At 72.2% G+C, this 56,079-nt stretch carries 43 protein-coding genes, 1 rRNA gene, 1 other RNA gene and 2 pseudogenes; 18 read left to right on the forward strand and 29 right to left on the reverse strand.

What is annotated here, in order from left to right; translation table 11 throughout:
• The 7 genes and pseudogenes from KV557_RS31800 to ftsE all read right to left on the reverse strand — a co-directional run.
• Window positions 1-247, reverse strand: a pseudogene (locus KV557_RS31800) (ACT domain-containing protein); the annotation flags it as partial.
• A 345-nt stretch (window positions 248-592) separates the two neighbouring features.
• Window positions 593-2,893, reverse strand: a complete 2,301-nt coding sequence (locus KV557_RS31805) for a HelD family protein (RefSeq protein WP_218205022.1) — start codon at window positions 2,891-2,893, stop codon at window positions 593-595.
• 150 nt (window positions 2,894-3,043) lie between these two features.
• Window positions 3,044-3,425: a transfer-messenger RNA gene (ssrA, locus tag KV557_RS31810) on the reverse strand.
• An 85-nt stretch (window positions 3,426-3,510) separates the two neighbouring features.
• Window positions 3,511-3,987 carry an SsrA-binding protein SmpB gene (gene smpB / locus KV557_RS31815; RefSeq protein ID WP_218205023.1) on the reverse strand — a complete coding sequence of 159 codons (477 nt, stop codon included), beginning with the start codon at window positions 3,985-3,987 and terminating at the stop codon, window positions 3,511-3,513.
• A gap of 55 nt (window positions 3,988-4,042) precedes the next feature.
• On the reverse strand, window positions 4,043-5,188 hold the full coding sequence (locus KV557_RS31820; RefSeq protein ID WP_218205024.1) for a S41 family peptidase: 1,146 nt from the start codon (window positions 5,186-5,188) through the stop codon (window positions 4,043-4,045).
• A 134-nt stretch (window positions 5,189-5,322) separates the two neighbouring features.
• A complete protein-coding gene (gene ftsX, locus KV557_RS31825) occupies window positions 5,323-6,234 on the reverse strand; it encodes a permease-like cell division protein FtsX (RefSeq protein WP_218205025.1) in 912 nt (303 codons plus the stop codon).
• A 77-nt stretch (window positions 6,235-6,311) separates the two neighbouring features.
• Window positions 6,312-7,001, reverse strand: coding sequence for a cell division ATP-binding protein FtsE (gene ftsE / locus KV557_RS31830; RefSeq protein WP_063349173.1), 690 nt, complete (start codon window positions 6,999-7,001; stop codon window positions 6,312-6,314).
• Between the two features lie 350 nt (window positions 7,002-7,351).
• Between ftsE and KV557_RS31835 the strand changes: the two genes are divergently transcribed.
• Window positions 7,352-7,546: a hypothetical protein gene (locus tag KV557_RS31835; RefSeq protein ID WP_045695767.1), complete on the forward strand. Its 195-nt coding sequence runs from the start codon at window positions 7,352-7,354 to the stop codon at window positions 7,544-7,546.
• A gap of 166 nt (window positions 7,547-7,712) precedes the next feature.
• On the opposite strand, the gene prfB is transcribed toward KV557_RS31835, so the two are convergent.
• From prfB to KV557_RS31850, 3 genes are all read right to left on the reverse strand, one after another.
• Window positions 7,713-8,828: a peptide chain release factor 2 gene (gene prfB, locus KV557_RS31840; RefSeq protein ID WP_218205026.1), complete on the reverse strand. Its 1,116-nt coding sequence runs from the start codon at window positions 8,826-8,828 to the stop codon at window positions 7,713-7,715.
• 80 nt (window positions 8,829-8,908) lie between these two features.
• Window positions 8,909-10,168, reverse strand: coding sequence for a serine/threonine-protein kinase (locus KV557_RS31845; RefSeq protein ID WP_218205027.1), 1,260 nt, complete (start codon window positions 10,166-10,168; stop codon window positions 8,909-8,911).
• A gap of 217 nt (window positions 10,169-10,385) precedes the next feature.
• On the reverse strand, window positions 10,386-12,194 hold the full coding sequence (locus KV557_RS31850) for a serine/threonine-protein kinase (RefSeq protein WP_218205028.1): 1,809 nt from the start codon (window positions 12,192-12,194) through the stop codon (window positions 10,386-10,388).
• 379 nt (window positions 12,195-12,573) lie between these two features.
• Between KV557_RS31850 and KV557_RS31855 the strand changes: the two genes are divergently transcribed.
• Window positions 12,574-15,369, forward strand: coding sequence for an FtsK/SpoIIIE domain-containing protein (locus KV557_RS31855; RefSeq protein ID WP_218205029.1), 2,796 nt, complete (start codon window positions 12,574-12,576; stop codon window positions 15,367-15,369).
• A 559-nt stretch (window positions 15,370-15,928) separates the two neighbouring features.
• On the opposite strand, the gene KV557_RS31860 is transcribed toward KV557_RS31855, so the two are convergent.
• Window positions 15,929-16,747 carry a class I SAM-dependent methyltransferase gene (locus tag KV557_RS31860; RefSeq protein ID WP_308130172.1) on the reverse strand — a complete coding sequence of 273 codons (819 nt, stop codon included), beginning with the start codon at window positions 16,745-16,747 and terminating at the stop codon, window positions 15,929-15,931.
• Window positions 16,744-18,057: a helix-turn-helix transcriptional regulator gene (locus KV557_RS31865; RefSeq protein WP_218205030.1), complete on the reverse strand. Its 1,314-nt coding sequence runs from the start codon at window positions 18,055-18,057 to the stop codon at window positions 16,744-16,746. Before KV557_RS31865 ends, KV557_RS31860 begins: the two co-directional genes overlap by 4 nt.
• 294 nt (window positions 18,058-18,351) lie before the next feature.
• Between KV557_RS31865 and KV557_RS31870 the strand changes: the two genes are divergently transcribed.
• From KV557_RS31870 to KV557_RS31890, 6 genes are all read left to right on the forward strand, one after another.
• Window positions 18,352-18,492, forward strand: coding sequence for a hypothetical protein (locus KV557_RS31870; RefSeq protein ID WP_218205031.1), 141 nt, complete (start codon window positions 18,352-18,354; stop codon window positions 18,490-18,492).
• Between the two features lie 13 nt (window positions 18,493-18,505).
• The gene (locus tag KV557_RS31875) at window positions 18,506-19,693 is read left to right on the forward strand and encodes a cupin domain-containing protein (RefSeq protein WP_218205032.1); all 1,188 of its coding nucleotides are present in this window, start codon (window positions 18,506-18,508) and stop codon (window positions 19,691-19,693) included.
• Window positions 19,690-20,586, forward strand: coding sequence for an aldo/keto reductase (locus KV557_RS31880; RefSeq protein ID WP_218205033.1), 897 nt, complete (start codon window positions 19,690-19,692; stop codon window positions 20,584-20,586). Before KV557_RS31875 ends, KV557_RS31880 begins: the two co-directional genes overlap by 4 nt.
• Entirely contained in the window at window positions 20,570-20,854 is a 285-nt protein-coding gene (locus KV557_RS43280; protein WP_256178262.1) for a hypothetical protein, read from the forward strand. Before KV557_RS31880 ends, KV557_RS43280 begins: the two co-directional genes overlap by 17 nt.
• Before the next feature lie 30 nt (window positions 20,855-20,884).
• Window positions 20,885-21,406 carry a hypothetical protein gene (locus KV557_RS43285; RefSeq protein ID WP_256178263.1) on the forward strand — a complete coding sequence of 174 codons (522 nt, stop codon included), beginning with the start codon at window positions 20,885-20,887 and terminating at the stop codon, window positions 21,404-21,406.
• A gap of 530 nt (window positions 21,407-21,936) precedes the next feature.
• Window positions 21,937-22,620, forward strand: coding sequence for a hypothetical protein (locus tag KV557_RS31890; RefSeq protein ID WP_256178264.1), 684 nt, complete (start codon window positions 21,937-21,939; stop codon window positions 22,618-22,620).
• A gap of 66 nt (window positions 22,621-22,686) precedes the next feature.
• Here KV557_RS31890 and KV557_RS43290 read toward each other — a convergent pair whose 3' ends face one another.
• The 7 genes and pseudogenes from KV557_RS43290 to KV557_RS31915 form a co-directional block, all read right to left on the reverse strand.
• Entirely contained in the window at window positions 22,687-22,812 is a 126-nt protein-coding gene (locus tag KV557_RS43290) for a hypothetical protein (RefSeq protein ID WP_256178265.1), read from the reverse strand.
• A 74-nt stretch (window positions 22,813-22,886) separates the two neighbouring features.
• Window positions 22,887-23,069 (reverse strand): annotated as a pseudogene (locus KV557_RS44990) (type II toxin-antitoxin system VapC family toxin); the annotation flags it as partial.
• A gap of 13 nt (window positions 23,070-23,082) precedes the next feature.
• On the reverse strand, window positions 23,083-23,304 hold the full coding sequence (locus tag KV557_RS31895; protein WP_218205035.1) for a hypothetical protein: 222 nt from the start codon (window positions 23,302-23,304) through the stop codon (window positions 23,083-23,085).
• 122 nt (window positions 23,305-23,426) lie between these two features.
• Window positions 23,427-28,373: an NAD-glutamate dehydrogenase gene (locus tag KV557_RS31900; RefSeq protein ID WP_218205036.1), complete on the reverse strand. Its 4,947-nt coding sequence runs from the start codon at window positions 28,371-28,373 to the stop codon at window positions 23,427-23,429.
• Window positions 28,374-28,660: 287 nt separating this feature from the next.
• Window positions 28,661-30,286 carry an L-glutamate gamma-semialdehyde dehydrogenase gene (pruA, locus tag KV557_RS31905; protein WP_218205052.1) on the reverse strand — a complete coding sequence of 542 codons (1,626 nt, stop codon included), beginning with the start codon at window positions 30,284-30,286 and terminating at the stop codon, window positions 28,661-28,663.
• Window positions 30,287-30,474: 188 nt separating this feature from the next.
• Window positions 30,475-31,131: an HAD family hydrolase gene (locus KV557_RS31910; RefSeq protein ID WP_308130173.1), complete on the reverse strand. Its 657-nt coding sequence runs from the start codon at window positions 31,129-31,131 to the stop codon at window positions 30,475-30,477.
• A 385-nt stretch (window positions 31,132-31,516) separates the two neighbouring features.
• A complete protein-coding gene (locus KV557_RS31915) occupies window positions 31,517-32,773 on the reverse strand; it encodes a transcriptional regulator (RefSeq protein ID WP_308130174.1) in 1,257 nt (418 codons plus the stop codon).
• Window positions 32,774-33,087: 314 nt separating this feature from the next.
• On the opposite strand from KV557_RS31915, the gene KV557_RS31920 reads away from it, so the two are divergent.
• Window positions 33,088-34,323, forward strand: coding sequence for a L,D-transpeptidase (locus KV557_RS31920; RefSeq protein WP_308130175.1), 1,236 nt, complete (start codon window positions 33,088-33,090; stop codon window positions 34,321-34,323).
• Window positions 34,324-34,442: 119 nt separating this feature from the next.
• Here KV557_RS31920 and KV557_RS31925 read toward each other — a convergent pair whose 3' ends face one another.
• The 3 genes from KV557_RS31925 to KV557_RS31935 form a co-directional block, all read right to left on the reverse strand.
• Window positions 34,443-34,715 carry a hypothetical protein gene (locus tag KV557_RS31925; protein WP_218205039.1) on the reverse strand — a complete coding sequence of 91 codons (273 nt, stop codon included), beginning with the start codon at window positions 34,713-34,715 and terminating at the stop codon, window positions 34,443-34,445.
• 413 nt (window positions 34,716-35,128) lie between these two features.
• Window positions 35,129-35,638, reverse strand: coding sequence for a DUF6912 family protein (locus tag KV557_RS31930; RefSeq protein ID WP_218205040.1), 510 nt, complete (start codon window positions 35,636-35,638; stop codon window positions 35,129-35,131).
• Between the two features lie 90 nt (window positions 35,639-35,728).
• Window positions 35,729-36,790, reverse strand: a complete 1,062-nt coding sequence (locus tag KV557_RS31935) for a patatin-like phospholipase family protein (RefSeq protein ID WP_218205041.1) — start codon at window positions 36,788-36,790, stop codon at window positions 35,729-35,731.
• Between the two features lie 389 nt (window positions 36,791-37,179).
• Between KV557_RS31935 and KV557_RS31940 the strand changes: the two genes are divergently transcribed.
• The gene (locus KV557_RS31940) at window positions 37,180-37,620 is read left to right on the forward strand and encodes an Rv3235 family protein (RefSeq protein ID WP_218205042.1); all 441 of its coding nucleotides are present in this window, start codon (window positions 37,180-37,182) and stop codon (window positions 37,618-37,620) included.
• A 59-nt stretch (window positions 37,621-37,679) separates the two neighbouring features.
• On the opposite strand, the gene secA is transcribed toward KV557_RS31940, so the two are convergent.
• A complete protein-coding gene (secA, locus tag KV557_RS31945) occupies window positions 37,680-40,442 on the reverse strand; it encodes a preprotein translocase subunit SecA (RefSeq protein WP_218205043.1) in 2,763 nt (920 codons plus the stop codon).
• 242 nt (window positions 40,443-40,684) lie between these two features.
• Between secA and KV557_RS31950 the strand changes: the two genes are divergently transcribed.
• Window positions 40,685-41,242: a GNAT family N-acetyltransferase gene (locus KV557_RS31950; protein ID WP_218205044.1), complete on the forward strand. Its 558-nt coding sequence runs from the start codon at window positions 40,685-40,687 to the stop codon at window positions 41,240-41,242.
• A gap of 78 nt (window positions 41,243-41,320) precedes the next feature.
• Window positions 41,321-42,514: a winged helix-turn-helix domain-containing protein gene (locus KV557_RS31955; RefSeq protein WP_218205045.1), complete on the forward strand. Its 1,194-nt coding sequence runs from the start codon at window positions 41,321-41,323 to the stop codon at window positions 42,512-42,514.
• A 10-nt stretch (window positions 42,515-42,524) separates the two neighbouring features.
• Here KV557_RS31955 and KV557_RS31960 read toward each other — a convergent pair whose 3' ends face one another.
• Together KV557_RS31960 and hpf are read right to left on the reverse strand one after the other, a co-directional pair.
• Entirely contained in the window at window positions 42,525-43,283 is a 759-nt protein-coding gene (locus tag KV557_RS31960; protein WP_374106699.1) for a response regulator, read from the reverse strand.
• Between the two features lie 196 nt (window positions 43,284-43,479).
• Window positions 43,480-44,172, reverse strand: coding sequence for a ribosome hibernation-promoting factor, HPF/YfiA family (gene hpf, locus KV557_RS31965; protein ID WP_218205046.1), 693 nt, complete (start codon window positions 44,170-44,172; stop codon window positions 43,480-43,482).
• Between the two features lie 368 nt (window positions 44,173-44,540).
• On the opposite strand from hpf, the gene KV557_RS31970 reads away from it, so the two are divergent.
• Window positions 44,541-45,263: a ComF family protein gene (locus KV557_RS31970; RefSeq protein ID WP_308130177.1), complete on the forward strand. Its 723-nt coding sequence runs from the start codon at window positions 44,541-44,543 to the stop codon at window positions 45,261-45,263.
• A gap of 48 nt (window positions 45,264-45,311) precedes the next feature.
• Here KV557_RS31970 and KV557_RS31975 read toward each other — a convergent pair whose 3' ends face one another.
• From KV557_RS31975 to mtrA, 3 genes are read right to left on the reverse strand one after another with little or no spacing between them, the layout of a single operon-like run.
• The gene (locus KV557_RS31975; protein ID WP_218205047.1) at window positions 45,312-47,180 is read right to left on the reverse strand and encodes an LpqB family beta-propeller domain-containing protein; all 1,869 of its coding nucleotides are present in this window, start codon (window positions 47,178-47,180) and stop codon (window positions 45,312-45,314) included.
• Window positions 47,155-49,269: an MtrAB system histidine kinase MtrB gene (gene mtrB, locus KV557_RS31980; RefSeq protein ID WP_374106700.1), complete on the reverse strand. Its 2,115-nt coding sequence runs from the start codon at window positions 49,267-49,269 to the stop codon at window positions 47,155-47,157. The genes KV557_RS31975 and mtrB overlap by 26 nt, the downstream gene beginning before the upstream one ends.
• Before the next feature lies 1 nt (window position 49,270).
• Complete coding sequence (gene mtrA, locus KV557_RS31985; RefSeq protein ID WP_030247322.1) at window positions 49,271-49,948, reverse strand: MtrAB system response regulator MtrA; 678 nt, start codon at window positions 49,946-49,948, stop codon at window positions 49,271-49,273.
• A 288-nt stretch (window positions 49,949-50,236) separates the two neighbouring features.
• On the opposite strand from mtrA, the gene KV557_RS31990 reads away from it, so the two are divergent.
• The 5 genes from KV557_RS31990 to KV557_RS32010 are packed head-to-tail and all read left to right on the forward strand — an operon-like array spanning window position 50,237 to window position 55,718.
• Window positions 50,237-51,448 carry a DUF7544 domain-containing protein gene (locus tag KV557_RS31990; RefSeq protein ID WP_218205048.1) on the forward strand — a complete coding sequence of 404 codons (1,212 nt, stop codon included), beginning with the start codon at window positions 50,237-50,239 and terminating at the stop codon, window positions 51,446-51,448.
• A 5-nt stretch (window positions 51,449-51,453) separates the two neighbouring features.
• Window positions 51,454-52,125 (forward strand): DUF4129 domain-containing protein, encoded by a 672-nt coding sequence (locus tag KV557_RS31995; RefSeq protein ID WP_218205049.1) that lies wholly within the window; start codon window positions 51,454-51,456, stop codon window positions 52,123-52,125.
• Window positions 52,122-53,354: a DUF4350 domain-containing protein gene (locus tag KV557_RS32000; RefSeq protein ID WP_256178268.1), complete on the forward strand. Its 1,233-nt coding sequence runs from the start codon at window positions 52,122-52,124 to the stop codon at window positions 53,352-53,354. Before KV557_RS31995 ends, KV557_RS32000 begins: the two co-directional genes overlap by 4 nt.
• 26 nt (window positions 53,355-53,380) lie before the next feature.
• On the forward strand, window positions 53,381-54,367 hold the full coding sequence (locus KV557_RS32005) for an AAA family ATPase (protein ID WP_218205057.1): 987 nt from the start codon (window positions 53,381-53,383) through the stop codon (window positions 54,365-54,367).
• 40 nt (window positions 54,368-54,407) lie between these two features.
• Complete coding sequence (locus KV557_RS32010) at window positions 54,408-55,718, forward strand: DUF58 domain-containing protein (RefSeq protein WP_218205050.1); 1,311 nt, start codon at window positions 54,408-54,410, stop codon at window positions 55,716-55,718.
• A 281-nt stretch (window positions 55,719-55,999) separates the two neighbouring features.
• On the opposite strand, the gene rrf is transcribed toward KV557_RS32010, so the two are convergent.
• Window positions 56,000-56,079: ribosomal RNA gene (rrf, locus tag KV557_RS32015) — 5S ribosomal RNA — on the reverse strand; the annotation flags it as partial.

The following is a 56,079-nucleotide window of genomic DNA, read 5'->3' on the forward strand; positions in this document are numbered from 1 at the left end:
CCTTGCCGATCGACACGCCGTCGATCGCCCGCAGCTTCTCGACGATCTCCTCGCCGTGCGCCACCGAGGAGGCGGCCACGGTCACGTCGATCCGCAGGGCCTCCAGGCCGGAGGCGGTGACGTCGAGGCCGGTGACCGATCCGCCGGAGGACTCGACCGCCGTGGTGATCGCGCTGACCGCGTTGCCCCGGGCCGGGACTTCGAGCCGAACCGTGATCGAGTTGGAGACACTGGGCACCGTCGCCATCGACGCTTCCTTCTTCCATCCATCGGCAGGTTCAACATTTTGTTGAAGGCATCACCTGCGCATGCTAGACCTCGATCGTCGCACCTACCAGCGCGTAGCCAGAAATAACGTTCATTGAGTGTGTGGACCCCACAAGCGGGTCGACAACGAGGCTGTCAACTCCTTGCCTCTCCGGGCCGATGCGTTACATTGGACGGGACACCGGCTCGATCCAAGCCCCCGGGCCCAACCTTCGTCCCTTCGAGGGACCACTTGCCGCGAGGCGAGCATGGCGGGTCGGTGTCACTAGCGTCTGAAGGCCCCTCACCAGTGGTGAGGGGCCTTCTTCGTGCGGCGGACCGACCGTCAGTCGTGCAGCAGCGCGGGCACGCCGGCCGCGTCCGGCAGGTCGTCCGGGCCGGACAGCACGGTCAGCCGCTGGGTCGCCCGGGTCAGCGCCACGTACAGCACCCGCAGGCCGGCCTCCGACTCGCCGGCGATGCCGGTCGGATCGGCCACCACGGTCGCGTCGTACTCCAGGCCCTTGGCCTCCAGGCTGCCGAGGGCCACCACGCGCTCGCCCAGGCCCTCGGCCCAGCCGGCCGCCTCGGCCCGGCGGTCCATCGGCACCACGATCGCCACGGTGCCGTCCACCTCGCTCAGCAGCCGCTCCAGCTCGGCCCGGGCCGCCGCGCCGAAGGCCTCCGGCGACGGGTCGGTGACGGCCGCGAAGCGCGGCTCCGCCCCGACGTGGCGCACCGCGCTCGGCGACGGCGTGCCCGGCGCGGCCAGCGCCAGCACCTTGGCCGCCACCTCGGCGATCTCGGCCGGGTTGCGGTAGTTGACGGTCAGCGTGAAGCGGCGGCGCTGCTTGCCGGACAGCACCTCGTCCAGCGCGGACTGCGCCTCCTGCGGGAACGGCCAGGAGGACTGCGCCGGGTCCCCGACGATCGTCCAGGTGGCCATCCGGGCCCGGCGGCCGATCATCCGCCACTGCATCGGGGTGAGGTCCTGCGCCTCGTCCACGATCACGTGCGCGTACTCGGTCCGCTCGACGGGGACGCGCTCGCGCTGGCGGGAGCTGCGGTCGGCGAAGGTGGTGACCTCCTCCAGACCGCTCAACAGGTCCACCGCGTCCACCTCGCGCACCTTCGGCCGGGCCGGCTCGCCGAGCAGCACCTGGAGCTCGTCCACCAGCGCCACGTCGTGCGCGGACAGCGCGCCCTCACCGTTCGGGGACAGGTGGCGCCAGGAGGCGGCCAGCAGCTTCGCCTCGTCCGGGGTCACGGCGCGGCGGGCGATCCGGTTGGTGTGCCGGGACTGCTTGAGCGTGCCGAGCACCCGGCGCGGGGTCAGCGCCGGCCACCAGGCGTCCAGGAAGTCCAGGAAGGGCGCCTCGTCCGAGACGTACTCGTCGAAGGACTCCTTCTCCTCCTGGCGCTGCTCGCGGGCGTAGTGGTCGGTCGGCTTCGGCAGGTGCCGGATGGCCTCCTGCCACAGCGCGTCCAGCAGCAGCCGGCGGGCGCGCGGGCGCAGCAGGTTCAGCGGGGTGCCGCCGGAGCCCACGACGTTGCCGCGGACGGCCCTGAGCCGGCCCGCGTCCAGCTTGAGCACCTCGCCGCGGGCGACCACCTTGAGCTCCTGCGGCGCGCCCAGCTCCAGCGCCGCCCGGGCGGCCCGTCTCAGCAGCTGCACCATCCGGGCCGAGCCCTTGACCCGGGCCGCCTCCGGGGAGTCGTAGGTGCCCGCCTCGATGCCGTCCACGAGCGAGCCGACGGCCCGGATGGCCACCTGGCCCTCCTCGCCGAGCGAGGGCAGCACGCCCTCGGTGTAGGAAACCAGCAGCGGGGTCGGCGAGACCACCAGGATGCCCCCGGCGTACCGGCGGCGGTCCTGGTACAGCAGGTACGCGGCGCGGTGCAGGGCGACGGCGGTCTTGCCGGTGCCCGGGCCGCCGGTGACGAGGGTGGCACCGCCCGCGGCGGCGCGGATCACCTCGTCCTGCTCCTTCTGGATGGACGAGACGATGTCGCGCATCGAGTGGCTGCGGGCCCGGCCGAGCGAGGCCATCAGGGCGCCGTCGCCGACCACCGCCAGCTCCCGGCCGTCCAGGGTGGGGGTGAGGTCGGGGCGCAGCAGGTCGTCCTCGACGCCGATCACCTTGCGGCCCTTGGAGCGGATCACCCGGCGACGGACCACCCGGCCCGGCTCGACCGGGGTGGCGCGGTAGAACGGCGCGGCGGCGGGCGCCCGCCAGTCGATCACCAGCGGGCCGTACTCGGCGTCCAGCACGCCGAGGCGGCCGATGTGCAGGGTCTCGGCCACCGCCGGGTCGGCCGGGTCGAGCGGGGTGTTGGAGGGGATGCCGTGCTCCTCCGGGGCGTCCGCCCGCTGGAGGTCGATCCGGCCGAACAGGAAGTCCTCGAACTCGTTGTTGAGTCGCTGGAGGTGCGCGCCGGCCCGGTAGACCTGGGCGTCGCGCTCGGCGAGCGCGCCGGGAGTGCCGACCTGGACCCGCTTGGCGGCGTCCTCCAGGATGTACTCGGCCTCGGCGAGCTTCTCCTCCAGACGGTGGTAGACGGTGTCGAGGTGGTGCTGCTCACCGGCGATCTCGCGCGCGCGGACGGTCTCGTGGTCGGTGGCGGTGGTATCCGTGTTGCTCTGCATGGCCTCGGTGGTTGCGGCGGAATCCGGCTCCGGAAAACGAGCGGACGGATGATCCTACGCCCAGGGGCGCGGGAGCGCCGCCCCGGGCGCGGAAAAACCGAAGGCCGCCCTCCGCGGGAGCGGTGGGCGGCCTTCGGTGTCAACATGGGGTGGTGGAGATGCCGGGAATCGAACCCGGGTCCAGTGGAGTTAATTCAGGGCTTCTCCGAGCGCAGTCCGCTGTGATTTTCTCGGCCCTGGCAGTCACACGGACAAGCCGCCAACAGGCCCAGCTGCTGTTTGATTTCCCATCCACCCCCGCAGCCCGGGCGGACGGTTGAGTTCCCTAGATTATGCCAGGGTCCGGGTCGGGAACTCCCCGGTCTGACACCCAAGCGCTATCGGTGCTTATTAGGCAGCGAGAGCGAACTGCTGGGAATCGCGCTTAGAGTTGGCGATTATTTTTTTGCGACACGTGGTTAACGAGATCATTGCCGCGTTCCTCGGCTCGCTTCCCCTGTTTCAACATCCCCTGTCGAAACCGATCATCCCCATGTTTTGTTGAGAAACAGCAGGACGGTGACCGTCCGTGGTGCTGGCGCCATAGTACGCGAGGCGACGGGCGAGGGTCCAGCGGATTAACCCTGGCGCCGCCGGGCCGCGGCCACGGCGCGCGCCGTCTCGCGGGTGTCCTGCTTCTCGCGCAACGTCTGCCGCTTGTCGTACAGCTTCTTGCCGACGGCGAGCGCGAGTTCGATCTTCACCCGGCCGTCCTTGAAGTACAGCGAGAGCGGGACCAGGGTGTGGCCCGCGTCGCGGACCTTGGTCTCGATCTTGCGGATCTCCATCTTGTGCAGCAGCAGCTTGCGCTTGCGCCGTGCCGCGTGGTTGGTCCACGTCCCCTGGCTGTACTCGGGGATGAAGACGTTGTCGATCCAGGCCTCGTGGTTCTGGATGTAGGCGTAGCCGTCGACCAGGTTGGCCCGCCCCTCGCGCAGCGACTTCACCTCGGTGCCGGTGAGCACGAGGCCGCACTCGTAGGTGTCGAGGATCATGTACTCGTGTCGCGCCTTCTTGTTCTGCGCGATCAGCTTCTGTCCGGTTTCCTTTGCCATAGCGCCGTCATTCTCGCACTTCGGCCCCGGTCGGGGCAGCTCCTTTAGGTGCGGGTTAGGCGCGGGTCCCGAGGCCCGCGAGGACCCGGAGGGCGAGGGCGCCGGCGTCCTCGGTGCCGGTCGCGGGGACGTCGGGGGTGAGGCCGGTGCCGTCGAGGGAGCGGCCGGCCGGGGTGTAGTAGCGGCCGACGGTCATCTCCAGGACGGCGCCGTCGGCGAGCCGGCTGGGCTGCTGGACGGTGCCCTTGCCGAAGGTGCGCGAGCCCACCACGACGGCGCGGCTGCGGTCCTGGAGCGCGCCGGTGAGCAGTTCGGCGGCGCTCATCGTGCCGCCGTCCACCAGCACCACCAGCGGGGTGCGCTGGTCGCCGCCGGGCGGGGCGGTCAACTCCCGGGTCTCGCCGCGCTCCTGGTACGAGCCCACCGCACCGCCGTCCAGGAAGATCCCGGCGGTGCCGACGGCCTCCTCGACCAACCCGCCGGAGTTGCCGCGCAGATCGAGCACCACGCCGGTGTGCGGGGCGCGCAGCGCGGCGCGCACCTGCTCGGCCACGCCGCTGGTGAAGGCCCGCACGGTGATCCGCAGCACGCCCCGGTCCAGGTGCTCCGCGGTGACCTGCTGGCTGTCCAGCAGGGCGCGGCGCAGCCGGAGTTCGCGCACGGCGCCGTCCCCGCGCCGGACGGCTAAGGTGACCTCGGAGCCGACCCGGCGCTCGCCGTCCCGGCCGCGCAGCCGGGCGACCACCTCGGTGACCGGCAGGTGGTCGGCCTGGTCCTGGTCGATCCGCAGCAGCCGATCGCCGGGGGCGATCCCGGCCGAGGCAGCCGGCCCGGCCGCCACCACCTGGGAGACCGCGGTGACGCCGTCCTCGCCCCGGCCGACCGACAGGCCCACGCCGAGGTAGCGGCCGTCCAAACCCTGGCTGAACTCGGCGTACTCCTGGGCGCTGTAGTACGCGCCCCAGCGGTCGCCGGTGGCGCCGAGCAGGTGCTCGGCCTGCTGCTCGGAGAGCGCGGTGCCGGCCGGGTCCGCGCCGACCCCGGCGACGACGGACGCGGGCCGCGCCGTGTCGGCGGACGGGCGGTGCGGCGGTTCGCTCGGGTCGCCCCAGGCGCCGGTGGCGGCCCCGGCCAGCAGCACGGCGCCGAACACCAGGCTGAGGGTGGCCGCCTGACGTGCCCTGCGCGGAGTTTCTGGCATGGCATCGGAGTGTAGACACCGCACGCGGCGCGGCGGGTCGGAACGGCGGAGCGGCAAACGGCGGCGGCCCCGGACGGCGCAGTGCCGTCCGGGGCCGTCCGGGGCCGTCCAAGGGCCGGTGGGCCCTGGCCGGGTCAGACCTTGAGGTACTTGCGCAGCGTGAAGAACGCCGCGATACCGGCCATGCCCATACCGACCACGACCAGCAGCGGTATCACCGCGAGCACCGAGCTGAGCCCGATGAAGTGGATGAACTGCACCCGGTCGGCCAGCCAGTTCTGGACGAAGAAGTGCCCGCCGAGCAGCAGGCCCGAGGCCATGACGGCGCCGAGCAGAGCGGAGAACGCGGCCTCGGCGATGAACGGCATCTGCACGTAGAAGTTCGAGGCACCGACCAGGCGCATGATCCCGGTCTCGCGCCGCCTGCTGTACGCCGACACCCGGACGGTGTTGACGATGAGCAGCAGGGCGACGAACAGCATCAGCACCATGATGACGAAGGCCGCGGTCTGCAGACCGTTCAGCAGGCCGAACAGGTTCTCCAGGATCTTCCGCTGGTCCTCGACCGATTTGACGCCCGGCTTGCCGGCGAAGGCGCTCTGGATGACGTCGTACTTGGTCGGGTCGTTGAGCTTCACCCGCCAGGACTGCGGCATGGCGTCCGGGCCCAGGACGGAGATGAGCGGGTTGTCCGGGTTCATCTCCTTCCAGTGCTTGTACGCCTCGGCGGAGCTCTCGAAGGTCGCCGACTGGACCACCGAATCCATCTTGTCCAGCTGGGCCTTGATGTCCTGGACCTGCTGGTCGGTGGCCGCGCCCTTGTCGCACTGCGGCGAGTTCCGGGCGTCGGACTTGGTACAGAAGTAGATGCTCACCTCGACCTTGTCGTACCAGTACCCCTTCATGGAGTTCACCTGGTCGCGGACCAGGAGCGAGGAACCGGCGAGGGCGAGGGAGAGCGCGACACTGACGACGACCGCGATGGTCATCGTCAGGTTGCGGCGGAGACCCACACCGATCTCCGACAGGACGAACTGGGCGCGCATGCGTGTAACAACTCCAGGGTCGGTACTGCTGGTCGGACGGCTCGGGCCGGCGGGCCCTACGGCTCAGCGCTGGTGGGTCAGTGCTGGTATCCGTAGACGCCGCGGGCCTGGTCGCGGACCAGCAGCCCCTTGTCGAGCTCGATGACGCGCTTGCGCATCTGGTCGACGATGGCCTGGTCGTGGGTGGCCATCAGCACCGTGGTGCCGGTGCGGTTGATGCGGTCGAGCAGCTTCATGATGCCGACCGAGTTCTGCGGGTCCAGGTTGCCGGTGGGCTCGTCCGCGATCAGCAGCATCGGGCGGTTCACGAACGCGCGGGCGATCGCCACGCGCTGCTGCTCACCACCGGAGAGCTCGCCCGGCATGCGGTCCTCCTTGCCGCCGAGGCCGACCAGCTCCAGCACCTCGGGCACCACCTTGTTGATGGCGCTCTTGGGCTTGCCGATCACCTCAAGGGCGAAGGCGACGTTCTGCGCGACGGTCTTGTTGGGCAGCAGGCGGAAGTCCTGGAAGACGGTGCCCAGCTGGCGGCGCATGTGCGGCACCTTCCAGTTGGACAGCTTGCCCAGGTCCTTGCCCAGCACGTGCACCTCGCCCGTCGAGGGGCGCTCCTCGCGCAGGCACAACCTAAGGAAGGTGGACTTGCCCGAGCCGGACGAGCCGACCAGGAAGACGAACTCACCCTTCTCGATCTCCAGCGAGACGTTGTCCAGGGCGGGACGGTTCTGCTTGGGATAGGTCTTGGAGACGTTGTCGAATCTGATCACGGCTGCATCACGGAGGCCATCCTAGGCGGCGCCAGTCCTCGGTCGATCCACCCCGGGCGGCCCGGTCCGGGGGCGGGCGAAAGGAGCGGAAAGGGCCGCTCCCGGCTTGGGACCATACGCGAATCCGCTGTCGGCCCGCAGGGTCCGCCCGGGACAGCGGCCGGAAGTTGGGAGAGAATATCCTGTTATGCCCCGAATATTGCGAGGCATCTCACAGCCCGGGAGCCGGAACGGTCAGAACCTGGCAGAGTGGAGGGAGCGACCGTGTCCGGCCGCTCCCCCGCACAGGGCAAGAACAGGAACCAAAGCCCCGTCCGGTGCGTTGGCTGTAGCAGCGAGGAGGAGATCGCATGACCTGCGACCATCTGGTGTGCGCCAACTGCAACGGCCGCGTGAGCGATGGCCGTTGCCCGGTGTGCCGCGCCAACCGGGCCCGGCTGCAGGAGCAGCAGGGTCCGTTCGCCGCGCTCTCCCCCGCAATGCTGCTGGTCCTGCTGGCCGGACTGCTCGCGGTGGCGCTGATCGCCCGGCAGGCGCTGGCCTGAGGCCCGAGACGTACCGAAAGGGCCCCTGACCGATCCGGTCAGGGGCCCTTTCGCATGCTCACTGCTTACTGCGCGTTCACTGCTTACTGCGCGGTGGTCTCGCGCTGCTTGCGCCGGCGGATGCCGGCCTCGATGCTGTGCTTGATTTTCATCGAGGCCGTCATCCTCACGCTTGGTTCGCGGTTTCCCGCTGCTTCCTCCATCGGATGCCGGCCTCGATGAAGCCATCGATGTCGCCGTCCAGCACGGCCTGCGGGTTGCCGGCCTCGAACGCGGTGCGGACGTCCTTGACCATCTGGTACGGGTGCAGCACGTAGGAGCGCATCTGGTTGCCCCAGGAGCTGCCGCTGTCCTTGAGCGCGTCCATCGCCGCCTTCTCCTCCTGGCGGCGCCGCTCCAGCAGCTTGGCCTGGAGGACGTTCATCGCGGACGCCTTGTTCTGGATCTGCGAGCGCTCGTTCTGGCAGGAGACCACGATGCCGGTCGGGAGGTGCGTGATGCGCACCGCCGAGTCGGTGGTGTTGACGCCCTGGCCGCCGGGGCCGGAGGCGCGGTACACGTCCACGCGCAGCTCGCCCTCGTCGATGTCGACGTGGTCGGACTGCTCGACGACCGGGAGCACCTCGACACCGGCGAAGGAGGTCTGCCGGCGGCCCTGGTTGTCGAACGGCGAGATGCGGACCAGGCGGTGGGTGCCCTGCTCGACCGAGAGCGTGCCGTAGGCGTACGGCGCCTTGATGGTGAAGGTCGCGGACTTGATGCCGGCCTCTTCGGCGTACGAGGTGTCGTACACCTCGGTGGGGTACCCGTGCCGCTCGGCCCAGCGCAGGTACATGCGCATCAGCTGCTCGGCGAAGTCGGCGGCGTCGACGCCACCGGCCTCGGCGCGGATGTTGATCAGCGCCTCGCGGGCGTCGTACTCGCCGGACAGGAGGGTGCGGACCTCCAGCTCCTCGACGGCCTTCTGGAGCGCGACGAGCTCGACCTCGGCCTCGGTGCGGGTGTCCGCGTCGTCCTCGGCCTCGGCCAGCTCGAACAGCACGCCCAGGTCGTCGATACGGCTGCGCAGGCCCTCGACCCGGCGCAGTTCGCCCTGGAGGAAGGAGAGCCGGCTGGTCACCTTCTGCGCGTTCGCGACGTCGTCCCACAGGTTGGGGGCGGCTGCCTCCTCCTCCAGGACCGCGATGTCGGCCCGGATCTTGTCCAGGTCGAGGACGGCCTCGATCGACCCCATGGTCGTTTCGAGGTTCTTGAGCTCTTCGGAAGGATCGACGGCTGCCACGCCCCCCAGGGTAATGGCTCCGGGGGTGGTCATGACGACACCGGGGTCCTCCGGCCCTTCACCCCGGCCCGCTCCGGCCGCTACGGCGCCCGCGGGACGGTGCTGTGGACGGCCGGGCGCTGCGGGTGGCCGGCGTCCGGGGCGGTGGCCGCGAAGGCCGTCCAGGCCGCGGCGGCGCCCGCCAGCAGCAGGACGGTGGCCAGCACGACGGCGAGCAGCCGGCGGCGGCGCAGCAGCGCCTGCCGGTCGCGGCGCTGGCCGGCGCCCGGGGCGGCTCGCTGGGCGCGGGACTCGGCGGCGTACGCGGCCAGTTCCTCCGCGGAGGGCCGGCGCAGGCTGGTGTGGGTGTCCCGGGTGGAGTCCGGGGCGACGCCGGGCACCAGCGGGACGGCCGGGCCGCGGCGGCGCTTGTGGGTGCCGGGGCCGGGGTCCACCTCGGCGTAGACGGCCTCGCCGGGGGTGAGCGCCTCCTCGGCCGGGGCGCGGCCCTGGGAGGGGACGACGAGCACCGGCAGACCGGCCAGCGCGGGCAGCTGCTCGCGCAGCCGGGCGGCCAGTTCGGCGGCGCGCAGCCGGGAGGCGGGGGCCTTGGCCAGGCACTCGGAGATGATCCGCCACAGGCCGTCCGGCAGGCCGGGGATCGGCGGCACCTGTTCCGTGACGTGGCGGCGCAGCACGGCGCCGGTGTGGCCGCCGCCGAAGGGGGTGAAGCCGGCCAGCAGCTCGTAGAGCACGGTGGCGAGGGCGTAGATGTCGACGGCGGCACGCGGCTCCAGGCCCTCGATGATCTCGGGGGCGAGGTAGTCGGGGGTGCCGATGATCCGGGTGGCCCGGGTGCGGCGCGGGGCGTCGACCAGGCGGGCCACGCCGAAGTCGGTGAGCTTGGCGCGCGGGGCGCCGCCCGGGCCCGGGGCGGCGGCGAGGTCGAGCAGGACGTTCTCCGGCTTGACGTCGCGGTGGACGATGCCGGCCGCGTGCGCGGCGGCCAGGCCGTCGGCGACGTCGGCGATGATCGAGGCGGCTGTCTGCGGGGGCAGCGCGCCGTCGCGTTCGAGCCGGGAGCGCAGGTCGGTGCCCTGGACGAGTTCCATGACGAGGGCGAGGTCGCTGCCGTCGACGACCATGTCGCGGACGCCGACCACCCGGGGGTGGTCGAGGCTGGTCAGCGCGGCGCGCTCCTGGACGAAGCGGCCGACCAGCACCTGGTCGGCGGCCAGGTCCTCACGCAGCAGCTTGACCGCCACCGGACCGTCCGGCCCCTCACCGAGCCAGACCGTCCCGGCCGAACCCCGGCCGATCACCTGGTGGACGGTGTACCGGCTGCCGATCTTGCGTGCCAATGCTGCTCCGTGGGCGGCGCGGGAGCGCGCCCGGGGGTCCCGGGGCGCTCGGTGGGGCGGGACAACAGCGACCAACCTACGCGCCCCGACCCCCCTCGCGGGCCGCCTGAGGGCCCTGGAGCGGCACTCTCGGGCGAGAAATCTTCGGAATTGTCGACAAAGCGTCAATCCTGCGGTTCGGGTGTGGGCCGGTGGTCGGCCCACACCCGTCGCGGCGTCAGTTCTTCGCGCTGCCGACCAGGTTGGTCACCCAGTCGTACGCGGTGTGGTACCAGCCCTGCACGTTGTCCCAGTAGTGCGGCAGCGGCGTGAAGTTCCACAGCGCCACGGCGGCGACGGCCAGCACCAGCAGCACCATCAGGCAGCCCTTGAGGCAGCCGAGCCCCGGGATGTACATCCGGTTGCGGCTGCGCGGGCGCCGCTCGCGCGGCGGGGCGGGCTCGCGTCGGGCCGGTGCGGGCGGCTCCTCCCGGCGCTGCGGGGGCTCCCGGTGCTGCGGCGCGGGCGGCTCGGCCCGGCGCACCGGGGCGGGCGGGGGCGGCGGCGGGTACGCGCCCTGCGACTGCCCGTAGCCCGACGGGGCCTGTCGGTAGCCGCCGGGCGGCTGCGGACGGCTGCCGCCGCCCTGGGCCTGGTAGGGCGGCGGGGCCACCGGCGGGCGCTGGGCGTACCCGGGCCCCTGGCGGCGCTGGTCGGGGCGGCCCTGGTCCGGGCGGTAGGCGCCCGGCGGCGGCTGGTAGCCCGCCGGGGGCGCCCCCTGTCCCGCCTGGAAGGGCTGCGGAGCGACCTGCGGGTCCTCGAAGTCCTCCGGGCCGAAGTGGCCGACCTGGGTCTGCTGGTTGCGGTCCCGCGCGGCGCGCAGCTGGGTCTGCCAGGGGTGCGGCGCCTCCTCCTGCGGCGGGCCCGGCGGGGGCGGCGGCACCGCGGTGGGCGGCATCACCTGGGTGCGGTCCGCGGCGCCGTACGGGGCGGCGGGCGGCGGCTGGGTGCCCATCACCCGGGTCGCCGCGGCCGGGTCGAACTGCGGGGCGCCCTGGCCGGCCGGCAGCACCTGGGTGCGGTCCTCGGTCGCCGGAGGGACGACCGGGGCGGTGCCCGGCACCGAGGCCGGCTGCGGGTCCGGCAGCAGCAGCGCGCCGACCGCGAGCGCCGCGTCCACGGCCGCCGGGGAGGCGTGCACGCCGACGCCGGCCGCGACCACCCGTAGCGCCTGCGCCAGCGAGGTGGCGCTCGGCCGCTGCGCCGGGTCCTTGCGCAGGCAGCGCTCGATGACCGTCCAGAGCGGCTCGGGCATGGTGCTGGGCCGCTGCGGCTCCTGCGCCAGGTGCGCCTGGAGGATCGCGAGCGCGCCGTCGCCCTGGAACGGCTGGCGGCCGGTGACCAGCTCGTACAGCATGATCCCGGCGCCGTAGACGTCCACCGCGGAGGTCTGCGGGCGGCCCTCGGCGGACTCCGGGGCGACGTAGGCGGGGGTGCCGACGAACTCGTGGGTGCGGGTGATGCCCGGGGAGTCGGCGAGCCGGGCGATGCCGAAGTCGGTCAGCAGCGGGTGCATCTGCTCGGTGCCGTCCACCAGGGTGGAGGCGAGCAGCACGTTGGCCGGCTTGAGGTCGCGGTGGACGATCCCGTCCGCGTGGCTGGCCGCGAGCGCGTCCGCGACCTGGGCCATCAGCAGGGCGCCCGCGATCGGGCTGAAGGGGCCGTTGGAGCGCAGGTAGCGTGCCAGGTCGGGGCCCTCGACGAGGTCCATCACCAGGGCCAGCAGCTCGCCCTCGACGACCAGGTCGCGGATCCGGACGATGTTGGGGTGGGTGAGCCGCAGCAGCAGGGAGCGCTCGCGCAGGAAGCGCATCACGACGTCCGGGTCGGCCGCCAGCTCCTCGCGCAGCACCTTGATCGCCACGAGCTGCCCGGGCTCGCTGCCGGGCACCTCGACGTCGGGGCGCACGCAGCCGCGCCAGACGGTGCCGGTGGCTCCCCGTCCGAGGGTCTCCTCAAGCAGATACTTGCTGCCGACTGGCCGCACCTGTCGCACTCCTCGCCGTGCCGCCCGCGCGGGGCGCTCCTCCGCCGGTGCGGTGAGCCTGCCGGGCCCGTGTTTGCGGCCACTCTAACGGGGTCCGTTCGGGTTTCAGAGGCGACCGGCAGGCCGTCCGCGCGGTCTCGGGGACGGCTTCGGGGACATCCCCTGGGGAAGGGTCACGGGGGCCTTGCGGGTGCCGGTTGACCTGACTCTCCGTCGCCTCCACCATGGCGATGATCGCAAGATCGTCAAATCCGGTACGGTGCGCGGACTGTCCGTGACGGATGGCAGGATGGACACTCGCCACTCCGGTGGCCCACACGTGTCCGCAGCGGCACAGCGGTACCAGGCTTCACATCAGCAGAAGGGACCCGCGGGCGAGATGCAGATCCGGCTGACCGTCCTCCGACCGCGCAGCGGCCCGACCGCCGCCGGCACCGCCATCCCCTACGTGGACGTACTGGTCACCGCGCCCGTCGGCACCGCGCTCGGCGCCCTCGCGGGCGCGCTCGCGGGCGCCGTGGGCGTGCGCGGGCCCCGGGCCGCCACCCATGTGCACCTCTACGCCGGGGCCCACCGGGTGGACGAACACACCCTGCTCGGCCACCCCCCGCTGCTCGACGGCGCCGTACTCAGCCTCAACGAGCCCGACCCGACCGCCGACGACCCCGACGACATCCCCGCCGCCGCCGAGCTGCGCGTGGTCGGCGGCCCCGACGCCGGCGGCGTGCACCGGCTGCACGGCCGGGAGATCCGGATCGGCCGCTCCGGCGAGGCCGACGTCCCGCTCGACGACCCGGACGTCTCCCGGCTGCACCTGTCCCTGCACCTCGCCGAGGACGGCCGGGTCACCGTCCGCGACCTCGGCTCCACCAACGGCACCACCCTGGACGGCCGGCTCGTCCCGCCCGGCCCGCCGGAGGAGGCCGTCCCGCTCGACCCCGGCACGCTGCTGCGGATCGGCGAGTCCACCCTGCAGCTCGCCGCCCCCGAGCCCGCCGCCGAGCCCGCCCGCGCCGCCCTGCCCGACGGCCACGGTTTCCTTCAGCTCGCCGCCCCCGGCCCGGTCCGGCCCGCCCCGCCCGTCGTCGAACCGCCCGCCGCCCCCGAGCCCGCCGCCGGGCGCAGCCGCGGCCTGCTCTCGCTGCGACTCGGCCGCACCGCCGAACCGCCCGGCCAGGAGAGCGCCGAGCGCCACCACACCGCCGTCCGGATCCGCCAGGCCGCCGCCCAGCGCGAGCGCTGGCCCGACCTCGCCACCCTGCTGCTCAACGCCCTCGGCCCCGGCCCCCGGCTCTGGGAGCGCGGCCCCGGCCACCCCGACGCGCTCACCCTCCGGCTCGGCACGGCCGACCGCCCCGGCGGCCCCGGCACAACCCCCGGCACGATGCTGCCCGCCGTCCCGGTCACCCTCGACCTGCAGACCGCCGGCAGCCTCGGCCTCAGCGGCCCGCGCGAGCGCCTGGACGCGCTCACCCGCGCCGTCGTCGCCCAGCTCGCCGCCCTGCACCCGCCGAGCGGCCTCAGCCTGGTCGTCATCGACGCCGACCCGGCGCGCAGCATCCAGGACCGCGCCGACACCTGGGCCTGGGCGCTCTGGCTGCCCCACCTGCGCCCCGCCGACGGCCAGGACTGCCGCCTGCTGCTCGGCCTCGACGACGACCAGGCCACCGCCCGGCTCACCGAGCTCACCGCCCGGCTCAGCGGTCCGATCGGCCTCGGCGGGCACCCCGCCACCGTCGTCGTGGTCGACGGCCGCCCGGCCACCGAGGCCGCCCGGCAGGCGCTCGACCTGCTGCTGCGCCAGGGCCCGGCGGTCGGCATCTTCCCGCTCTGCCTCGCCGAGCAGCCCGAGCTGCTCCCCCGCGGCGTCGGCGCCACCGCCCTGATCACCGGCGAGGTCGGCACCCAGCTCTCGCTCGACCGCCCGGTCGCCCGGGGCCGCGAAACCCTGCACGAGATCTCGCTGGACGCCGTCTCCGACGCCTGGGCCGAGCGGCTGGCCCGCGTCCTCGCCCCGCTGCGCGAGGCCGCCCCGGCCGCCCGCGGCCCGCTGCCCGACGCGCTGCGGCTGCTCGACCTGCTCCAGCTCGACACCGTCACCCCGGCCAAGCTGTCCGCCCGCTGGGACGCCCACGCCGGCGGCATCGGCGCCGCCACCGCGCTGCTCGGCACCACCAGGGACGAGCTCTGCACGCTCGACCTGGCCGACCCCGAACTTGCCCTTCCCTCCCCCGACCCGGGCGGCCCGCACCTGCTGATCGGCGGCGCGCGCGGCTCGGGCAAGACGGAGCTGCTGCGCACCCTGGTCGCCTCGCTCGCCGTCTCCGAGCGGCCCGAGCGGCTGGCCGTCACGATCATCGAGGGCCGGGCCACCGAGGACGGCCTGGACGGCTGCACCGAGCTGCCGCATGTCACCGGGCGGGTCAACGCCGCCACGGAGCCGCGGGCCGCGCTGCTCGCGGCGGAGGCCCTGGAGGACGAACTCGCCCTGCGCGAGCGGCTGTTCGACGGCCTGGACTTCTCCTCCTGGCACGCCGCGCGGATCCTGGACGCCGACCGTCCCGCGGTCCCGGTGCCCGCGACGGTCGGCGCGGCCTCCGCCGCCACCCCGAAGGTCATCCACCCGCGCAGCGCCGAGGGCCCCCGGCCGGCTTCCCCCACTTCTTCCGTCCCCGCGCGTCTGATCGTCGTCGTCGACGACTACGACGCCCTGCTCTCCCCCATCTCCCCCGCCGGCCGCCCGCTCGCCCGCGCACTCGCCGCCGTCGCCCGCCGCGGCGGCCCGCTCGGCGTCCACCTCGCGGTCACCACCGGCCGGCCGGAGGAGAGCGCCGGCACCGAGGTCGACGAGGCCGCCCTGCTCCGGATCGCCCTGCGCACCGAGGACCCGGCCGACTCCGACCTGCTGATCCACCTCGGCGACGCCGCCGCCCTCCCCGAGGAGACCCCCGGCCGCGGCTACCTGCGCCTGCCGGACGGCGGCGTGTCCGCCTTCCAGGCCGCCCGGATCAGCGGCCGGATCCCGCGCACCGCGACGCTGCGCCCCACCGTGGTCGCGATAGACCCGCTCCAGCTCGGCGCCCCGCCCGCCCGCCGCCCGGTCCGCGAACTCGGCAACGGCCCCACCGACCTCGCCCTCCTCGCCAGCGCCCTCCAGCGCGCGGCGTCCCGTTAGCACCTCCGGCAAAGAACACGGGCGGCCCGGCCGAGAACGGCCGGGCCGCCCAAAGACTGCCCAGCAGGAGCGGTAACGACCTAGTGAATGATCAACACAACTAGGTGGGCCCGCGTGCAAGCACACGGGCCCACCCAAAGACGCCTTCAGCGTGGTGTCGACAGACCCACCCCAACTCAGGGCCCCACCCGCCCCTCCCCTCTGCCCCTGTCACCCCGTCGCCGCTTCGGCACAGCCGAAGCGGCGACGGCGTTGTCCGGCACCCCTTCTGCGCAGGAAGTCGGCCAGACCGACTTCCTGCGCAGAAGGGAGGAGGGCTGCGGGTTAATTGCAGTTCCTATTTCGCTGCCCCGCCGGACGGGTCCGGCGGGGCAGCGAAATAGGAACCGGCCTGTGCGGATGCAAGCTCGGAACAAGATGCCGGTCTTCAAGGTGACCTCGAAGACCGGCACATGACATGACGAAACGATTCCACAGACGAGGCGCTAGGAGCGTCGATTCAGGCGAGCGGTCTTTGATCACACCCTGCGGCCTGGTGTAGCGGGCCGGTCCTCTCCTGTCAGGGGTGACAGATCAAGATGCCGCCAAGGCATGTGATCTTGAACGACCCCTCGGTCGCGATCGTGGCGGCAGCGATCTCGGCCGCCCGGCTGACGGTCTCGTGGAACGGGACACCGCATTGGTCGACCCACGCCTCGTAGGAGGCCAGGTGGGCAACGATCGGCGCAGGGTCGGTGATCTCTATGGTGCCGGGCAGTTCCCACACCCGGATGTCCTTGAACGCTGTCCCGAGGTAGCCGGGGGCCTTCTCCAGGGAGAAGCGGGAGCTGAGGGAGACCCGTGCCGGCCCCTCGGGAATCCCGAGGACGTCTCCTGCGGCCCTGGCCCAGAGCCGATCCAGCTCCTGTTTGTCGGTGTCGCTGTTGGTCGAGGCGATGAGCACACCGCCGGGCCGGAGGACGCGGGCCAGTTCCTTGATCGTGGTCTCGATGTCGCTGACGTGGTACAGCATGTGCAGGGCCAAGACGGCGTCGGCGCTGTCGTCGGCGAAGGGCAGTGCCTGGGCGTCGGCCACCAGGACTGGCTTTTCGATGTCGGCGAGGATGCCCGCCGAGATGTCCGTCCCGACGATCTGAAGGTCCGGGCGGTCGTGGTGCAGGCGACCGACAAACTTGCCGTTGCCGCAGCCGATGTCGAGCACGGTACCGCTGGTGGCGGCCAGCTCATCAACGACGATCCCGGGCAGGTCGTACTGCGGCCGCTGCCACTGGTAGATCGACTGGCGGGCGGCCAGGTGGCGTCCGTCGGCGTAGGCGGCGTTCGCGAGGATCATCCTGTCGGCGACTGCGGCGTCCTGGTGCGCGGTGTTGCTCGTCACTGGGGCAGCTCCGGAGGGTTCGTGAGTGCGGGTCGAGAGCAGGCTTCTCTGACATTCTCACGGAGACTCAGGACGAGCGGGGAGCCTGCATAGGCGGGCTCGGCGAGACGAGTGCTCAGTGCCCGAAGGCGGGTGGAGATGCTCGCTGTTCGCCGGTCCGGTGCGGCGTCCAGCACAACCGAGAGCTTCTCCTGCACGCCGTCGAGGTCGCCGTGGGCGAGATGGGCGTTGGCGAGGTCAAGGCGGGCGGCCAGCAGGTCGCCGGAGGACTGCTCCTGCTGCGGTGCGGCCTCGTACATGGCAATGGCCCTGGAAGATGCCTCGATGGCGCGGTTCACGTGAGGCTGGCTGCCCAGGGCAAGGAGGGCGGTGCCGGCATAGGTCCACTGCTTGGCCTCGGGGAACGTGAAAACGCCGGGAAGATCCACGGCGACTACTGTGCTCCGTGCTGCCTCGGCTGCCTCCGCGGCTCGGAGCGCGCTCGCGCTGTCGCCGAGCCCGGCGGTGGCCCGTGCTTCGAGGCTGAGCAGGCGGGCTGCGATCGTCCCGCTGTCCGCGTACGGCAGTCCGGCTCTGGCCAGCTCGGCGGCCTGGCGGTGGTCCTGCTGCCAGTAGGCGATCAGGGACTGGACGGATCGGATCCAGGCCCGAAGGCCGTTGTGGCCGGCTGACTCTGCACAGCGCCAGGCTGTTCGCGAGTGGGTAGCCGCAGCGGTGTACTGGCCAAGGTCGAGGGCGACATGGGTGGCCAGGCCGCAGAGGCGTCCGGCCTGCAGGTAGAGATGGCTCGTCTGGTAGGGGTGTTGGCGACCTCGGAGTAAGCCGAACACTCCTCGCCGGAGTGTTCCGATGTCGTGGAAGAGCTCGGACACCGGCTTGCTCACGTAGTCCCCTGCCAGCCTCGCGATGTCCGCGTCGATCTGTTCCAGCAGCGTGACGTCCACGTTGGACGCACTCGCGAAGCGAAGGAAGAGCGCGGACTCCGCCGAGTCAGCTGCCACGGCCACTACGAGATCGTTGTCGTGGTCCGGGCGCCGGGCAGGCACAGGAGGTGAGGCATCGCCGACGCGGCTGGGCGGTGGAACTGCTTCGACGCCTGCGGGGGATGCTGCCAGCAGGTCGGCCAACTGGTCGACCGAGAGTTCCAGGGCGCGGGCGAGCTTCGGCCGCATCCAGGGCTGCGGGGTACCCCTACCGCTCTCCCACCGCCCCACAGTCGTACGGTCCACATCGAGGGCATCAGCCAGTGACTCCTGGGTGTGGCCAACAGCCTCCCTGCGCTGGATCAGCCGGGACCTCCTGGATGCCATCCCGCGTCCTCCAGAGGTACGTCAGTTCGTCTGTAGCCAGAACAGGCCAGGTCATGCCCAGGTTTGCAGCACGGATGCCTCATCGCCGCATCAATTCTGCTCTGGTTCACCGGCGTTGGAGGCGGTTCTCTAGGTACCTGCCGGGTGAATCCCGGCGCGAATCGGCCCGCTGCCGACCTCGTCCCGGTGACCACCTGAGGTTCCTTGCCGCGGCTTGCCCTGGCAACGGATCCATCGCTGCACCCACCACGGGGCTGGGCAATCGGCCCGCCCCTTGATTCCGAAGGAGTATTCATGCCCGAGAACCTGACGAGCAGCACCGAGCTGGAGGGCGACGGTCTGCTGGTCGCCCGTGCGAAGGTCACCGCGGCCCGCTCGCGCGGCGAGCAGGGGTCGGACGGCGGCTCCACCGGCCGTACCGACACCAACGACTGACGGCTGCATCACGATGACCGCCGAGTACCTCTCGGTGGTTGAGCGTCTGGGCGGGGATGACTTCCTCGCCCAGACGCTCGGCCGCAGCTTCAAGGTCGCACGCGGCGAAGCCGCGTCACTCGCCGGACTGATGAGCTGGGATGACCTCAACGCCATCCTGACCAACCACCGGTTCGAACCCCCTCGCTTCCGACTCGCCACCAACGGGGAGCAGCTGCCCGCGCACACGTACTCCCGGCCGATCACCACCCGGCGCAGCACCGTCTGGCACCGGCTCCAGCCCTCCGAGTTGCACAGGCGTCTCGCCGAGGGTGCCACGCTGGTCCTGGACGCCGTCGACGAACTCCACCCCAGCATCGGTGCTCTGGTCGGCCAGCTGGAGCGCCGGCTGCGAACCGGCATGCAGGCCAACCTGTATGCCTCCTGGACCGGCATCGAGGGCTTCGGCGTCCACTGGGACGATCACGACGTGGTCGTCGTCCAGCTCGACGGCGCGAAGCGCTGGCGCATCTACGGCCCCACCCGCACAGTGCCGATGCACCGCGACGTCGACACGCCCGAGCCGCCGCCCGAAGAGCCCGTCGCCGATCTGGTCCTCACCGCCGGCGATGTGCTCTGTCTGCCTCAGGGCTGGTGGCACGCCGTCGCCGCCTCCGAGGGCGAACACTCGCTGCACGTCACGTGCGGGCTGCAGAGCACGACGGGCGCCGATCTGATCACCTGGCTGTCGGAGATGCTGCGCGCCCACGAGGCCGTCCGGGCGGACATCCCGCGCTTCGCGGCCGCCGAGGAGCAGCGCGCCTTCCTCGACACGATCGGCAAGCTCCTCGCGGCCGAGCTGGAGAGCAACGACCTGATCGCCCGCTTCTCCTCCGCTCGCGACGCCACCGAGCGAGCCCGGCTAGCGCCGTCGCTGCCCTATATCACGGCGGCCCCACCGGATGCCGACCTGCAGGTGCGCCTGGTCACCACGCGGCCCGCGCTCGCGGCCGCGCCCGACGGCACCGTCCGGCTGACCGCCGGCGGCGAGGAGTGGACGTTTGCCGCCAAGGCCGAGCCGATGCTCGCGCTCCTCGCCGACGGGGAACCTCACCGGCTGGCCGATCTCGCGCAGGCCGCAGGCATCACCCTCGCGCAGGCTGCCGGTGTCGTGACGGAGCTGGTCGACGGCCAGGCCGCCGCGATCGGCGGTGCACGATGACGGCCCGGCTGGGCCTCGGCACTTACCGCTGCCTCGATGTCGCCCAGGCGGCGCTGATGGCCGCCTCCCGAGGTCTCGACTGGGTGGACACCGCGCCCAACTACGAACGGGGCCAGGCGGAGACCTCGCTCGCCCCGGTTCTGGCCGCCTACCCGGATCTGCGCGTTTCCACGAAGGTGGGCTTCGTCCCGGCCAGCGCCAGGCACATCGGCATGAGGACCGGCGCCCTGGCCACAGCGGACGCCGAACGCGGGCACTGCCTCGCCCCGGACTGCATCGCCTGGCAGCTCGCTCGTAGCAGGCGCGTGCTCGGCCGGGTGCCCGATCTGGTGTTTGTGCACAACCCCGAACACGGCTACCCGGAACGCGAGATCACCGACCGGCTCCACACCGCCTTCCTGGCACTGGAGGAGGCGTGCAGTCAACAGATCATCAGCGCCTACGGGGTGGCGACCTGGCGTGGCTTCAGCAGCGGCCTCTTTGACGTCCCGGCGCTGGTCGAACTCGCGGCCAAGGCCGGCGGCCAGAACCATCACCTGCGGGCCATCCAGCTCCCGGTCTCCCTCGTCCACCTTGCGCCTGTTGCCCAGGCTCTCGACGGACATGGCCCGCTGGCTGATGCCCTGGATGCGGGACTGGAGGTGTTCGCCTCCGCCCCGCTCCACGGGGGCGAGATCCCCGGCATGGTGACCCCGGAACTGTCCGAGCTGATCGACCCTGACAAGAGGCCTGCCGAGGCCGCCCTCGCCGTCGTTGCTTCAGCCCCAGGGGTGAAGCGCGTGCTCCTGTCGACGGGGAACCCGGAACACTGGGGGCAGGCCGCCGAAGCCGTCGGCCAGCCGCCGTTGTCTCCGAACGTACTGCGAAGGGTCGTTGATGTACTCGGAACCTGAGCCGGACACCGCCAGGCGGATGCGCGAGATGCACGCCGCAGCAGCGTTGGCGCTCTGCGCGACGCCGATCGGCTCCCGCGAAGCGTGGGGCTGGCGCGGACGTACTCTCAGCCGCCCGGTCGCCACAGCGTCTGGCGAGGGCTGGCTCCGCCTGGTGTCCGCCCCGGCCGACAAGGCCGGCGGAAAGCTCTGGGAGGGACCGCAGGAGGCAGAACGGCTCATGCCTCCTGCGGTGCCCAGGCCGCGCCTGCGGGAGCGGCGCACCTGAACCGAGGGCGAGCACGGCTACCTGGCAGAGATGTACGACAAGATCACCGTCCCCACCATCACCACCCACGAGCCGATCCTCCGGGAAGCGCCCGACCTGGACGATGCCTGGTGGGACGGACTCAGCACCGCCCTCGATGCCATTGCCGCCGTCCCCAGCCACCGGGTGGCGGTCCGGCAGGAATACCTGGACCGTGGCATGCCGCAGTACCTGGGCATCCCGATCGAGACCAAGGTGCCTGCCTGGACGACGGCTCACGGTGACTTGCACTGGGCCAATCTCACCGGCCCGACCCTCACGGTGCTCGACTGGGAAGGCTGGGGCGTCGCGCCTGCCGGCTACGACGCGGCGCTCCTCCACGCCTACAGCCTCCTTGTGCCCGACACCGCCACTGAGGTCCGACGGTGGCTCGGCCACATCCTTGACACCTCCTCCGGGAGATTCGCGGAGCTCGTGGTCATCACCGAGCTGCTGCAGACAGTAGCCCGAGGCGACAACCTCGAACTGGAGGGACCGCTACGTGCGCGGCTCGCCTGCTTGACGGAGAGCTGAGGTGGCGGTCTGCCTACATGGCTCCGGGAGAGCAATCGGCACCGTTCTCCGACCGCCCATCCTCCAGCAGTCGGACTGCCTGGCCGGGTGCGGGCGCGGGCTGCTCCTCGTAAGCGCCCTCCCCACCAGGTGGGGCCACGAGCCGCGCCCCGGCGGCATCGGCAAGATCGTCTGGTGCGAGTGCACCCCGTGACCCCGATATCGAGGGCGGGGCCGTAGTGCACCAGGGCCCCGCCCTCAACCGGCCCTTCCGGATGCGGATTTCGCGAACGCTTCGCACTCCGCGTAGCGGATGTGCTACTTTCCGCATTGTCAACAGAACATAGAAGACCCCGGCGGTGGTGGAACACCCCGGGGTCGGGCACCAGGAGCTAGCTCTCCCAATGCAGATTCATCGTAGCGCCCACGCGCGCTCTTTTACCGTCCTTCCGAACGGCCTGTTGCAGGACCGTCGCCTCAGTTACACCGCCCGAGGCCTCCTCGTCGACCTTCTCTCCCGCCCTGACGGCTGGCGCGAGGACGGCCGGCAGATGGCCGACACCAGTCCGCAGGGGCGCGGCGCCCTCCGCCGCGCGCTCAAGGAGCTGAAGGACGCCGGGTACTACCGCGTCGACAAGGTCCGGCTGCCCAACGGCACGGTCCGCTCCGAGGCCCACATCTTCGACACGCCTCAGCTTGCACCGGCTGTCCCCCGTCCGGCCGCCGGTGAACGAGGCACCGGCCGCGCTGTCACCCCTCCCGTAAAGAACCCGGAAGAAGAACCCACCCTCCCGGACGAACAGACTCGGGCAGCGGTAGCGGCGCTCTTCCGGGCGATCCGCCCCGAACCGCGTCTGCGCCTCGGCGCGGCCGAGGCGCAGACGCTCGCGCCCCTCGTCGCCCAATGGCTGGAACGCGGAAGCACCGCAGCCGAGTTGGCCCACGCCCTGCTTCCTGGCCTGCCCTCGCCCATGCACTCCCCTGCGGCGATCCTCCGCGATCGTCTGCAACGCAAAATGCCGCCCGAACGATCGGCGCCCCCACCAGCCTCCTATGCCGAGTGCGGCCGATGCCACGACCCAGTGCCCGAACCCGGGATCTGCCGCCCCTGCGCGGGCCTCGGCACCAGAACCGTCGCGGTCGGCACCGGCGCCGCCGCCACCCCCGACGGCGCCGCCCGCGCCCGCGCGGCCCTGCGCGGGCGCGGTCCCCTCGTCGGCGCCCTCGGCACCTGAGCGACGCAAAGCGGCGGGCCCGCGTCCGAAGAGGACGCGGGCCCGCCTCGTCCACCGGTCTGCCGACTACGGCAGCAGCGTGAAGGCCGCCGTGTGCACAGGGGTGATGGCACGGAAATGACGCTGATCGAGCGTCGCGATGCATTCGACCCGATGTCGCTCTGCCAGCGCCACGACCGACGCGTCGGCCACTCCCAGCGAAATCCGCGGTATCGGCGCATGAGCTCGGCTGTCCTCAAGAGATCGGCCTCGTCCGCCTGGGTCTGAACGAACTCCCCGGCGGCCACCGCCTCCACGAGGTTGCTCTCGGCGTCGGGGCTCACTCGTGTTGCCAGGAGATAGCAGGCCTCGGTTAGGACGTACGGGGTGAGCAGCAGCTCCCCAACGTGGGATTCCAGCAGCTTCGCGCACCGACCGTGATCGGGATCGCGGCGGTTGAGCAGGGCCACGATCGGGCCGGTGTCAACGATCAGCGTCGGAACGGCCAAACTCCTCCCGGAGGATGTCCTTCGCCCGCGCCCCCAGGTCAGTCTCCGGCCCGTCGAACGTGCGGAGGACCCGGAAGCGACTGGGTGGGGTGTCCTTCACCAGGCGCAGAGCATGCCGACGGAGTTCCTCGACCTGGTCGGGCTCCAGATGCTCGATGATCTCGAAGAGGTCGCTGTAGTCAGGTGCGGTGGCCATCCGAACTCCTCCACTGGTCACTCACGCCAACGATAGCGCCGCCGGCATCCACCCGGACACGCAAAGCGGCGGGCCCGCGTCCGAGGAGGACGCGGGCCCGCCGGTGCCGGCTCAGCCGACCGTCAGCGCATCGACCCCGTGCGCAGGAGCGTGCGGATGACGCGCATCGCGACCGAGAGGCTGGACAGCTCGTAGTTGTCCGAACCCCTTATGTCGTCGAGGGTGCTCTTGGCGCGGTTCAGCAGCGTGGCGTTGAGCTCCGCCCAGGCGGTGTAGCGCTCCTCCGGGGTGGCGCCCTCGGGGCCGCAGACGAGGACGTCGGCGGTCAGCGCCGCGTGGGCCGCGAAGAGGTCCTCGCGGATCGCGGCCCGGGCCATCGACGACCAGCGGTCGGTCCGGGGCAGCTCGATGATGCGGTCGAGCAGGTGGGAGATCTGGAGCCGGTCGCCCAGGTCGTAGTAGAGCTCGGCGACGTCCGCGACGTCCTTGCCGGAGCGGTCCGCGACCTCGGTGATGTCCAGGGTCGGGAAGACCGAGGACAGGCCCGCGATCCGGGTGGCCAGCTCCTCCGGCACGCCGGCCGCGGCGAGCTCGTTGTACACCGACTCGAACCAAACCTGGTCCTCGCCGCGCAGCGGCTTGGGCAGCGAGCCCCAGACCTGGTTGACCCGGTCGTGGAAGAACTCGATGGTGCCGGCGATGTCGAGCGGCTGGCGGCGGTTGTTGAGCATCCACCGGGTGGCGCGCTCGACCAGACGCCGCGAGTGCAGCCGCATCTTGGTCTGGCCCCGGGCCGGGACCTGGTTGTCCAGGCCCTCGATCTCGGCCCAGATCTCCTCCAGGCCGAACACGGCCCGCGCGGCGGTGTGCGTCCGGGCGATCTCCTCGTAGGTCGCGCCGGTCTCCTCCTTCAGGCGGAAGGCGAAGGTGCAGCCACCGCGGTTGATCGTGTCGTTGACGATCAGCGTGGTGATGATCTCGCGGCGCAGCGCGTGGCTGTCGATCGCGTCGGCGAACCGGGTCCGCAGCGCGCTCGGGAAGTACTCGTGCAGCGCGGTGCGGAAGTACGGGTCGTCGGGCAGGTCGGTGGCGAGCAGCTCGTCGGCCAGCGTGATCTTGGTGTACGCGAGCAGGACGGACATCTCGGGCTGCGAGAGGCCGCGGGCGTTCTGCTGGCGCTCGCGGATCTGGCGCTCGGCGGGCAGGAACTCCAGGCCCCGGTCGAGCTGGCCGGCCGCCTCGAAGCGGTTGATCATCCGCGCGTGGACGTTGACCATGCTGTGCGCCTGGGCGACGGCGTTGGCCAGGACCACGTTCTGCGCGTAGTTGTTGCGCAGCACCAGGTGGCCGACCTCGTCGGTCATCTCGGCCAGCAGGGCGTTGCGCTGCTTGACCGTCATGTCGCCCTCGGCGACCACCCGGTTGAGCAGGATCTTGATGTTGACCTCGTGGTCCGAGGTGTCCACACCGGCGGAGTTGTCGATCGCGTCGGTGTTGATCCAGCCGCCGGTGGCCTCCGGGCCGCCGACCGCCGCGTACTCGATCCGGCCGAGCTGGGTGCAGCCGAGGTTGCCGCCCTCGCCGATGACCCGGGCCCGGACCTGCTCGCCGTTGACGCGGATGGCGTCGTTGGCCTTGTCGCCGACCTCGGCATTGGTCTCGGCCGAGGCCTTGACGTAGGTGCCGATGCCGCCGTTCCAGAACAGGTCGACCGGCGCCTGCAGGATCGCCTTCATCAGCTCGGCCGGGGTGAGCCGGGAGTCCTGGATGCCGAGGGCGGTCCGGACGTGCGCGCTGAGCTGGATCGACTTGGCGCTGCGCGGGAAGACCCCGCCGCCGGCCGAGATCAGCGACTTGTCGTAGTCGTCCCAGGAGCTGCGCGGCAGCGCGAAGAGGCGGCGGCGCTCGGCGTACGAGACGGCCGCGTCCGGGTTCGGGTCGAGGAAGATGTGGCGGTGGTCGAAGGCGGCGACCAGCCGGATGTGCTCGCTGAGCAGCATGCCGTTGCCGAAGACGTCGCCGGACATGTCGCCGATGCCGATGACGGTGAAGTCCTCGGTCTGGGTGTCGACGCCGAGCTCGCGGAAGTTGCGCTTGACCGACTCCCAGGCGCCGCGGGCGGTGATGCCCATGCCCTTGTGGTCGTAGCCGGCCGAGCCGCCCGAGGCGAACGCGTCGCCCAGCCAGAAGCCGTACGACTCGGCGACGCCGTTGGCGATGTCGGAGAAGGTCGCGGTGCCCTTGTCGGCGGCGACGACCAGGTAGGTGTCGTCCTCGTCGTGGCGGACCACGTCGGCCGGGTGGACGACCTCGCCGCCGACCAGGTTGTCGGTGATGTCCAGCAGCGCCGAGATGAAGGTCTTGTACGAGGAGACGCCCTCGGCCAGCCAGGCGTCGCGGTCCACCGACGGGTCCGGCAGCTGCTTGGCGACGAAGCCGCCCTTGGCGCCGACCGGCACGATGACGGTGTTCTTCACCATCTGCGCCTTGACCAGGCCGAGGATCTCGGTGCGGAAGTCCTCACGCCGGTCGGACCAGCGCAGACCGCCGCGGGCGACCTTGCCGAAGCGCAGGTGCACGCCCTCGACCTGCGGCGAGTAGACCCAGATCTCGAACGCCGGGCGCGGGGCCGGCAGGTCCGGGATGGCCTTCGGGTCGAACTTCATCGACACGTAGGAGTGCCACACGCCGACGCCGTCGTGCTGGAAGAAGTTGGTCCGCAGGGTGGCCTTGATGAGGTGCAGGAAGGAGCGCAGGATGCGGTCCTCGTCCAGCGAGACGACCTCGTCGAGCGCGCCGGACAGCTCCTCCAGGATGCCCTCGGTCAGCTCCAGGGCGCCCGAACGGTGGCTCGGGCTGAGCCGGGCCTCGAACAGGTTGACCAGCAGGCGGGTGGTGTGGGTGTTGTTGCGGAGCGCGTCCTCCATGTAGTCCTGGGAGAACGTGGAGCCCGCCTGGCGCAGGTACTTGGCGTACGCGCGCAGCATCATCGCCTGCCGCCAGCCCAGCCCGGCAGTGAGCACCAGCTCGTTGAAGCCGTCGTTCTCGGCCTTGCCGGTCCAGGTGGCGGCGAAGGTCTCCTGGAAGCGCTCGCGCGCCTCGTCGGTGAGCCCGGTGGCCTCGCGCAGCCGCAGGCCGAAGTCGTACACCCACGCGGTGGTGCCGTCGGAGCGGCGCAGCGCGTACGGGTGCTCGTCCAGCACCTCGACGCCCAGGCGCTGGAGCACCGGCAGGACCTCGGTGAGCGAGATCGGGCCGCCGACCCGGTAGATCTTGAAGCGGCGCTCGTCGTCGCCGGCGCCGACCGGCTGGTACAGGTTGAGGCGGAAGTCGCCCTCGCCGTGCAGCGACTCGATCTGCTTGAGGTCGGAGACGGCGGTGCGCGGCGGGAAGTCGGCGCGGTAGCCGTCGGGGAAGGCGTTGGCGTACTTGTGGCCGAGCTCGGCGGCCTTCTCCTCGCCCAGCTCGGTGTGCAGCTGGTCGTGGAAGCCGTCCATCCAGAACCGGGCGGCCTCGGCCAGGCGGTTCTCGATCCGCTCGATGTCGGTGTCGGTGAGCTGCGGCAGCTCGGTGCCGGGGGCGACCCGGACCACGAAGTGCAGGCGGGTCAGCACCGACTCGGTGGCGTACACCGTGTAGTCGATGGCGTCGCCGTTCAGCTCTTCCTTGAGGATGTCGGTGAGCAGCAGCCGGATCCGGGTGGTGTACCGGTCGCGCGGCAGGTAGATGAACGCCGAGTAGTAGCGCCCGTACTCGTCCTGGCGCAGGAACAGGCGGAGCTTACGGCGCTCCTGCAGGTACAGCACGCTGGTGGCGATGGAGAGGAGCTCGGAGGCCGAGGTCTGGAAGATCTCGTCCCGGGGGAAGGTCTCCATGATCTGCAGCAGGTCGCGGCCGTCGTGGCTCTCGCTGGAGAAGCCGGAGCTTTCCAGGACGGCCTGGACCTTGCGGCGCACGACCGGGATCCGGGTGACCGACTCGGTGTACGCGGCGGAGGAGAACAGGCCGAGGAAGCGGCGCTCGCCGATGGGCTCGCCGGCGGCGTTGAACTTCTTCACGCCGACGTAGTCCAGGTAGGCCGGGCGGTGCACGGTGGCGCGGCTGTTGGCCTTGGTGAGGACGAGCAGCTTCTTCTCGTGGGCCTTGGCGCGGACCGGCGCGGAGAGCCGGCCGAAGGCCTCGCTGACCGAGTGGTGGCGGTCGTCGTGGCTGCGCGGGTCGGCGCGCAGGATGCCGAGGCCGGTCCCGGCGACGGCCTTCAGGACCTCCTCGCCCTCGTGCTCGACCAGGTCGTACTCGCGGTAGCCGAGGAAGGTGAAGTGGTCGTCGGCGAGCCAGCGCATCAGCTCCCAGGCCTCGCCGACCTCCTGCTCGGCCAGGCCGGCCGGGGGCTCCTCGGCCAGCTCGTCGGCCAGGCGCAGCGCGCTGTCGCGCATCTTGCCCCAGTCCTCGACGACCTCGCGGACGTCGCCGAGCACCCGGCGCAGGTTGGTCTCGATGCCGCGCAGGTCCTCGCGGTCGGTCTCGCGGTCGATCTCGATGTGCATCCACGACTCGACGGTCGCGTCGGCGGGCCACTCGGTGCCGGCGGCCTGGCTGCGGGCGCAGGCGTCGACGTCCAGGATCTCCAGCAGCTTGCCGGTGATGTCGCGGCGGACCACCAGCTGGGGGTGGATCACGATGTGGATCGCACGGTCCTGGCGGGACAGCTCGTTGGTGACGGAGTCGACCAGGAAGGGCATGTCGTCGGTGACGACCTCGACCACGGTGTGGCCGCAGGACCAGCCGTTCTCCTCGACCGAGGGGGTGTACACCCGCACCTCGGCGGTGCCCTGCGGGCGCTTGAGGCCCAGCCGGTAGTGGGAGGCTGCCGCGCCGTAGACGTCGACCGTGTCGCGGGCGACCACGTCCTCGGGAGCGGTGTGGAGGTAGTAGTGGTGCAGGTACGCGGTCAGAGCGCCGTTGCTCAGACCCTCCCCCGGCGCCGCTCCCCCCACCTGGCTGTTCTCAGCGGCAGCGGCTGCCTTCTTGAGCAGGTCGGCCTTGGCTGCGTCCAGCTTGGTCTGCATGACTTCTTGGCTCCTGTCGCGCGCCGTTGCGTGACTCGGTTGGTGTGTGGATGTACACCGACGGGTCACCTGCAATCCTGCCGCACCATCCGACTGAAAGAGCCTCATGGCACGCATGAAACCCTTCGCAGCGGGTAGGACGAGTCATTCGGCCTGCGAAGCCACCCGACGACGCCGCCCAGCCTAACCGGATCATTCGAAGGTGGACAGGGACAGGTAGGCACAAACCTGCAGGAAGAAAGGTCCGTCCTGGACACCATGTCCAATCCGGAGCCTGGTGTTCGCCATCAGCCCATATGCGGGTAACCGTGCTGCGTCGGCGGGACGAAGGTCTCCTTGATCGAACGGGCCGAGGTCCAGCGGAGCAGGTTCTGCGCGGCGCCCGCCTTGTCGTTGGTGCCGGACGCCCGGCCGCCGCCGAAGGGCTGCTGGCCGACCACCGCGCCGGTCGGTTTGTCGTTGATGTAGAAGTTTCCGGCCGTGAAACGCAGTTCCTCCACGGCCTGGGCGATCGCGTAACGATCCTGTGCGACGACCGAGCCCGTGAGGCCGTACGGGGCGCCGGAGTCGACCCGGCCGAGCACGTCCTCCCAGCGGGCGTCCTCGTAGACGTGGATCGCGAGGATCGGGCCGAAGTACTCGGTCCGGAAGATCTCGCCCCGGTGGTCGGAGGACACCAGCACGGTCGGCCGGACGAACCAGCCGATCGCGTCGTCGTACTGGCCGCCGGCCGCCAGCTCGATCGTCGGGTCGTTCTTGGCCCGCTCGATGGCGTCCCGGTTCTTCTCGAAGGCCCGGCGGTCGATGAGCGCGCCCATGAAGTTCGAGAGGTCGGTGACGTCGCCGACCGCCAGGGCGTCCACCTCGGCCAGGAAGTCGTCCTTGATCTTCTGCCAGAGGCTGCGCGGCAGGTAGGCGCGGGAGAGCGCCGAGCACTTCTGGCCCTGGTACTCGAAGGCGCCGCGGATCAGCGCGGTCCTGAGGATCTCCGGGTCGGCCGAGCGGTGGGCGAGCAGGAAGTCCTTGCCGCCGGTCTCGCCGACGATCCGCGGGTACGTCCGGTAGCCGCCGATGTTGGCGCCGACGGTCTGCCAGAGCGACTGGAAGGTGGCGGTGGAGCCGGTGAAGTGCAGCCCGGCCAGCGCCGGGTCGGTGAGCGCGACCGGGGACACCTGGAGGCCGTCGCCGGTGACCAGGTTGATCACCCCGGGCGGCAGGCCCGCCGCCTCCAGCAGCCGCATCAGGTGGTGGGCGGCCAGGGTCTGGGTCGGTGCGGGCTTCCAGACCACGGTGTTGCCCATCAGCGCGGGGGCGGTGGGCAGGTTCCCGGCGATCGCGGTGAAGTTGAACGGGGTGATCGCGTAGACGAAACCTTCCAGTGGGCGGTGGTCGGTGCGGTTCCACACGCCCGGCGAGGAGATCGGCTGGTCGGCCAGGACCTGCCGGGCGAAGTGGACGTTGAACCGCCAGAAGTCGATCAGCTCGCAGGCCGCGTCGATCTCGGCCTGCTGCACGGTCTTGGACTGGCCCAGCATGGTCGCCGCGTTGAGGGTCTCCCGCCAGGGCCCGGCCAGCAGGTCGGCGGCGCGCAGGAAGACCGCCGCCCGGTCGTCGAAGGAGAGCGAGCGCCACTGCCGCCCGGCGGCCAGCGCAGCGTCCACCGCCGCCCGGGCGTCCTCCCGGGTGGCGTTGCCGAGCACGCCCAGCTTGGCCGCGTGGTGGTGCGGTTGGACGACGTCGATCCGCTCGCCGCCGCCGAAGCGCTGCTCGCCGCCGATGGTCATCGGCAGCGCGACCTGCTCGGCCGCCAGCTCGTCCAGCCGCCGCACCAGGCGCTCGCGCTCCGGACTGCCCGGCGCGTACGACCGCACGGGCTCGTTGACCGGGGTCGGCACCTGGGTGAGTGCGTCGATGGGCATGGCGGCTCCGTCCTGCTGGCTGCTGCGGGCTGTGTCTGCTGGTGTCAGTCCAGCCTGACCAGCGCCCGGCGGATCCGCCCGTTCAGACACGCGAGCGGCGGACGTGGCGCCCGCCACGTCCACCCACGGCATCCGTGCAGCTCAGCCTGTGCGGCTCACCCGTGCAGCTCAGCCCGTGCAGCTCAGCCCGCGATCCGCCCGGCCAGCTCGACCGCCTCGGCAAGGGTGTCCACGACCGGCACGCCGACCGGCTCCAGCTTCTCCCGGGTGTGCGAGCCGCCCGTGTACAGCACAGCGTGCGCGCCCGCACTCAGCGCCGCCATGGCGTCGTCCGCGGCGTCCCCGATCAGCACCGTCCGGGCCGGGTCCACCCGCTCGCCGAGGGCGGCCAGGTGCCGGGCCAGCTGCTCCGCCTTCTGGCCGCCGGACGGGCCGCTGCGCCCGTCCACCCGCAGGAACCGGCCGGTCAGGTCGAAGGCGTCGACCAGCGGCACCAGCTTCGCGTGCTCGTACATCGACAGCAGGGACTGGCTGTGCCCGGCCTCCCGCCAGCCGTCCAGCAGCTCGCGCACGCCCTCGGTCAGGCCGCAGGCCGGGCTCAGCTCGCGGTAGCGGTCGTGGAAGGCGTCGTCCAGCAGCACCCACTCGTCCTGGGACGGCATCCGGCCGAGCAGCCGCTCGTAGAAGCGGGGGATCGGGATCTCGTACTGCGCGCGGTACTCCTCCAGGGTCATCGGGCCGATGCCGACGGCCGCGAACGCGGCGTTGCTCGCGCCGAGCACCGCCTCCATGTCGTGGAAGAGCGTGCCGTTCCAGTCCCACACGATGTGATTACGCACGTCGGGAACGGTAACCCCGGTTGTCGAGCGGCACCAAAGAGTGCAGTAGCGCATGATTCAGTGCAGTCACTTCTGCAGTACCGCAGCGAACAGTGCAGTAACCCGGTTAATCACCACGGTGAGTGACCAAGAGGTATCAGCGTTCGGCCGGTGCGGAGGCGGCTGGAGCGACCAGTCTGTTGCCCACAGCCTGTGGATAAGGATCGACACCGAAACCGAAGCCGCAGCGACGAAGCTTGCCCGGTTTGTGATGGAGATCGCCCACAACTACGGCGTCAGCCAGGTAGGTGCTCTGCTGCCCGTGGAGGCACTCAAGGACAAAACGGCCCGCGGGGACACCCCGCGGGCCGCTCCGATTCCCCGCTGGCGGGACCCCGAGCGGTCGTCACTCCTGGAAGGGACTCGGCTCCCAGGCATTCCCGCCGTTCGGGAACCTGTACAGCGGCCGGCCCTTGACCGCGCTGGTGCGGAACGGCATGCCGTCGCCGAGACCGATGGGCAGCGTGCCCTTCCGGTTGCCACTGGACCACTCCAGTTCCAGGTACCAGCTGACGTCGTGAGAGGTGGTCTCGGCGGTGACCTCGATGACCTCCGGGTCCCGCTCGCTCACCTTGACCGGCAGGCCGGTTCTGCCCTCGGTCACGACCGGACGGGGGCGGGCCGCGTCCAGGTCGAGGTCGAACGAGTGGACGCCGACTCCGCCGCCGCAGCCCTCTCCCACGGAGTAGGCGTTCCAGGCCAGCGGGGCCGCGATCCGGGCGATGCGGACGTTGAGCGCGGTCAGCACCACGGTGTCGCTGCCAGTGCCCTGCACCGTGAGCTCGATGGACTGGTAGTGGCCGGGGACCGCCCCGACCTTGGAGACCCAGGCGGGGATGTCCACCACCGCAGGCGGCCGGGGGACTTGCGACGGCGGGCGGTCGACGACGTACCGGTCGCACTCGGGGTCCCGGCCGAACGGGCGGACCACGACGGTAATCGGGGCACTCGCACCCCGGTCGGCGGCGCCGGCCGGCCCCGACTGGCTCGCGCCGGCGGCGACCGGCGTGGCGCCGGGGGCCGGGGAGCCGGCCGACGGCCCGGCGTCCGCCGCCGGGGCGGGAACGGACTCGGGGTCACCGCCCGGATGGGTCTTGACACCTGTGGCCACAGCCCCGATGGCGGCGAGCACCGCGGCAGCCGCGACAGCGGCGAGTACACCCCGGCGCACGCGCCGCCGCGTCGGCACGGCGGAGGTACGCGCGGGGGTGGCCGTCCCGTCCTCCGCGACGCCTCCCGCGGCCGGCCGCGCTTCCGGTTCGGCTACCGCTTCAACTTCCGGTTCCGGTGCCGTGAGGGGCTCCGGTGCCGCGGGGGCGGGGGCGGACGCCTGCCGGTTCCCCCGCGCCGCGTGGGCGGTGACCCACAACCGGTAGAGCTCGGTGCGTTCCTCCGGTGTCGCCCGGCACAGCCGCGCGAGGCGCTCCAGTGGGGCGAACTCCACCGGCATCACATCGCCGTTGCAGTAGCGGTGCAGGGCCGACGTGCTCACGTGCAGCCGCTTCGCCAGCGCACCGTAACTGAGCCCCGACCGGCTCTTCAGCTCCTGGAGCAGCCGCGCAACCTCGTCCTCCCCCCTCGACTCCCCGATCCCCTCTGGCACTGATCCTCCCCCTGCTCGTGCCCCCGTCATCGCACCCCCGGCTTCCGGCCGTCACCGACAGCCGGATCACCGGGACGCGGGCCGACGTGACCTCCGGCAGACAAGCACGCGGCAGACCGCCCCACGGTTCCCCTCAAGGGGACCGGCGGCACCGGCCGCGCCCTCCCAGCGCCCCGCTGGCGCGTCCCAGGAAGGTTACGTCTTCCCAGCTCAAACAGGGTAAAGGTGTCCCAGCATCCCTGATCGCCGGCCCACCGTTGCGGCCGGGACGAACCGGCACACAAGCTGACGGCGAACACCGATAGGGAGCAACTGTGAGCACTGTTCGGACGGCCCCGGCCGCGATACGCACCAACGACCGTTTCCACCGCGGTGCGGTGGCACTGGCGATGGGCGGGGTCCTGCTGATGTCCGCGGCTTGCGGCGACGGCCAGGACAAGGTCGCTGATGCCACCGCCACCGGCGCGCCCGGCGGGGCGGCTGCCGCAGCGACGCCGAGGACGTCGACCGCGGTGCTGGACGTGCAGCCGAAGGACGGGGCCCAGGCAGTCGCACCGACCGCGCTCCAGGTGTCCGTCTCCCACGGCAAACTCACCGCCGTCGACGTGACCGACAAGGACGGCAAGCCCGTCCAGGGCTCGATCACCCCGGACGGCACCGGCTGGAAGCCCGCCACCGCGCTCGCCCCCGGCACGGCGTACACGGTGAACGCCCAGGCGAAGGACGCCGACGGTCTGGTCTCCGCGGTCACCAGCGCCTTCACCACCGTCTCGCCCGGCAAGCAGGTGTCCACCAACGACAACATCGCCGACGGCCAGACCTACGGCGTGGGCATGATCGTCAAGGTGGACTTCAGCAGCAAGATCGTGAACAAGGACGCCGTCGCCAAGGCCATCACCTTCGAGACGGACAACGGCACCGAGGTGAAGGGCCACTGGTTCGGCGACAACCGGATCGACTTCCGCCCGGCGGAGTACTGGAAGCCGAACACCAAGGTCACCATCCACTACCGGCTGAAGGACGTCGAAGTCGCCCCCGGCGTCTGGGGCGACGTCGACAAGGACGACCCGTTCACCATCGGCCGCTCCCAGGTCACCACCGCGGACGCCGCCACGCACCAGATCACGATCGTGCGGGACGGCAAGTCCACCACCGTGCCGGCCACCCTCGGCGACGACCAGCACCCCTCCTGGGGCGGAACCATGGTCATCATGTCCAAGGAGAACGTCACCCACATGAACTCCCAGACCGTCGGCCTGGGCAATGAGTACAACATCCCTGACGTCCCTCACGCGATGCGGCTGACGAGGAGCGGCACCTACCTCCACGGGAACTACTGGTACAAGGGAGACCCGTTCGGCAAGGCCAACACCAGCCACGGCTGCGTCGCGCTCAAGGACGTGGAGGGCGGCCGCGACACCTCCCCCGCAGGGTCGTTCTTCAACAGCTCGCTGATCGGCGACGTCGTCACGGTCGTGAACACCAAGGAGAAGACCGTCGCCCCCGACAACGGCCTCAGCGGCTGGAACCTCCCCTGGGCCAAGTGGTAGCACCCGCCATTGCCGAGGAGCTGTCCTGCGCCGCCGGCGCGGGTGGAGGTCGGTCGGTCGCACTGCCGCTGGACGGCGGCACGGGCTCTGTTGACTTCCGGCGCGCGGAGTCGGCCGGGTCAGTAGCCCTCGCGCACCTCGAACACGCCGCTGTCCCAGTACACGGACGGCTCGTCGGCCTCGCTCGGCCAGTCGCTCTGCAGATAGCGGCGACCCCGACCGAGGGCCCTGACCCGGTGCGGGCTCAACCGTCCCGCCACCAGGTCGCCCGCCTCGGCGTCCGTGATCGGCAGCCCGGTCCGGTACTGCGCGTCCCGCGAGGCGACCCAGTCGACGTACTCGGTGAAGACGCTCACGTCGGTGTCCCGTCCGGAGAGCGTGGCGTTCGTCAACGCGAGCGAGCTGGAGGCGGTTGCGAAGGTGCGAGGCCCCGGCTTCGAACTCCTGGAAGAAGATCCCTGAACCGGCCCGAGTCACGTGCCCGACCCAGAACACGCTCCGTAACCGCTACTGAGCACAGGCCAGAGCGAAGACCGCCGCACTGCAGTCTTCCGTGCGCCAGCAGCGCCAAGAATCACCGCACGGAAGATTGCAGTCCCCAGGTCACAGTCGCGCCGACTGCATTCTTGTGTGCCGCTCGGCACCGGTCACCGGCGGGCCGGTAGGACCGGGCTCACGCGCCCGCTTCGCTCCGCTCGGCAGGGGCATTCGCCCATGCGCCCCTCTTGATGGCTCGCTCGCTTCGCTCGCTCACGCCGGTAATGGGCTCACGCGTCCCTCTCGATGGCTCGCTCGCTTCGCTCGCTCACGCCAGCAGGGACGGGATCTCCTGGGTCGCGAACCAGAGCAGGTCGTGGTCCTCGGCGCCGTCCACGGTGAACTGGGCGTCCTGGTCGCCCGCGTCGGCGGCGGCCACCGCGGCCACGGCCGCCGTCACGTCGCCGACCACCTCGTCGTCGGCGACGTCCGCGTGCACCGCCGCCGCCTTCGCCAGCTTCACCGGACCGGCCAGCACTACCCGGCCGAGCGAGGCCTGGTCCTGGTACTCGTCGCCGGGGAACGGCCGGACGGCCGAGTCGGCCACGTCCAGCGCCACCACGACCCGGCGGCGCGGCGCCTCCGGGTCGGCGGCGAGCAGCCGCAGGGAGGACTGCGCGGCCCGGTTCAGCGCCGCGTACTCCAGCTCCTCGATGTCGTCGCTGACGTACCACTCGCGCAGCGCGGGCGTCACCGCGTACGCCGCGGACTGCTCCAGGGCGCCGCCCGGGTGCGCCGCCGCCAGGCCGGTCAGGGTGGTGGGCACGTACACGCGCATCGGTGGCACTCTCCGGTTCGTCCAGCGGCACAGCTTCCAGCGCCCCAAGAATAAGCGCCGGACGCCCGTCCGTGATCACGTCCGCCCGGATCAGCGGGCCGCCGCCAGCATCTCGCGGCTGGTGCGCAGGGCGCTCTCCAGCACGGCGCCCCGACGGGCCGGGTCCATCATGTTCGGGCCCATCGCGGCCAGGTCCGCCGGCGTCGGCGCGAGCAGCCGCACGCGGACGCCCTCGGCCCGCAGCAGGGCAGCCTCGCGCAGCAGCTGCCGGGTCACCGCGCGGCGGTAACGGCTGACCAGCTGGGCCAGCACCCCGCGCGGACGGTCCCGGGCGCGCCACTCGCGCACTGCGGCGAGGTTGCCGTGCGCGGGGCGGTCCGTCCGGGGGTGCAGCCGCAGGGCCATCGGGGCGAGGACGTACACCTCGTCCAGGCCCCGGCCGAGCAGCAGGTCGGCGTTGGTGGCCGACCAGCAGCCGCCGTCCACGTACGCCGAACCGTTCAGGCGGACGGGCGCGAACCAGCCCGGGATCGCGCAGGAGGCCATCACGGCGTCGGCGATCGCGACGGCCGGGGCGTCCGGGTCGCCGAAGACCGTCCGGCGGCCGCTGCGGTAGTCCACCGCCGCCACCCGCAGCGCGCAGCCCGCCGGCCAGCTGCCCGGGCCGAGCAGGCCGCGGACCAGCTCGCCGACCGGGGCCAGCGAGCCGCGGCCGTGCGGCGCCACCGCCGACACCATGGTCAGCAGCGGGTACTCGCGCGGGTGCCGGACGGCGTCCCGCAACAGGTCGGGCGAGCCGATCCCGGCCCGCGGGCGCGGTGGGAGGGCGCCGCCCACGGCCGAGTCGTAGTCGAAGGCCACCCCGGCCAGCGGGCCGTCGGTGATCGGCAGGCCGCGCTGGTGGTCGCGCAGCTGCTCGGCGCGCACCCCGGCGGCCATCAGCGCGCCGAGGATCGAGCCCGCCGAGGTGCCGAGGAGCACGTCGGCGTCGCCCGGCGGCCGGCCGGTCGCCTCCTCGACGGCGCACAGCGCGCCGACCGTCCAGGCCGCGCCGAGCATCCCGCCGCCGCCCAGCACCAGGCCTCGCCGGGGCGTACCCCGGGCGGCGCCCGCCGCGGCCGGGGCGTCCGCCGCTGCTGCCCGTGTCGTCATGCCGGCCGCCTGTCGTCGTGGAGCGTCGTGGCCGCTCCTGCGGTTACCGGTCAGGTTCCGATCGTGCGCGCCGACGGCCGACCGGCGCAACGCGGCCCTGGCCGGGTACCACCCGGTCCGCCGAACCGGACCGTCCCCTTTCGTGCCGTCCGGCCCGTCCCCGCACGTCAACCGCGCGCCTACGGAACCGGCCGGGCTTCCTGTGCCACAACGGCCCATTCACCCGGATAGGTGAACTTCGGGACCCACTCGCCGCCACCCCGGAAAGCCCTTGCCGCCCCCACCCGCGCCCCGCTACCAAGGGACCCGTCGTACCCGCACCACCACCCGGGGAGCCACTCATGACCACCTCCCGGACGGCCCCGCACCACCGACCCGAGGACCAACCCGTGACCACACCGCTCGCCGCCCGCCCGCACCGACACCTGCGCGGCGCCACCCCGCACCCCGCCGGACGTCAGCCCCGGCACCCGCGCGCCACCTGCCCCGGCACGCCGCCCGGACACGACGCCCGCGCCCTGGCCGCCCGCTTCGCGCACCGGCTGGTCGAGGTGCTCACCGGCGCCCGGCCGTCCGGCCAGCTGATGCGGCACACCAGCCTGGACGGCTACGGCCAGCTCGCCTCCCTGGTCCGCGCCGGCGCGCTGCGGCGGGGCGGCGCCGCCGTCCGCCCGCGACTCGGCCCGGTGCACGACCGATCGCCCTCGCCCGACGCCGTCGAGGCCTGCGTCCGGGTCGACCTCGGGCGGCGGCACCACATGGTGGCCTTCCGGCTGGAGCAGCGCGGCCCGGCCGGGCAGTGGCAGTGCACCGCCGTGGAGGCCCGATGACGGCGCAGGGCGCCGCCCCCGTCGGGGAGCGGCGCCCTGTGCGGCAGCGTCGTGGAACCTCAGCCCTTGCGGCGGCGGCCCTTGGCCGACTTGGCGGCCTTGCGGCGCTCGGCACGGGTCATGCCGTCGCCCTCGTCCTCCGGCGCGAGGTCCTCGAAGTCGCCCTCGACCACACCGCCGCCGACCTCCTCCGAGGGGGCCGTGTAGTGCAGCCGCTTCGGCTTCGGGGCCTCCAGGCCCTTGGCCTTGATCTCCGGGCGGGCGGCGTCCTTCTCCAGCTTGTCGAGCAGCACCTCGGCGTCCTCGACCGGGACCTCCTCGACCTGCTGCTCGACCTGGACCTCCAGGTTGAACAGGTAGCCGACGGACTCCTCCTTGATGCCCTCCATCATCGCGGTGAACATGTCGAAGCCCTCGCGCTGGTACTCGATCAGCGGGTCGCGCTGCGCCATGGCCCGCAGGCCGATGCCCTCCTGGAGGTAGTCCATCTCGTAGAGGTGCTCGCGCCAGCGGCGGTCCAGCACCGACAGGACGACCCGGCGCTCCAGCTCGCGCATGATCTCCTCGCCGAGCTGGTCCTCGCGGGCGCCGTACTGGGCCTGGATGTCCTCCTGGACGACCTTGATCAGGAACTCGGAAGTCATCCCGGCGGAGCCGCCGACCTCCTCCTCCAGCTCCTCCAGGTCCAGGGTGACCGGGTAGAGCTGCTTGAGCGCGGACCAGAGCTTCTCCAGGTCCCAGTCGTCCTCGAAGCCCTCGCCGGTGGCCGCGCGGACGTAGGCCTCGACGGTGTCGTCCATGAAGTGGCCGACCTGCTCCTGCAGGTCCTCGCCCTCCAGCACGCGGCGGCGCTCGCCGTAGATGACCTCGCGCTGGCGGTTCAGCACCTCGTCGTACTTCAGGACGTTCTTGCGGATCTCGAAGTTCTGCTGCTCGACCTGGGTCTGCGCGGAGGCGATGGCGCGGGTGACCATCTTGGACTCGATCGGCACGTCCTCGGGCACGTTGGCCATCGAGAGCACGCGCTCGACCATGCCGGCCTTGAACAGGCGCATCAGGTCGTCGCCCAGCGACAGGTAGAAGCGGGACTCGCCCGGGTCGCCCTGACGGCCGGAGCGGCCGCGCAGCTGGTTGTCGATGCGGCGGGACTCGTGCCGCTCGGTGCCGAGGACGTAGAGGCCGCCGGCCTCCTTGACCTCGTTCTGCTCGGCCTTGACCGAGGCCTTGGCCTTCTCCATCGCGGCCGGGAAGGCGGACTCGTACTCGTCCGGGGTGTCCGTCGGGGTCAGCCCGCGCTGCGCCAGCTCGGCGGCGGCGAGGTGGTCGGGGTTGCCACCGAGCATGATGTCGGTGCCGCGGCCGGCCATGTTGGTGGCGACGGTGACGGCGCCCTTGCGGCCGGCCTGCGCGACGATCTGCGCCTCGCGCTCGTGGTGCTTGGCGTTCAGCACCTCGTGCGGGATGCCGCGCTTGCGCAGCTCCTGGGACAGGTACTCGGACTTCTCGACCGACACGGTGCCGACCAGCACCGGCTGGCCCTTCTCGTGCTTCTCGGCGATGTCCTCGACCACGGCGGCGAACTTGGCCGGCTCCGACTTGTAGATCAGGTCGGGCTGGTCGATGCGCAGCGGGGTCTTGTTGGTCGGGATCGGGACGACGCCGAGCTTGTAGATCTGGTGGAACTCGGCGGCCTCGGTGGTGCCGGTACCGGTCATGCCGGCCAGCTTGTCGTAGAGGCGGAAGAAGTTCTGCAGGGTGATGGTGGCCAGGGTCTGGTTCTCGTTCTGGACCTCCACCCCTTCCTTGGCCTCGATCGCCTGGTGCATGCCCTCGTTGTAGCGGCGGCCGGCCAGGATACGGCCGGTGTGCTCGTCGACGATCATGACTTCGCCGTTCATGACGACGTAGTCCTTGTCCGCCTTGTACAGCTCCTTCGCCTTGATGGCGTTGTTCAGGAAGCCGACGAGCGGGGTGTTCACCGACTCGTAGAGGTTGTCGATGCCGAGGTAGTCCTCGACCCGGGTGACGCCCTCCTCCAGGATGCCGACGGTGCGCTTCTTCTCGTCGACCTCGTAGTCGCGGTCGATCTTCAGGCGCAGCACCAGCTTGGCGAAGTCGGCGTACCACTTGGTCGCCTGGTCGGCCGGGCCGGAGATGATCAGCGGGGTGCGGGCCTCGTCGATGAGGATCGAGTCGACCTCGTCGACCACCGCGAAGTTGTGGCCGCGCTGGACGAGTTCGTCCTGCGACCAGGCCATGTTGTCGCGCAGGTAGTCGAAGCCGAACTCGTTGTTGGTGCCGTACGTGATGTCCATCCCGTACTGGCGCTTGCGCTCGGCGGGCGTCATGTTGGCCAGGATCACGCCGACTTCGAGGCCGAGGAAGCGGTGCACCCGGCCCATCCACTCCGAGTCGCGCTCGGCGAGGTAGTCGTTGACGGTGATCAGGTGAACGCCCTTGCCGGTGAGCGCGTTCAGGTACGCGGGCAGGGTGCCGACGAGGGTCTTGCCCTCACCGGTGCGCATCTCGGCGACGTAGCCGTAGTGCAGCGCCGCGCCGCCCATGAGCTGGACGTCGTAGTGCCGCTGGCCGAGGACGCGCTTGGCGGCCTCGCGGACGGTGGCGAACGCCTCGGGGAGGATGTCGTCCAGGGACTCGCCGTCGGCGAGCCGCTGCTTGTACTCGTCGGTCAACGCGCGCAGCTCGGCGTCGGTGAGGTTGACGAAGTCCTCTTCGATGGAGTTGACCTGGGCAGCAATCCGCTGCAGCTTGCGAAGGATCTTGCCTTCGCCGGCGCGCAGGATCTTGTCGAAGACGGACACTTGAGCGGGCTCCTTGCCTGTATTGGCACTGGACGACTGCACGGCGGGTCCACCCCACCGCACGGGCCATCGTATGCGAGGAGTCCAATGCCCCGGGAGGTGCGTCAGCACGCTATTCCCGTGTCACTCGTGCGAGCACATGGCCCGATAGCACCGCCCACCGGGGCAAAACGGTCGCCGGCCCGTCGAGTTGGTGAATTATTCGGATGTCCGCCCTCCTCTTTGCACGGAATAATCCGGGCATGGAAGAGCTGCGCACCGCGCCCGTCACCCTCACGACCGACCGCCTCGTCCTGCGGGCGCCGCAGGAATCGGACATCGACGCGATCTTCGCCGCCTGCCAGGACGAGGAGATCCAGCGCTGGACGGTGGTACCGGTCCCGTACCGGCGCGAGGACGCGGAGTTCTTCGTCCGCACGCTGGCCCCGGCGGGGCTGCGCGAGGGCAGCGAGTTCATCTGGTGCGTCATCGATCGCGCGACGGGGCAGCTGGTCGGCACCCAGGCGGTCAGCCGCTTCGCGGCGGAGCCGACCGCCGCGTCCGTCGGCTGGTGGACGGTGAAGGAGCAGCGCGGCCGCGGCTACACCGTCGAGGCGGCCCGCGAGGTCGCCCGCTGGGCCCTCACCGACCTGGGGATCCGCCGACTCCAGTGGCTGGCCTACGTCGGCAACGACGGCTCGCGCGCGGTCGCCGAGCGGGTCGGCTACCGCTTCGAGGGCACCCTGCGCTCGTACGCCGAGCAGCGGGGCGTCTTCCACGACTCCTGGGTCGCCGCCATGCTCCCGTCCGATCTGGGCTGAGCCCGCCGTCGGTCCCCCCGCTGTCGGCGCCCCGCAGTCAATGCCCGGCTGTCAGCGCCCCGGACTACGCTCGCCGGCATGACCGCCGTGCCTGCCGACAGCTCCCCCGTCACCGCCCTGAGCGCCGACGACGCCCGCCGGATCGCCCTGCGCGCCCAGGGCCTGCTCGGCGCGCCGAACCGGCGGGCCGGGGTGCGCGGGGTGCTGCGGCACCTGGGCGCCGTCCAGCTGGACACCATCTCGGTGCTGGCCCGCTCGCACGAGCTGGTCCCGTACGCCCGGCTCGGCGCGGTCGGACGCCCGGCCGTCGAGACGGCGTACTGGGGCCACGCCACGAGCTTCGAGTACTGGTCGCACGCGGCGTGCATCCTGCCGGTCGAGGAGTGGCCGCTGTTCGCGTTCCGGCGCCGCCGGTACCGCGACCGGGGCCACGTCTGGGGGCAGCAGATCACGCCGGAGACGTACCGGCACGTGCTCGACAAGCTGCGCGCCGAGGGGCCGTTGACCTCCACCGAGCTGGGCGGTGCCAAGAAGACCGCCGAGTGGTGGGACTGGTCCGACACCAAGATCGCGGTCGAGCGGGCGCTGGCCTTCGGCGACGTGGTCTGCACCGAGCGCCGGAGCTGGAAGCGGGTCTACACACTCGCCGAACAGGCCATCCCGGACGCCCTGTTCGGGCAGGACCTCGCCGACGAGGAGTGCGTGCGCACCCTGGTCGCGCAGGCCGGCGCCGCCCTCGGCGTGGCCACCCGGGCCGACCTGCTGGACTACCACCGGCTGCGCGCCGAGGAGTTGGACCCGGTGCTCGCCGACTCCGGCCTGGTCCCGGTCCAGGTGGCCGGCTGGGGCCCGGACGGCACCGCGGCACCGGCCTGGGCCGATCCGGCCGCCCTGGCCGCCACCCCGCGCGGACGCCACCGCACCACGCTGCTCTCGCCGTTCGACTCGCTGGTCTGGGACCGCCCGCGCACCGAGCGGATCTTCGGCATGACGCACCGGCTGGAGGCCTACACGCCCAAGCACAAGCGGGTGCACGGCTACTTCGCGATGCCGCTGCTCAGCGGCGGCCGGCTGGTCGGCCGGGTCGACCCGGCCCGGGAGGGGCGCACCCTGGTCGCCCGTCAGGTCTCGCTGACCGCCGCCCGGCACGTCGAGGCGCTGGCGACGGCCCTGCGCGAGGCGGCCGCCTGGGTGGGCTGCGACGGTGTCCGGGTCGAGGCGCTGCACGACGAGCGCCTGCGCCCGGCCCTGGAGAAGCTGCTCGCGGCGTGAACCGCCCCGGTCACCCTATTTCGAGGATCTTCTCGCGCATCGCGTAGACCACGGCCTCCATCCGGGAGTGCAGTTGGAGCTTCTCCAGGATGTTGCGCACGTGGTTCTTCACGGTGTTCTCGCTGATGAACAGCTCCTTGGCGATCTCCCGGTTGTTCATCCCGGTCGCCACCAGCTTCAGGACCTCCAGCTCCCGGTCGGTGAGCCGGGGCGCGGGCACCAGGTCCCGGTCGTCGGAGCGGCGCTGGATCATCGACTTGAACTCGGTGAGCAGCTTGGAGGCCATCGACGGGCTGATCTGCGACTGCCCGTCGGCGACCGCGCGGATCGCGGTGGCGACCTCGTCGGTGGAGATCTCCTTCAGCAGGTAGCCGGTGGCGCCCGCCTTGATCGCCTCGTAGAGGTCGGCCTCCTCGTCGCTTATCGTCAGCATGATGATCTTGGTGCTGGGCGCCACGTCCTTGATCGCGGTGCACGCCTCGATCCCGCTGCGGCGGGGCATCCGGACATCCATCAGGATGATGTCGGGCAGCAGGTCGGCGGCCTTCAGCACGGCCTCGGCGCCGTCCCCCGCCTCGCCGACGACCTTGATGTCCGGCTCCTCCGCGAGCACGATCTCCAGCCCGCGGCGGAACAGCGCGTGGTCGTCCACCACCAGCACGCGGATCGGCTCACCCCGGCGCGGCGCGTACACGGGCTCCTCCCCCGGTCCCGGTGACAGTCCGGTGACCGGCCCCGTAGCGGGCCCCAGCCCGAAGTGATCCCCCATCCGCTCCTCCCCCTTCGCAGGACGTCGTGCGCCAATCATTCCACGCCCCGGCGCCGCCGCGGTCACCCTCCGATGCCGAATCCCCCGCATTGGGTGACCAATCGGCCACCGCCCGCCACCACGGTCGCCCTGTGTTCGGAACGCCGGTGACCCCGGCGGCACCGGCCGCCGGGGTCACCGATCACTGCTCGGACGGTCAGTTCTCGTCGTCGGACCCGCCGATCGCTCCGCCCGCACCGCCGCCCGAACCGGCGGCAGCGTCGGGCTGCAGGTGGATGACACCGTAGTGGTAGCCGTGCCGGCGGTAGACGACGCTCGGCAGGCCGCTGTCCTTCTCTACGAAGAGGTAGAAGTCGTGGCCGACCAGCTCCATCTCGTAGAGCGCCTGGTCCAGCGCCATGGGGGCGGCCGGGTGGGTCTTCTCCCGGACCACCAGCGGGCCTTCGCCCTCCACTTCCAGGGATCCCATCATGGTCTTGCGGACGGACCCGTTGGTCTCACCCTCCGGCGCCGTCGTCTCCGGCAGCCCGGCCAGGGCCGCGGTCGCCTCGGCGACGCTGATGGGGGTGCGGCCGTTGCCGCCCTTGTGCACCCGGCGCCGGTCTGCGGACTTGCGCAGCTGCGCGTCGAGCTTCGCCGAGGCCAGGTCGAGCGCCGCGTACGGGTCCCCGGCGGCGGCTTCGGCCCGGATCACCGGCCCACGGGTACGGAGAGTGATCTCCACCCGCTCCGACCGGTCGGCCTGCCGCGGGTTGTGCTCCTTGGACACCTCGACGTCGAGGCTGATCACCTTGCCGTCGAACTTCTGGACCTTCTCCAGCTTCTCGGCCACGTGCTCGCGGAACCTCTTGGGCACCTCGGTCTTGCGGCCCTTGACGACGATGTCCACGCAGAACTCCGATCCCTCGTGCTGACGCCGATCCGGGTGCTACCGGATCGGGCTGAGACCCAGCTGGACCAGCCCATCCACTGCCGGCCCCCCGCCCCGCCGCGAACGGCGGAAACGACTGGCCCTCACCTCACTTCCTCCCCACCAGGGACGGTTGAAACCCCCTGGAGCCTTATCGAACACCTCACCCGGGGTTTTCGCCTCCCCAGGCAGGGACGTGAGGACGACCCGATGCGGTGGGCGGACGGTCAAGCTGATGCACCCTGTCTACCCTCCCTGCGAGTGAAGCATGGGTAAATACCTGGACAACACCCCCCGTACGGCGCATTCTTTGCTCACTCTCCGTGCCTCCGCCGCCAGGAACAGCCGTGCCACCCACCATCGACCCCGTCCGCCCGCCCTCCGCCAAAGGGCCGTTCGGCCACGCACTGGCCGATCTGCTGGACGTCCTGCTGCCCGCCCGCTGCGCCGGCTGCGGCGCCGACCGCACCCAGTTCTGCCCGGCGTGTCGGCACATCCTGGCCACCGCCCGGCCCGGCCCCACCGTGCTGCCCTGGGCGCACGCGACCGCCCTGTACACCGATCCGGTCCGGCAGTTGCTGCTCGCCCACAAGGAGCGCGGCGCCCTCCGACTGGCCGGACCGCTCGGTGAGGCGCTCGGCCGGGCGGTGCGCTCCGCCCTGGGCCCGCACGCCGGGCGGGCGCCGCTGCTGCTGGTGCCGATGCCGTCGGCCCGGGCCGCCGTCCGCGCCCGCGGCCACGATCCGACGCTCCGTTTGGCCTCGGCCGCCGCCCGCTCGCTGCGCCGGGCCGGTCTGGACGTCCGGGCCGCGCCGCTGCTGCGGCACGCCCGTCCGGTCGCCGACCAGGCCGGGCTGACCGCGGCCGAGCGCCGGCGCAACCTGCACGGTGCGCTCACCGTCCTGCCGCGCGCGCGGCGCGGCCTGGCGGGCCGTCAGCCGGTGCTGGTGGACGACCTGGTGACGACCGGTGCCAGCCTCGTCGAGGCCGCCCGGGCGCTGGCCGCAGCCGGCCTGCCGGCCCGGGCGGCGGCCACCGTCGCGGCGGCCGGACCGCTCCGGAGCGCCTGAAGCCGGTTCAGCCCGGGCTCTGTCGGGACATCAGCCGGGACCGGGATATCAGCCGGGATAGAAGAACGCGCTCGCTCGGTCCGGCAGCGTGACCTCTCGCCACTGACTGCTGATCAGCCGGTAGATCTTGCTGTCCGCGTTCTGGAGCGCGAGCACCGGCGGCGCCTGGATCAGCACGTCCCCACGGTTCTCGGAGGCCGCGACGCTGACCATGCCCTCGCCGCTCTGCAGCGGGGCGTCGGTGTTCTGCGAGCCGTCGGTGCTGATGTAGTGCAGCTGCGGGAGCCGGTCGGCCTCCTTGCCGAGCACGAGCAGCTGGTCGGACTCCGCCCAGGACAGCGAGGAGACGTCGGTGAGCGCGGGCGCGGCCGGGCGCAGCCCGGTGATCCGCGCGGTCGGCGCCTCCGGGGTGCCGCCGTGCTCGACCAGCCCGAACATCAGCGACCGGCCGACGCCGCCCTGGTTCTTCACCACGAGGGCGGCCCGGGCCCCGTCCGAGGAGACCTTGAGCATCTGCACGCTCACGCTCTGACCGTCCGGGCCCTCGACCGGCACGGTGTAGCTCTTGTTGCCGCGGACCATCACCACGCGCGGGGCGTCCGGGTTGCGGTCCACGACCCAGAGGTCGCCGCGGCCGTCCCAGCTGGGCGAGGTGAGCCCGTCCTCGCCGGAGCGCACCGCCGAGGTGAGCACCGGCTCGGGCATGGCGACCGCGCTGTCGGACAGCGGCACCGACCAGAGCTGGTGGCCGTCGCGGCTGATCGCGGCGGCCTGCGAGCCGTCCCGGCGGACCGCGATGGTGCCCAGCGGCTGCTTGCCGGCCGGCTGCGGCTTGCCGAGGACGCCGTGGACGGTGTTGTTCGACGAGTCGTTGATCTGCAGCAGGATGCCGTTGTCGGCACGCTGGAAGTACTGCTGCCCGCCGGCCGCGCCGACCAGGGCGCCGGGGCCGGTGAACGGCGCGTCGCTACGGCTGGCGTTGCAGCTGCCGCGCTGCCCCTTCAGCTCCAGCTTCTCGACCTGGCCCTTGCCCTGGTCGGCGAGGGTGTAGAAGAGCTGGGTCGCCATCCGCCGGCAGGACATCGCCTCGGTGAGGTCGGTGCCGACGAGCTGCACGTGGGCCACCCGGCCGTCGTCGACGCTGACCTTGTCGACGCCGACGCCGTTCGGGAAGGCGGTCTGGACGACCGGCGCGAGCCAGGTCGAGGGCCCGCCGACCAGGGCCTTGGCAGCCGAGGTCAGCGGGTCTATTCGGCGCCGCAGGTAGATCGGGTCGGCGATCAACACCTGCTGGGCGGCGGCCCCGCCGACGGCCGACGGGTCGGCCGACGTGTAGAAGAACCGGTCCACCTGGCGGTAGCTGTTGCGGAAGTTGGTCTCGTTCATGATCAGACCGGAGGGCAGCTTGTCGATCCGCCACTCCCCGTCCTTCTGCCGGACGAAGGTGAAGTCGGACGAGACCGTGCGCTGGCCCCCCACCAGACGGTACGAGTGCTTCTCGTCGACCTTCGCGACCACCTGTCCGGTGAGGGAAGCGGACACCGTGGTGTCCGTCTCCGAGACGTCCTGGCCGGCCTGCATGGCGGGGGTGGCGGAGAGCACCTCGATGCCCGCGTCCGGGTTCCAGTTCGCGGCGGCGTCCGGGGTGAGGTACTTGCGCGCGGTGTCGTAGCTCTCGTCGGCGGTCACCGCGTCCAGGAACCCGGCCAGCAGGTCGCGCGGCTTGGCGCCCTTGGCGGGTGCCACCGGGAAGACCCGCACCTGCAGGTTCTTGTCGGACGACCCCTGCGACAGCTCGACCCTGGTGATGCCGCCGGAGTCCGGCATGGCCGCGCAGCCGCCGGCCAGCAGGGCGCCCAGCACCCCGCCGGCCACCGCCGTGAGCCGCGGATCAATCCTGCTGCTCGTCCTTCGCACGCTGCGACCCCTCCGTGTCCGTGCCGCCCGTCAGGTCCGGCTCCGCCGTGCGCTGTGCCACCGACGGCCGTCCGGGCGTCGGGTCCACCATGACCTGGGCGCCGGTGGCACCGTACCCGGCCCCCGCGGTGCGCACGTCCGACGGGTCGGAGCGCGGGCCCTCGGGCAGCCGCTGCTTGGCCAGACCGGGGCCGATGGTCAGCACCCCGCCGAGGCCGCTGCCGAAGCCGTTGCCGGTGCTTTCGGGCGTCTCGGCCTGCTCCTCGGCGGCGCTCAGGGCGGTCGCGCCGGCCGGGCTGATCGCCCGCCGGTACGGCGTGCCGTAGGTGCCGAGGCCCCGGTTGTTGCGCGAGTCCTCCGGCTCCAGCCGGAACGGTGCCCGGCTGATCTCGCCGCCGCGGGTACGCGGCAGGGTGAGCCGGAAGTGCGAGCCGCCGCCGGGCTCGCCCCAGGCCTGGAGCCAGCCGCCGTGCAGGTGCGCGTCCTCGACGGCGATGGACAGGCCGAGGCCGGTGCCGCCGGTGGTCCGCACCCGGGACGGGTCGGCCCGCCAGAAGCGGTGGAACACCCGGGACGCCTCGCCCGGCTTGAGGCCGATGCCGTAGTCGCGCACGCCGACCGCGACCGCGCCGTCGGCCGAACCCAGCCGGACCACGACGTCCCGGCCCTCGCCGTGCTCCAGCGCGTTGACCACCAGGTTGCGCAGGATGCGCTCGATCCGGCGGGAGTCCACCTCGGCCACCACCGGCTCGCCGTCGCCGCGGATCACCACGGCGCTGCCCTTGGCCTGGGCGAGCGGGTCGGCGGCCTCCACCACGCGGGCGACGATCTCGCGCAGGTCCACCGGCTCGGCGTCCAGGATCGCGGCGCCGGCGTCGAAGCGGCTGATCTCCAGCAGGTCGGCGAGCAGCGACTCGAAGCGGTCCAGCTGGCCCTGGAGCAGCTCCGCCGAGCGGGCCGCCATCGGGTCCAGGTCCTCGCGGCTGTCGTAGATCAGGTCGGCGGCCATCCGGACCGTGGTCAGCGGGGTGCGCAGCTCGTGCGAGACGTCCGAGACGAAGCGCCGCTGCACCCGGGACAGCTCCTCCAGCTGGCGGATCTGTGCCTGCAGCGCGTTGGCCATCCGGTTGAACGACTCGCCGAGGCGGGCGATGTCGTCGGTGCCGGTGACCTTCATCCGCTCTTCCAGGTGCCCGTCGGCGAGCCGCTCGGAGATGCCGGCGGCCATCCGGACCGGGGTGACCACCTGGCGCACCACGACCCAGGCGATGCCGCCCATCAGGATCACCACGAACACGCCGGCGGTCGCCAGGGTGCCGGTGATCAGGTTGAGGGTGTCCGTCTCCTGGCCGAAGGAGAACACGTAGAACAGCTGGTAGCTGGTGCCGGCCGGGCCGACGAACTGCATGCCGAGGGCCAGCCCGGGCTCGGTGTGCCCGCCGCTCTCGGCGGAGCGGTGGATCCGGGTCGGCTGGTCGAACATCTGGCCGGGCTCGGCGTACAGCTTGGCCCGCAGGGTGTCGGGGACGCTGCTGGGCAGGATGTCGCCCGAGTAGCGCGGGCCGAACCCGACCGCGTCCGGCATCACGGTCTGGCCGGTGCCGGGCATCATCGCGATCACCGAGTAGACCGTCTGCCCGCTCGCCGCCAGGTCGTTGACCTGCCGGAGCAGCCAGGTGCCGATCTCGTCGGTGCTCGGGTCCGACGCACCGCCGACCCGCAGCCGCTGGTCCTTGGCCTCGTCGATCTTCTTCAGCTCGGCCTGGAACCCGATCCTGGCCTGCTCGCGGGCGGAGGCCAGCTTGGTGTCCAGCAGGCCGGTACGCACCTGCGCCACCACGACCACGCCGAGCACCAGCACGACCGCGATGGACGCCAGCAGGGAGACCGCGACCACGCGCAGCTGGATCGAGCGGCGGTACAGCGCCGTCACGCGGTGCGTGGGACGGCGCAGCTGACGGGTCGCCAGCGCGAGCATCGCCGCCGGGCCGCGCCGGCGGCGGGTGGTCGAACTCAGCACGTCCCCGCGCACGGCGTCGGCCCCGTCGGTCGCGGAACCCGACGGGGCTGCGTCAGCCTCGTGCGTCACGTCAGCTGGGTCCGGCCTTGTAGCCGACGCCGCGGACGGTCACCACGATCTCGGGGCGCTCCGGATCCTTCTCGATCTTGGACCGCAGGCGCTGCACGTGGACGTTGACGAGCCGGGTGTCCGCCGCGTGGCGGTAGCCCCAGACCTGCTCCAGCAGCACCTCGCGGGTGAACACCTGCCAGGGCTTGCGGGCCAGCGCGACCAGCAGGTCGAACTCCAGCGGGGTCAGCGGGATGCCCCGGCCGTCCCGCTTCACCGAGTGGCCGGCCACGTCGATCACCAGATCGCCTATGGTCAGCTGCTCGGGGGTCGGCTCCTCGGCGCGGCGCAGCCGGGCGCGCACCCGGGCCACCAGCTCCTTGGGCTTGAACGGCTTGGTGACGTAGTCGTCGGCACCCGACTCCAGGCCCACCACGACGTCGACCGTGTCGGTCTTCGCGGTCAGCATGACGATCGGGATGCCGGACTCCGCCCGGATCTGCCGGCAGACGTCGATACCGTCCCTGCCGGGCAGCATCAGGTCCAGCAGGACCAGGTCGGGCTTGGTCTCCCGGAACGCGGCTAGCGCCCTGTCCCCATCCGCGACGAAAAACGGCTCAAAACCCTCACCACGCAGCACGATGCCGAGCATCTCGGCCAGTGCGGAGTCGTCATCAACGACGAGGACGCGTCCCTTCATGCGTCCATCCTCTCATTACCGGATTGTGACCTGCCGCACAGCAGTGCCAATGCTCCATAACGGCCAACTCCCTTCTTCGGTGAATTCCGGCCATACCAGGCGAATAAGCCCCGACCGAACGCCTCCGAACCGTCCCGGAGTCACGCCCCGACCCCCGTGACACCCCCGTTTCCGATCAGCAACCGGATACCCCTGGGGACTGTCGGCGCCCCATGGCACGATGGGCGCTGCGCGCGGGTGAAAGATCCACCCGGACCCGTGCACCAGGACGCCCTCCGAGGAGCAGTGATGACCGACACTCCGGGCTGGGCCTCGCCCAGCTCGTCCGAGCCGCCCCGCGACGACGCCCGGCCCCCGGCCGACGCGCCCGCCGCCGTGCCCGGGCAGTCGGCACCACCCCAGGGCGCCCCCGTCCCGCCCCCCGCCTGGGGCGGACCGCAGGTCCCGCCCGCCCGGCCCGGCTGGGGCGGCCCGCCGCCCGGCCCGCAGGGCCCGTACGGACCGTACGGCCAGGCGCCCTACGGCTGGGGGCCGCCGCCGAGCCCCAAGCCCGGCATCATCCCGCTGCGTCCGCTCGGCCTCGGCGAACTCCTCGACGGCTCCGTCGCCACCATCCGCAAGCACTGGCGCACCGCGCTCGGCCTCTCGCTGGGCATCGCCGTGCTCCAGCAGGCCGGCGGCATCGGCGCCGAGCTGCTGATCGGCGGCAAGACCGGCGACTTCACCACGGTCGTGGTCGCCCTGGCCCGGATGCCCCTCGACCTGCTGCTCGGCGTCATCGCGAGCGCGCTGCTGACCGTGGTCGTCAGCCGCGCCATCCTCGGACAGTCCGTGACGCTCCGGGAGGCCTGGCGCGACTCCGGCCCCCGGCTGCTCCAGCTGCTCGGGCTGAGCCTGCTGACCGGCCTGATCACCGGCGGTGTCGTCCTGCTCGGCTTCGCCCCGCTGATCGGCTACGAGATGGCCGGCGCGAAGTCGCCCGCGATCGTCGGCCTGCTGGTGATCGTCGGACTGCTCAGCCTCCCGGTCGGCGCCTGGCTCTGGATCCAGCTCAGCCTCGCCGCGCCCGCCCTGATGCTGGAGAAGCAGGGCGTCATCACGGCGCTGTCCCGCTCCCGCCGGCTGGTCCGCGGCGCGTGGTGGCGGATCTTCGGCATCAACCTGCTCAGCAAGCTGATCTCCTTCATCGTCTCGTTCGTCATCGCGATCCCGTTCACCGTGATCGGCCTGGTGGTCGGCTTCGGCGACCTCCAGCGGCAGGCCGCGAGCGGCGGCGAGACCACGGTCCCCATGACGATGCTGATCGCCGCGGCCATCGCCGGGGTCATCGCCGCCACCATCACCGTCCCCTTTTCCGCGGGCATCGGCGTGCTGCTCTACGTCGACCAGCGGATCCGCCGCGAGGCCCTGGACATCGAGCTCGCCCGCGCCGCCGGCCTGCCCGAGTACGGCGGCACCGGGTGGAGCGGCCGGCCCGGCCCCGACCCGACGAGGCTCTGACCCGGATGCCCACCTGGGGGGACAGGCTCCTCGCCGCGGGTGGCGCCCCGGTCACCGTCCCACGTGACCCGGCGCGCGACGCCGCCCGCGACGAGCTGCTCAACGCCGACTACCACCGGCACGACCCGAGCCTCGTGCAGCGGGTCATGGACTGGCTGAACGAGCGCTTCACCGATGCGCTCGACACCGTCGCCGGTGGCGGCACCAACGGCACCACCGGACTGATCTTCTTCCTGGTCGTGGCCGTCCTGATCGCCGCCGCGGTCTGGTGGCGGCTCGGCGCGCCCAAGCGGGCCGCCCGCACCGTCCTCGGCGTCTACGGCACCGACGGGCCGCGCAGCGCCGACCAGCACCGCGCGGACGCCGAACGGCACGCCGACGCCGGGCGCTGGGCCGACGCCGTCCGCGAGCAGATGCGCGCCCTGGTCCGGGCCCTGGAGGAGCGCACCCTGCTCGACGTCCGCCCCGGCCGCACCGCCGACGAGGCCGCCGCCAAGGCCGGCCGGGCCCTGCCCGAGCACGCCGCCGCGCTGGCCGCCGCCGCCCGCGCCTTCGACGACATCGCCTTCGGCGAGCGCACCGCCGACCGGGCCGCGTACGAGTCGCTGCGCGACCTCGACAAGGCCCTGGAGCGCACCCGCCCGGCCCTCGCCCCGGCCTCGGAAGGGGCGGCATGACCAGCACCGCACCCGCCACGCCTGGCACCCAGGAGCCCATGGCCGCCGGCCCCGGCACCCCGGCCCCCAGCAGCCTGGCCCCCACCGGCCGCGGCCTCTGGCGCCGCGCCCGCTGGTACCTGGCCGCCGTCGCGTTCGTCCTGCTCGGCGCCGTCGTCGTGGCAGGCCTCAGCCAGGACCGCCGCTACCCGCCCCTCGACCCGCGCTCGTACGACCAGGACGGCGCCCACGCCGTCGTCGCCCTGCTCGAACAGCGCGGCGTCAACGCCACCCTCACCACCGACGCCACCGCCCGCCCCACCGGCGCCGACACCCTCGTGCTCCCCGAGCCCGACCTGCTCAGCGCCGACGAGCTGCGCGCCGTCGCCGCCGCCCGGCACACCCGGCTGGTCCTCATCGCCCCCGGCCCGGCCGCGCTCAGCGCGCTCGTCCCCGGCGTCCGCCCCGCCGAGGAGCGCAGCACCCCGGCGTACGCCACCGTCCGCTCCACCGAACCGCAGTGCTCGCTCCCCGAGGCCACCCGGGCCGGCAGCGCCCACCTCGGCGGACTGCTCTACACCAGCGGCAGCCGCGGCGAGGGCTGCTACCCGCGCAGCCACGCCTACCCGCTGGTCAGCGCCCCCACCGGGAGCGGCGACGTGATCGTGCTCGGCAGCGGCGAGCTCCTCCAGAACCAGGAGCTTGCCAACGACGGCGACGCCTCCCTCGCTCTCGGCCTGCTCGGCTCCCAGCCGCACCTCACCTGGCACCTGCCGGACTACGGCTCGCCGGTCGCCGAGACCACCCGCACCCGGACGCTCTCCGACCTCATCCCGGCCGGCTGGCACTGGGCCACCGTGCAACTCGCCGTCGCCGCCGCCCTGGCCGCCCTCTGGCGCGCCCGCCGGCTCGGCCCGGTGATCAGCGAGAACCTGCCCGTGGTGGTCCGCGCCGCCGAGACCACCGAGGGCCGTGCCCGGCTCTACCGCCGCGCCAAGGCCCGCGGCCGCGCCGCCCAGGCCCTGCGCCGCGCCGCCGCCCACCGCCTCGCCCCCGCCCTGGGCGTCCCGCTCAACGCCGGCGCACCCGCCCCCGACGCACTATGCGCAGCCGTCGCCGACCGCCTCGCCGCGCGCACCGCCGGCGACGTACGGGCCCTCCTCTACGGCCCCGACCCGACCGACGACGCCGCGCTGCTGCGGCTCGCCGACGACCTCGACGCCCTCGAAAGGCAGGTACGGAAGCCGTGACCGAACAGGCCACCGCCCAGCTCCGCATCACCCCCGGCACGGCACCCGCCACCCCCGGCACCACCACCGACCCGCGCCAGGCGCTCACCGCCCTGCGCGCGGAGATCGGCAAGGCCGTGGTCGGCCAGGACGCCGCCGTCACCGGCCTCGTCGTGGCGCTGCTCTGCGGCGGCCACGTGCTGCTGGAGGGCGTCCCCGGCGTCGCCAAGACCCTGCTGGTCCGCACCCTCTCCACCGCGCTCAGCCTGGAGACCAAGCGCATCCAGTTCACCCCCGACCTGATGCCCGGCGACGTCACCGGCTCCCTCGTCTACGACGCCCGCACCGCCGAGTTCTCGTTCCAGCCCGGCCCGGTCTTCACCAACCTGCTGCTCGCCGACGAGATCAACCGCACCCCACCGAAGACCCAGGCCGCCCTGCTGGAGGCCATGGAGGAGCACCAGGTCACCGTGGACGGCGAGCCGCGCGCGCTGCCCGTCCCGTTCCTGGTCGCCGCGACGCAGAACCCGGTCGAGTACGAGGGCACCTACCCGCTGCCCGAGGCCCAGCTCGACCGCTTCCTGCTCAAGCTGATCCTGCCGCTGCCCGACCGCGACCAGGAGTTCCAGGTCCTCTCCCGGCACGCCGCCGGCTTCGACCCGCGCGACCTCGCCGCCGCCGGCGTCCGCCCGGTCGCCGGGCCCGAGCACCTCACCGCCGCCCGCGAGCAGATCGCCCAGCTGACCGTCTCGCCCGAGGTCCTCGCCTACATCGTCGACCTCTGCCGGGCCACCCGGCAGTCCCCGTCGCTCTCCATCGGCGTCTCCCCGCGCGGCGCCACCGCCCTGCTCGCCGCCTCCCGCGCGTGGGCCTGGCTGGCCGGCCGCGACTACGTCACCCCGGACGACGTCAAGGCACTCGCCCTGCCCACCCTGCGGCACCGCGTCGCGCTGCGCGCCGAGGCCGAGATGGAGGGCGTCACCGCCGACTCCGTCATCCAGGCCGTCCTCGCCCAGACGCCCGCCCCCCGCTGACCCACCGCACCCCTTCCGGGGACCCGAAGGAGCGCACCGCATGGCCCTCACCGGGCGAACCGCCCTGATCGCCGCGCTCGGCGCGCTCGTCGTGGGCCTGTTGCTGCCGTCCTGGGCCGGGATCGGCGCCGTCACCGGCGCCGTCCTGCTCGCCGTCGTCGTCGACCTGGTGCTCGCCGCCCCCGTCCGCAGCCTCTGGCTCGGCCGGGGCGGCACCACCACGGTCCGGCTCGGCGAGCCCGCGCCGGTCGAACTGACCGTCACCAACCCGTCCGGACGCCTCCTCCGCGCCCAACTCCGCGACGCCTGGGCCCCGTCCGCCTGGCGGCCCGGCACCGCCGGCACCGCCTCCCGGCACACCCTGCACATCCCCGGCGGCGAACGGCGCCGCGCCACCACCGTGCTCACCCCGACGCGCCGCGGCGACCACCACGCGCACAAGGTGACGATCCGTTCGCTCGGCCCGCTCGGCCTGGCCGGCCGTCAGGGCTCGCACCTCGCCCCCTGGACGGTCCGCGCGCTGCCGCCGTTCGCCAGCCGGAAACACCTGCCCTCCCGACTCGCCCGACTGCGTGAACTCGACGGCCGCACCTCGGTGCTGACCCGCGGCCAGGGCACCGAGTTCGACTCCCTGCGCGAATACCTGCCCGGCGACGACGTCCGCTCCATCGACTGGCGCGCCAGCGCCCGCCGGCACACCGTCGCCGTCCGCACCTGGCGCCCCGAACGCGACCGGCACATCCTCGTCGTCCTCGACACCGGCCGCACCTCCGCCGGCCGGGTCGGCGACGCTCCCCGCCTCGACGCCTCCCTCGACGCCGCCCTGCTGCTCACCGCCCTCGCCACCCGCGCCGGCGACCGCGTCGACCTGCTCGCCCACGACCTCCGCCAGCGCGCCTCGGTGGCCGGCCGCTCCCCCAGCGAGATCCTGCCCGCGTTCACCAACGCGATGGCCCTCCTGGAGCCCGCGCTCTACGAGACCGACATGCGCGCGCTGGTCGCCACCGCACTGAAAATGGCGCCGCACCGATCCCTCATCGTCCTGCTCACCGGCCTCGACGCCGGCCCCGTCGAAGACGGCCTGCTCCCGCTGCTCCCCCAGCTCGTCAAGCGCCACGAGGTCGTCCTGGCCTCGGTCGCCGACCCGTACCTCGACGAACTCGCCGCCGGCCGCGGCACCGTCGAGGCTGTCTACGGCGCCGCCGCCGCCGAACAGACCCGCGCCGACCGCCGCCACACCGCCGACCGCCTCACCCGCCACGGCGTCACCGTCCTCGACGCTTCACCCGCCAAGCTCGCCCCCGCCCTCGCCGACACCTACCTGGCCCTGAAGGCAGCCGGCCGCCTCTGAGAACCCCCTCTCAGAACTCCCCGAAAAGACGAAAGGGCACCTCGATTGAGGTGCCCTTTGTCGTATCTGACGGGCTTCGGGGGCGACGGCTGCAGCCCCCCCTCCGCGGCCGTCTCAGGATGTCCGAGAGGGCCCTTGCAGCCCCTTCTCGGGGCCCTGTCAATTTCCCGTTCCTGCGTTCCTGCGAACGCCGTTGAACGCCGTGGCATAGCGAAGTGCCGGCGTACCGGAAACGCAAAGAACCCCCATCCGGAATCGGATGGGGGTTCTTCGGAATGATTGTTCGGCGGCGTCCTACTCTCCCACAGGGTCCCCCCTGCAGTACCATCGGCGCTGTGAGGCTTAGCTTCCGGGTTCGGAA

The sequence above is a fragment of the Kitasatospora aureofaciens genome, assembly GCF_019192735.1.
GTDB classification, from domain to species: Bacteria; Actinomycetota; Actinomycetes; order Streptomycetales; family Streptomycetaceae; genus Kitasatospora; species Kitasatospora aureofaciens_A.

Bases quoted from the DNA above. Each gene is read 5' to 3' on its own strand.
- KV557_RS31805 (WP_218205022.1), bottom strand. From the start codon at position 2,893: ATGCAGAGCAACACGGATACCACCGCCACCGACCACGAGACCGTCCGC.
- smpB (WP_218205023.1), bottom strand. From the start codon at position 3,987: ATGGCAAAGGAAACCGGACAGAAGCTGATCGCGCAGAACAAGAAGGCG.
- KV557_RS31820 (WP_218205024.1), bottom strand. From the start codon at position 5,188: ATGCCAGAAACTCCGCGCAGGGCACGTCAGGCGGCCACCCTCAGCCTG.
- ftsX (WP_218205025.1), bottom strand. From the start codon at position 6,234: ATGCGCGCCCAGTTCGTCCTGTCGGAGATCGGTGTGGGTCTCCGCCGC.
- KV557_RS31835 (WP_045695767.1), top strand. From the start codon at position 7,352: ATGACCTGCGACCATCTGGTGTGCGCCAACTGCAACGGCCGCGTGAGC.
- KV557_RS31855 (WP_218205029.1), top strand. From the start codon at position 12,574: ATGCAGATCCGGCTGACCGTCCTCCGACCGCGCAGCGGCCCGACCGCC.
- KV557_RS31865 (WP_218205030.1), bottom strand. From the start codon at position 18,057: ATGGCATCCAGGAGGTCCCGGCTGATCCAGCGCAGGGAGGCTGTTGGC.
- KV557_RS31870 (WP_218205031.1), top strand. From the start codon at position 18,352: ATGCCCGAGAACCTGACGAGCAGCACCGAGCTGGAGGGCGACGGTCTG.
- KV557_RS31875 (WP_218205032.1), top strand. From the start codon at position 18,506: ATGACCGCCGAGTACCTCTCGGTGGTTGAGCGTCTGGGCGGGGATGAC.
- KV557_RS31880 (WP_218205033.1), top strand. From the start codon at position 19,690: ATGACGGCCCGGCTGGGCCTCGGCACTTACCGCTGCCTCGATGTCGCC.
- KV557_RS43280 (WP_256178262.1), top strand. From the start codon at position 20,570: ATGTACTCGGAACCTGAGCCGGACACCGCCAGGCGGATGCGCGAGATG.
- KV557_RS43285 (WP_256178263.1), top strand. From the start codon at position 20,885: ATGTACGACAAGATCACCGTCCCCACCATCACCACCCACGAGCCGATC.
- KV557_RS31890 (WP_256178264.1), top strand. From the start codon at position 21,937: ATGGCCGACACCAGTCCGCAGGGGCGCGGCGCCCTCCGCCGCGCGCTC.
- KV557_RS31895 (WP_218205035.1), bottom strand. From the start codon at position 23,304: ATGGCCACCGCACCTGACTACAGCGACCTCTTCGAGATCATCGAGCAT.
- KV557_RS31900 (WP_218205036.1), bottom strand. From the start codon at position 28,373: ATGCAGACCAAGCTGGACGCAGCCAAGGCCGACCTGCTCAAGAAGGCA.
- KV557_RS31930 (WP_218205040.1), bottom strand. From the start codon at position 35,638: ATGCGCGTGTACGTGCCCACCACCCTGACCGGCCTGGCGGCGGCGCAC.
- KV557_RS31935 (WP_218205041.1), bottom strand. From the start codon at position 36,790: ATGACGACACGGGCAGCAGCGGCGGACGCCCCGGCCGCGGCGGGCGCC.
- KV557_RS31950 (WP_218205044.1), top strand. From the start codon at position 40,685: ATGGAAGAGCTGCGCACCGCGCCCGTCACCCTCACGACCGACCGCCTC.
- KV557_RS31955 (WP_218205045.1), top strand. From the start codon at position 41,321: ATGACCGCCGTGCCTGCCGACAGCTCCCCCGTCACCGCCCTGAGCGCC.
- KV557_RS31960 (WP_374106699.1), bottom strand. From the start codon at position 43,283: ATGGGGGATCACTTCGGGCTGGGGCCCGCTACGGGGCCGGTCACCGGA.
- mtrA (WP_030247322.1), bottom strand. From the start codon at position 49,948: ATGAAGGGACGCGTCCTCGTCGTTGATGACGACTCCGCACTGGCCGAG.
- KV557_RS31990 (WP_218205048.1), top strand. From the start codon at position 50,237: ATGACCGACACTCCGGGCTGGGCCTCGCCCAGCTCGTCCGAGCCGCCC.
- KV557_RS31995 (WP_218205049.1), top strand. From the start codon at position 51,454: ATGCCCACCTGGGGGGACAGGCTCCTCGCCGCGGGTGGCGCCCCGGTC.
- KV557_RS32000 (WP_256178268.1), top strand. From the start codon at position 52,122: ATGACCAGCACCGCACCCGCCACGCCTGGCACCCAGGAGCCCATGGCC.
- KV557_RS32010 (WP_218205050.1), top strand. From the start codon at position 54,408: ATGGCCCTCACCGGGCGAACCGCCCTGATCGCCGCGCTCGGCGCGCTC.